The organism is Anaerococcus lactolyticus ATCC 51172 (assembly GCF_000156575.1).
GTDB lineage: Bacteria > Bacillota > Clostridia > Tissierellales > Peptoniphilaceae > Anaerococcus > Anaerococcus lactolyticus.
The window spans coordinates 152,918-210,588 of record NZ_GG666045.1 but is presented as its reverse complement, the minus strand read 5'-3'; the positions used below and the strand labels follow the sequence as shown (position 1 = coordinate 210,588).

Genomic DNA, 57,671 nt, shown 5'->3' with positions numbered 1-57,671 from the left:
CATCTTGGATACAATTGAGTGTGGACTTGCTGTACAAGATCTACAATATCAATTTTATCTTTATTATATTTAAAAGTACTTGAAGATAGTCTAGAGAAGTCTAATAAATCTTCAACCATCATAGACAACCTATCGCCTTCAGATTCAATAATTTTAAGACCTTGGCTTACCATTTCTGGATCTTTTTGTATAGTGTCAGATTGGAGAGTTATTGCCCATCCTTTTATAGATGTAAGTGGTGTTCTTAGTTCATGGGAAACAGAAGATATAAATTCGTTTTTCATATCTTCTCTTTTAACAATATTTTCACTTAAGAGATTTATAGTTGAAGCAAGCTCAGAAATTTCGTCTCCTCTTGAATCATCTGCCTTAATCGAATAATCACCTTGGGCTAATACTTCTGATACACCTATTAGCTTCTTAATTGGTTTGATAAAACTCTTTGCAGCAACAAATGACACCAATAAAGCTAGCAGGCTAATAATAATTCCAAATAAGATATATATAAAAGCATCCTTATTTATTTGTTTATTGACCCTATCCAAAGAACTTGTTAGCCTTAAAATTCCTACTTGTTGATCAGAAGATTTTAAGGGGTAGGAGATAGATAAAATTTGTTCCTTAGAGTCTGAATTAGTGTCCTTACTAATACCTGTTGCCCCTTCTTTTGCGTCAAGAACATCTTTACTATCAATGTTTGAACCTATCTGAGATGATGCTATTGAGTCAAATAATACAACTCCCGAGTTATCAAGAATTTGGACCTGACTATCATTCTGCCTATAAAATAAGTTTTTATCGCCAATTATTACTTCCTGAAGGTCGTACCTGGACATATAGGAAGAATACTGTAGTTGACTTATCCTAGCTTGGTTTTTCATTGATGAAATGAGTGAAGATTCATAGTAATTTTTAATTGAATTATAAGCAAAAATTTCAAAACCAATTACAGTAGTGAGTACAAAAAGCATTATTATTTTTACAACCGTATATTTAATGCTTTTTGACTCAATTAAATTTTTAGTCTTTTCAGTAGTTTTTCTTAAACTTTTACCTATTTCCATCTATATCCAGTTCCCCAAACAGTTTCAATAAATTCTGGTTTTGCAGGATTCTCCTCAATTTTAGCTCTAATTCTTCTAATATTCACATCAACAATTTTTGTATCGTTACTATAATTATCGCCCCAGGTTTCTTTCATAATTTCATCCCTAGTCATGGCTTTGCCTTTATTTTTAATGAAATATTCAAGAATTGTAAATTCTGTTGGTGTCACATCAATTTCTTTATCACCTTTAAAGAAAGTCTTTGAATATATATCAAGAGTAAATGGGCCATCTTTAAGGCTTTTAACATCATCATTACTAGAACCTGTTGGATTTAAGTTTACTCTCCTCATAAGGGATTTAACTCTTAATATTAGCTCTTGAGGATTGAAAGGTTTTATTATATAATCATCTGCACCTTTCTCAAGGCCCAAAATTTTATCTATATCTTGACTTTTTGCAGACACCATTATTATTCCTGTCATTGGTGACTTAGTTCTTATTTTTTCGCAAACTTCGAAACCACTTATACCAGGAAGCATAATGTCTAGTATAGCCACAGCAGGTTGCTCTTCGTCAAAAATTCTTAATGCTTCTTCACCGCTTGCAGCTTCAACTGTTTGATAACCTTGATAATCAAGGTTAATTTTCATAAATTGTCTTATTGGATCTTCATCATCTAAGATCAAGATTTTATTATTCATTATCCATCCTCTCAAAGGCAATCTTTGCAGCGCCAATTACGCCCGCGTCATTTAAAAATTCAGCTGGTCTGATATCAATGTTATATGGTTTATTACAATAATTCTTAAATTTTTCAATTGTTCCATCCCACCATATATCCTTAGAATTTATGATTCCTCCACCGATTACAATTGCTTCTGGATCGAAAATGTTTCTAAGAGATGTTAAGAAGTAAGCAAGATTTGATTGATAATTTTCAAGCACTTCTTTGGCTTTATCATCTTCATCGACTAATGAAAAAATTTCTTTACCAGTAAGTCTCTTGCCAGTAAGTCTGAAGTAATCTTCACTAATAGCAGGACCTGCGCAGTAAGCTTCTGCACATCCATATTGGCCACAAGTACAATAATTTCCACCTGGATGAAGCATCATATGACCTAACTCAGCGCCTTGGAAATGCGCTCCTGACAATAAACCACCATCCTTAGTAATTATGGCTCCACCTAGACCTGTGCCCAAGGTTATCATAACAACATTATCACAATCCTTGCAGGCACCAATCCACTTTTCTGCAACAAGAGCTATATTAGCATCATTTTCAACAAATACAGGAATATCCAAATATTCTCCAATAGCTTCTTTTAGGTTTAGACCTGTCCAACCATTAATATTTCCAGCAAAGGTAACTATGCCGTTTTTTGAATCTATAAAACCTGGTGTACCAATACCAATAGCACTTGCTTCTTTATATGAAAGAGTATATATTGATTTTTTGATATTTTCTAAAACAACATCTCTTCCCTTGCTTGCTTCAGTATCCATCATATGTCTTTCAAGAATGTTTCCTTTTTCATCTACTAGGCAGGCATTGATTTTTGTCCCACCTATATCAATTCCTATTACTTTTGCCATAATTTACCTCAGCTTTCCATATTTTTTCTTTTAATTTTATGATATCGTCGTATTTTTTTGATAGAAATTCCTTACCACTTAAGTATTCTAAGCCTGGAAGATTAGGAAAAACTAATTTATAAGATAAAAGCACCTGATTATTAATACCAAACTTATTTCTTATTTCTTCATTTATTGATTTAATCCCGTATTTCCTATCACCTATTATAGGAGTTCCATTTTCTTTCAAAGAATACCTAATTTGATGGGTTCTACCTGTAATCAATTTACATTCTAATAAAGAAAATTTTCCATTTGTTTCTAAAGGTTTAAAATATGTAAGAATATTCTTCCCTTCTTCACATTTTTTTACCTTATTTTTATTTTCATTTTTAGAAATATAAGTATCAATTTTAAAATTATTTTTAACCTTACCGACTACAATAGTCAAGTAATACTTGTCAATACTATTTTCCCTAATTGCGTCGTTCAAAATTCTAAGAGTTTCACTATTCTTAGCACCGATTATTAAGCCTGCTGTATTACGATCAAGCCTATTAACAACTGCAGGTTTGAAGGTCCTATCAGACATATCAAATGAACCTGTCTTATACAAATAAGAATTCATTTTATCTACAAGGTTATTTCCGTAATCTTTATTGCTAGCTGCATGGGTTAACTCACCGCATTTCTTATCCATGATTAAAATATTATCATCTTCGTAAATGATATCTAAGTCGAAATCAACAGGTTTAAAATCAGTTTTAGTGAGCCATTTTTTATAATTTTCATCGGTAATATACATCTTAATAATATCACCTTCATTAACAAAATCATTATTTTTGGCTCTTTTATCATTGATTTTAAAATTCTTTTTCCTTATATTTTTTGAAATAACAGATAAGGGTGCATTTTCAAAATATTTTCTTAAAAACCTATCAAATCTTTGATTGGCCTGATTTTTACTAATTACAATTTCAATCATATTAATAACTTCTATTTACATAAGAATCTATGAGAGATTCACGCACTTGTTCACAAAAAGCATTACCATCTCGTAACATACTTAATAATTTCTTATTTTTAGAATGGAGTATAAGTCGATCGCAGGATTTAACAGATATTTCAAAAATTTGACCAGTAAGTCTTTTTGAATTTAAATTTATAAAATATGACTCTATATTATCAAACCCAACTAGATTTATTATAAATTCAGTAGCTATATCTTTTAAGTAATAAAAATTTTCTCTATCGTTAATTAATTTTGAGTAAAGTTTTTTCTTTTTGGGAAAATTTTGATATTTAAAAGCCTTTGAATTTGCAAATTTAGCCATTATATTATAGTATTGATAGTTATAAATACCTTCCTCAAGTTGTCTAATATTTGAAAAAGGCTTAAGACCTAATTCTACTAGAAACTTATAATTCCTATCTAAAAACTCATCCTTGTTTATTTTTCCACTAGATAATAAGTCAATAGACTCCAATCTCCAATTTTCAAATAAATCTAATTTTTTCTTTTCAATAATCATAATAAAAAACCGTCTCAAAGAGACGGTTTAAATTAATCCTCTAATTTAAGTTCAATTATTTCTGCATGGCCTATTTGAGGAACGTCTTCTTTTCTCCAATCTAATCCTAGGTAAATATCTGATTTAGAATATTCTGATAAACTATCTAATCTTTCAATTAGATCTTTGATATTTTCCTCATTTATATTTACTTCATCATAGATACCATCAATATAAATCTTTCCTATATCATAATCACGAGCAAGAATGCCAGATACAAATCCGATTAATGCCTCTATATTAGAAATCTTATAAGATTTGGCATTAATTAACCTAATCTTGTGATCTAGAATCCTAACTTGACTGTCATCAGTATCTACAAATACAATATTTGAATTGCCAAGCTCTTTTTCATGATTAGCTTCTTCCACAAGATATTTTGTTTTTCCTGTTCCTTGTTCACCAACTACTAAATAAATCATAATTTATCCCCCTTTATTTTTTCGTAAATTATTTGTTTGTTTTTGTCGCCTTGCTTTATTGAGTTTTCTTCCATAAAAGAAACAATCTCATCTCTAATAAGCCACCAAGACCTATCCCAATTACAGAATATCGTATCTTCTTCTGGAGCTCTACCTACTAGTCTAGCTATAGCACAGCGAGAATCAATATGTCTTAAAAATTCAACAACATTTTTCTGATATTCTTCCTTAGTTTTCAATACAATTTGCCCTGTATTATACATTTGAGCAAGTTTAGTATTTTTCGCTATAAATAGTGAATGAATCTTTACTTCTTTTACATTCAAGGCATTTAATATTCTTGCTGTCTCTATTGTATCATTAATATCATCCCAAGGTAAAGCTAAAATTACATGGGTTGAAATTCTAAAGTCATACTTATTAATAAGATTGCAAGCTAAAATGAAATCTGCTAGGCTTTCGCCCCTATTTAATATTTTAAGAGTTTTATAATTCGCAGTTTGTAGCCCTAGCTCTATCGTAATATCGATACCAGTTATATTTTTCCAATCATATAAAAACTTAAGCTTATCTTCAGTTATACAATCACTTCTAGTAGCGATAGAAACTCCAACGATATAGTCTTTATCGCAGGCTTTAATATATGACTTGAAATCATTTAAAGACATATACGTGTTTGAAAAGTTTTGAAAATAAGCAATAAACTTTTTAGCCTTATACCTATTTGTGATATAGTCTCTATTTTTGCTTAGTTGTTCCTCAACAGAAAGACTCGAATCAAGGTTTTCATAAGAGCCCCCAGTTTCTGAACAGTATATGCAACCACCAAAACCACAAGCCCCATCTCTATTAGGACATGTTAGAGGCAATTTAATTGGTAATTTATATACTTTTTCCTTATAAGTATCCTTATAATAGTCGCTGACCTTATAATAAACTCCGGTCATTTTTTATTTCTCTGAGTTAACCTCTTCTTCATACTCACATATTAAGTCATCTATCATATCATCAGTCCAATAATGGCTAAATATATGGAAAACTTCATCAACTTCATCTTCATCATCAATCATTGTTAAATCAATATTATCTTCACCATAGATATCAGTATATCTAAATAAGTAAATCTCAGATGATTCACCAGATAGTAAAGCAATATATTCTTTGTCATCAACACTAAAAATATCTATTAAGATACATTCTTCTTCTGTTTCGCCTAATTGAATTTCTATTACTGCCTTGCCTTGATTTTTATTAAATACTACCTCATGACCATGAATATTAAATGTTTCTGTCATTGTTTCTCCTTGTTTTCTTTAAGTATTTCTAAAACATGTTCAATTAGATTTATCACTCTTGAAATTTCATCTATCTGAGTATAAAAATATTGATCATCTTGCTTATATTTTACCCCTAATGATACTATCTTCACATTTAAATTTTTGAAAACCAGACTAGAATCAAGTGAATACTGTGTTCTTATAATCTCCAAATCATTATCGTTAAGGTCTTTATAAGCCTTGCTAAAAACATTTGTCAAAGATTTATCTTGATTCTTCCAACTAGGAATGAAAAATTTCTTTTCAAGCTTAGAATTAGCAATATCTGCAGCTATAGAACTTTTTTCTAACATTTGCCTCATGCCCTCTTCAGTTAGTGACCTAAAGACTAAAATCATATTAATAGTTCTCTTTAAGCTTCTGCTAGTAGCCAAATTTGAAGATGAAATAACCTGATCATCAATGCTGCTAACCGTAAATGGTCCAGATGGACATAATTCAACAAATGATGCAAGTTGATTAAATGATTCACCAGTAATTGGTGCTAACTCTTTATTTTCAACTTCTTCACATGTGAATATCATATCAGGCTCATAACGGAGATTTTTCTCTATAGCATCATTTTTTAATATCTCAAAAGCATTTAGCAAGTCGCTTTCATAGTCTGGATTAATTATAAATTCCAGCTCTGCAGACGAAGGCACATTATCGTATCTATCCCCTCCACAAAAAGATAACATCTCTATGTCAACTTTTGATTTGAGTTTTCTAAAAAATCCTATAATCATTTTAATAGAATTTTTCCTAACCTTGTTAATATTATCTCCAGCATGGCCACCCATTAAATTATTTAGTGAAAGTCTATAAGTCTTATAAGGATATTCTGGCTTAAATCTACTCACAGGGACTGTTATTAATGATAATAATAGGCTAGAAAATTCATCAGCGATTACATCTGCTTGTCTTAAGTTTAAGTTAATTATATTATTTGTTCTTAAGACAGCGCTTACTTCGCTATAGTCTTCTATATTTGATTGAATATTGCTATGCGATATTAAGACATCAAAAGATTTATCTGAATTTAACAAGAGATTATTAATCACAATAGCAGATGAAATCAAATTAAAATTAGCTTTACTCGCAATAGAATTTTCATCCTCAAAGTCAGTTATACTAAAAGGCACATCTGATGCATTATCAATATTTAAGTGAAAAAGGGCCAAAGGGTTGTCACCTTTCTTAATATATAAGGTTTGTCCTAATTTAATAATCTTGCATGAAGATTCCTCAGCCGCTTTTATAATTGTGCCTACTATAGTTGGTTTTTTATTAGATGCACTAAGACTCGACTTGATTTGATCTATATAATTTTTCAAATTTGAATTTCCATAATCATGCGCCATATGGCCTACCTAGTAATATTTTTTAACCTCTGCATTTTTTGAGATTTCTTTTAATTTTTCTAAATATTTTTCTTGTCTTTTTACCATTAAATATGTTTGGTAAACTTGTTCTTTTACTTCATCAAAAGCTTTTGGTTCTTCGTTTTGTATATCTTCAAGTTTTATTATATGATATCCAAATTGGGACTTCACAGGTTTTGATATTTCACCAATTTCCAAACTATCAAGTCCATCTTGAAATTCTTTTACCATTACACCCTTAGGAAAGGTTCCAAGGGAACCACCACTAGCGGCAGATGGATCTTTAGAATATTTTTTTGCTGCCTCTTTAAAATCTAATCCTAATTTAATTTCTTCATAAATTTTATTTGCCTTGTCTATATCATCAACTAAGATATGACTTGCTGTATATGTTTTATTAGGACTAATTAATTCCTTATTATCTTCATAATATTTTTTTAAATCATCGTCAGTAGGATTTACAGCTTCAAAAATCTTATGCATTGCATAATTTTTAAGCATATTATCTTTAACAAGTTTAAGTTCATTTTTAAACTCATCTTCATCGTCTAATTTATTTTTATAAGCATCGGCAAGAATTATCTCTTGGTTTACCATCTCATCAGCTAAAACCTTTATACCTTCTTCATTTTGAAACCTTGCTCCACCTTCAATATTGTGCATGAAGGAAATCACATCATTTCTGTAAATTTTCTTGCCGTTTACTTCAGCTAATAGTTTATTGTTATTATCCATATTTACCTTTCATTTAATTCGATTCTATTTTTATAAATTTTTATATCCTTATTCTTATACAAACGACCAATTGCTCTTTTAAAAGCAGACTTACTCATCGCAAAATAAGAAAAAATTTTTTCAGGTGATGAATTATCAGATACATCAGCAAAGCCACCGTTTTGATATAAATAATCAAGTATCTTGTCGCTATCATTATCTATTTCTAGATAAGCTCTTTGCCTTAGAGTAAGTTCGATTTTGCCATCATTTTTTACTTCTTTGACCCTAGCAGTTATCTCTTCACCTTCAATATATACACCCTTAAGTTCTTTAATTCTTATTAATGAATCATATTTATCATCTAAAACTACAAAGGCACCTATAGATTTATTTATAGAATAAATCCTCCCTTTAACCTCATCATTTTCTTTATAATCATGATCATTTGTTAAGAGTTCTCTTATTTTTGTTGTAAGGTAGAGATAACCATCATCTTCTTTGAAAGATAGTGGATAAACCATATCTTTGATAATCTTATAAGTCCTTTCTTCAAAAGGTAAAAAAGCATGTCCTCCTTTTATTTCAAAGTATACACCCTTCTTAGTGATTTCTACTGCTTTTAAAGAATAAACCTTCCCTGGTTTATATGGCAGATCTCTGCTCGCTCTTAGAACTTCATTTAAGTCGCGATATAAGTAGGCTTCGACTTTATCGTCTTGTCTAAGGTCTTTTACTTGCTCCTTATCAATAACAGCATCCCCAAATTTAGTTTTTAAATATGCTTTATTTTTTGTAAATCTCTTTATTGTAAACTCTTTTATAATAATTCTCCTAATTTAATTGATTAAAGGTAAAGCCTTCGCCCAATACTTCAGAAATAGTTGAAGTAAATATAAAGGCCCTATCATCTATTTGTAATATATCATCCTTGATAGCTGGAAATGTTCTGATACTGGTGATTGTCATAATTACTTTTTTGTCCTTATGAGAATAACCACCTTCTGCTTCAAGCAAGGTTACGCCCTTAGCGTGTTTATTAACCAGCATTTCATTAATATCTATGTATTTATCGGATATAACCATAATTGAGATTTTTCTACCAAAGCCTTGCATGAAATAATCAAAACCTATGGATTGTATCATTATTGCGAGGGTAGCGTACATGGCTAATTCTGTACCGAATATAAATGCTGATAGCAATACCACTATAAAATCTGCACAAAACAAACAGACATGTAGGGGCACATTGAAATATTTATTGAAAATTGCTGCAATTAAGTCAGTTCCACCGGAGGATGCTTCATGATTAAAAACTATAGCAAGTCCTAACGAAACAACTATTGATCCGAATATTATGTTTATTATCTTATCATTTCCTAGATTTACGTTAGGAAGCATTTTTTCGAAAACTAGTATATATGCTGATACTGCCATTGAAGATATTAGTGATTTCTTTGCAAATTCAAATCCAATAAAAATCATTCCTGCAATTAGTACAACTACATTAAGTACTAAGTTTACCATACCTAAATTTAATACTGGCAAGGCTTCTGAAACCACCAGAGCAAATCCAGATATTCCACCAGCTGCAATATCATGGCTTAGTAAGAAAAAATATAATCCACCAGCTATAAGCAAGGATCCAATTAAAATCCATAGGTATTTTTTCATACAACCTCCTTATATTATAATAAAATGTTATCATAAAATAGAGATTTATTCAATAAACTCCAATTAAAAGGTGGCTTATAGAAATAAAATCCTTCATTAAGTTAACATTTTATATTTATCTTTGTTAATTCTTTGTGTTAGGAAAAATTTCTAAAGCCACCTTAAATTTAATCAACCCATTTTGGTGTTATTCTATTAAAATTATCATACATTTCTAATAAACCATCCACCTCTTCAGGTGTAAGCGTAGAATCTGATTTATTTCTCAAATTTATTATGCTTTCTAAAATGGTTGTTGCTTGATAAAGACTTAATAATCGATAAAACTTTCTTGCAGGTTTTTCCCCATTATGATAAGCTTTCAAGGCTGCTTTTGCAAATAATGGATAAGTAATAGCTATTCTATTTATCTCAACAAAATCAATTATACCATCCCCGTATTCAAGTTTTTTGATACCTCTTAAGTCTAAGGAATTCTCGTTGTATATCCTAATGTTTTTATCACTAATATTTTTATATAGTAAGTTAATGGCAGTATTTTCGGTAAGATGTTTGTTGGCATTGATATAATCAATCAATATATAGTCATCGTCACCAATCTCATTTAACCCATGCATGTAAAAAATTTTATTTGAGACTATCAAAAATTCTTTCTGCCAGTCTACTGGGTCTTGAGCTTTTATACCATGAAGTTTTCTCAAGGCAAGACCAAACTCAGTTCCTACCTTCTCTTGATCTTGGTCACTTGCCTTTTCAAGATAATCTTTTAAAGCTATTTCATTTCTATATTCATAAACCTTATAAGATTTTTCTATATCAGGCATTATGCCTTTTTCATAAATAGTAAGTGGATTTAGTCCTGCATGAGCTAGCACTTCATTAACAAGATCTTCATTTTCAAAGTCATCAAATTGGTTTAAGTCATAGAAGGAGAATACATAATACTTATCATCCTTCTCTACTTTGTATTTACTAGAGCCAATTTTTTCGATACTATTGACTTTATCTTGATTATTAAAAATATTAGTATGACCTAGGATATTTCTAATATCACTAGTCATTTTAAAATCCTTATTTGTTATGTTCTTTTACTAAAGCTTCAACTTCTGAAGCAAGTTCCAAATCAATCGCTTTTTCAGCAAATAATTTCTCTTCTTTTTGACTTGACTTAATTATTGTATCCTTAATCTCAGCAATTTTTGCAGATGAACCTGAAAATTCATCAAGGCCTAAACCAAGAAGAAGTTTTGTAGCTTCTGTATCTGCCGCAAAAGCTCCACACATTCCTGTCCATTTTCCTGCTTCGTGAGATACATCAATAACATGTTTGATAGCTCTAAGAACGGCAGGATTATAGTTTGAATACATATGTGCTATATTTTCATTTCCTCTATCTACTGCCAAGGTGTATTGAGTTAAGTCATTTGTACCTATTGAGAAGAAATCTGCATATTTTATAAACTTATCAGCCATTATTATTGATGCAGAAGTTTCAACCATGATTCCTACATCAAGGTCTTTGTTATAAGCAATTCCTTCCTTATCAAGGTCCTTCTTAATTTCTTCAATTAATTCAATTGACTTTTTAAGCTCGTCTATATTAACTACAAATGGAATCATTATTTTTAGATTGCCAAAGGCAGAAGCCCTTACTAAGGCTCTTAATTGTGTTCTAAATATATCTTCCTTGTCAAGACATAGACGAATTGCCCTGTAGCCTAAGAATGGATTTTCTTCAACAGGGAATTTAAAATAATCTAATCCCTTATCGCCACCAATATCAAGTGTTCTAATAATTAGTGGTTTTTTACCAAGCATTTCAGTTGCTTCTTTATAAACTGCAAATTGGACTTCTTCACTTGGGAATTCGGAACTTTCCATATATAAAAACTCGGTTCTAAATAGACCGACACCGTCACATCCATTTTCTATAGCAAGTTTTAAATCTTCTATATTGCCAATGTTCGCAGAAACTTCTATGTGTTTACCATCTGTTGTGACAGCTTGCAAGTCTTTGATATTTTTAAGTCTTTCCTTCTTTTCTTTTAGTTCTGCGATTAATTTTTCATATTTAGCTACTTCATCGTCACTTGGGTTTATAATTAATATTCCCTCATAACCATCAATAATCGCTTTTTCCCCACCTTTTAGTTTTGTAGATACATCCGCCATACCAACAAGAGCAGGCATATCAAGAGTTTGAGCAATTATAGAAGTATGACTTGTCTTACCACCTAAGTCTGTAGCAAATCCTACTACAGCTTCCTTATCCATATTTGCTGTATCAGAAGGTGTAAGCTCTTTAGATATAATAATGCTTCCTTTTTCTAATTTTGAAAGGTCTTTAGGCTTGATACCCTTCAATTTATACATAACTTGGAAACCAATGTCTTGGTAATCACTTGCACGTTCTTTTAGATATTCATCATCCAACGCGCTCATGATTTCTACCATTTCTCTTATAGTTTCATCAAGTGCAAGTTCACTGTTTTTATTTTCGTTTTTGATTTTACTCTCTATGGTGTCTGAGAAGTATGGATCTTGGAGCAATTCTTTATGGGCATTTGCAATATTTTGTTGGGCTTCAGTAGGGTTGTCGAGGTTGCTTAAATCATCAAAATAAGCATTTATTGCATCTTTCACTTTTTGATATTCACTATCAGCTGAATCTGGACTTATTGATGCTTGATTGACCTCAATTTTTTCCCTAGTAAATAAATAGATCTTGCCAATAGCATATCCAGTACTAGCCTTTATTCCTTCATATCTTTTAGTCATATAACTTATTCTCCTTTGAATTAATAATAATTTTAAAAAAAGGATACTTTAAAAGTATCCTTTATAGACTTGATTTTATTCAGCTAAATTCTCAACAAATTCAACTAATTCATCAGCGAATTTTTCTTCATCATCGCCTTCAACGATTAGTTTAATTTCTGTTCCTTTAGCAATACCAAGGCTCATAACATTGAAGATGCTCTTTGCATTAGCTTCTTTATCTTCTTTAATGATTGTAACTTCACCTGGATAATTCTTTACAAATTGTACTAATGATGCTGCTGGTCTAGCGTGTAAACCTGTTTCGTTTGTAACAACAACTGTTCTTTCTGCCATAAAATTCCTCCTAAATTTTCATTTACGTTTATATTTTACTATATTTTATAAAAATTAACAACAATTACCTAATGACCTTTGTTGATTCTCTTTTACTTATTTGAGCATCAATAATCCAGTCATCTTCTAAAATTTCAGCCTCGTGCTTAATTCTCTTAATCAAGGCTCTTATTGAAATTGCACCGATATCATAATATGGGATAGAAACTGTAGTTAGTTTTGGTCTGTAAATACTTGCAATCTTGTTATCGCCAAAACCCACCACTGATAAATCATCTGGAACTTTGATACCATGGTCTACACAATAATTCATAAATCCTATAGCTATCTCATCATTGACACAGGCAACTGCACTAATGTTTGCTTTCTTAATAAGATCAATTGCTTCAGCAGCATTTGCATATCCTTCATCGCTTGACATGCCATCTATCCTAAGGATATATGACTTATCCTTACCAACTGCATTTTCATAGCCCTTAATCATAGACTCATTAATAACATTTTGATCCTTGCCAGCAATTAATAATATATTTTCATGTCCAGCTTTAGTCAAACTATTTATAAGTTTATATTCTTCAGATTCATAGTCTACCTTAACTGTTTTTATATTTTTATAATTGTGATACTTATCTAGGATTACAAAAGGTATCCTTGTCTCTCTAAGTTTAACCAATATTTCTGTTGAAATATCTTCGGTAATAATAACAAGACCTTCTACCTGTTTAGTTGCAAGAAAATCTATTGAGTTTTCAACTTGTTGGTCTTCACCATAGGAACTTGTAAGTAAGATATCATATTTATAAACCCTACCTATTTCTTCAATTCCTCTTATTAGTTGAGCCATATATTCAATACCAATATCTTTTACTATTACACCAACTAGATTCGATTTTCTCATTACTAGTGATCTTGCAAGTTCATTTGGTTTGAAATCTAGCTTATTAATTGCATCTAAAACTTTTCTTCTAGCTTCTGGACTTACAGGTTTTGAATTATTCATTACCCTTGAAACAGTAGATATAGATACGCCTGCAAGCTTAGCTACGTCTTTGATTGTTGGTTGTCCCATATTTCCTCCATTATATAAAAGACCATCAAGAAGACGGTCTTAAATTAGCCTGCAATTACGTTTTTTACAATGTCTATTACATCCATAATTAATGATGAATAGTCAGTAATTGATGCAACTCCAGCTCCAAAAGTATCTACACTATCAACCGCTGTTATTCCTACATAATTTACTGTATCTTTTATATCATCAGCTATAGAATTAACACTTGTCATAGTATCATTGACTTTTGCTATCGCCATCTTCAAATTTGGATCTGTAACTACGCTGTTTAAGTTAGTTACAAGATCACTTGCCTCATTGGTTAGATGTGGCAGTTTTGTTATAATACTATCTATATTGCTCGAATTTTTGTTAAGCACCTCTTGCAAACAATTTAATAATTTATTAAATTTAACTAGGACTAGCACCAAAAATATCAATGCAAGGATAGCCAAAACGCTAATAATAATATTGCCTAGAAGATTAAAATCTATAGTTATACTCATTTATATCTCCTTGACTAATTATTCTTATGTCTTACTTTTAAATCGTTCTCTTTTACCTTTTCTTTTGTTTCTTTAGCTTCTTCTTTTAAATCTTCAGCATTATCTTTAACTGCTTCTTTAGTTTCTTTAGCTTCTTTAGAAATTTCTTCTTTTTTTTCATCTGCTACTTTTGAAATTTCTCCGGCGCTTTCCTTAACTATTTCTTTAACATCTTTAGCGCCTTCAGCAAGTGATTCTTTCACTTCTCTTGAAGCATCTTTGATTTGTCTTCCTGTATCTTTGGCTACTTCAGCTCCATATTCTAGGCCATCCTTAATTGGTTGAAGATCGGTGTATGCCCTATATTTCAAGTCTTCATAACCGTCTTTTGCCTGATCTATCACATCGTATGTTGTATCTCTGACTGTTTCAACAGTATCATTAAATGCTTCTTTTATGTCTTCTCTTGTTTGCTTACCAGATTTAGGAGCAAATAATATACCTGCTGCAGCACCAACTAAGGCACCAACGAGTAGTCCTTGCCCTCTCATTCTCGAATCATGGTTTTTAGCTTTCCAAATTTCGTACTTAATTTCCCTTTGTTTAGCTTTTGCTTTACTTTCAATATAATCTGCTAGTGACATATATCATTCTCCTTTATTTTTAGTCTTATTAATTATTACCCAAAAATAATATTTTAAAACTTTAAATTTATCCTAAGGGGGTCCTTAACTTAAGACCTTCCCGTATGTGAAGGTGGGCAAGCTGTCTAAAATCTCTGACTTCCACTCATTGGAGGCTTGCCATCAAAGTTAGAACTCCGCAATCCCTTATAAAGTTTGTAGGTTTAAATTGGACCTATACCTTAGGATAATTTAATTATAGTATATTTAAAAATTTTTTGCAAGATAATCTTTTCATAATTTAAGTAAAAAAGGCTTGAATTCAGGCAAATTCTCAAGGATAATACTTTCCTGACCAACAAATTCTTTAAATGATAAATAAAAAGAATGTAGTAAGAAACGATCAAAATTATAAGCTGATCCATAAAGTTTATCACCGATTATAGGATGCCCCATACTCCTAAGACTAGCCCTGATTTGATGAGTCTTTCCAGTTTTTATATCACACTCTATAAGTGAATAGTCATCATCACAAGACAAGGTTTTAAAATATGTTATAGCAAGTCTTCCTTTCTCGCTATTCCTATAAGTCTTACTAATTTCATCGTATTCAAGATTTATTTTAAATAATTCATTTATATTAAGTGCTCCAGCCACATAGGCCAAATATTTTTTATGCGTCTTGTTTTCCTCAATTTGTTTTTGGTAATAAGCTTGAGCATATCTATTTTTAGCAACCATCATTAATCCTGATGTGTTCATATCCAACCTATTTATAAGTCTTATTTTAGATTTAATATCATTTTTCTGAAAATAATAGGCTAGTAAATTAGCAAGACTTAACTGATTTTTTGAATTAACAGTTAGCCCACTAGGTTTATTTACGACTATGATATTTTCATCTTCATATACTATATTTAGTTCTCCCTCAATAGGTGCGTAATCAAGATCTTCGGAGTCAATTTTTATCTTTACGATATCTCCTTTACCCAAGTTAATATTATTATGAACACTACTGTCATTGACCAATATTCCTTCATTCAATAAATCTTGGTATGCTCTAATAGAGATTGATTTTTCTTTCAAAAATTTCTTTAAGGTTATTTTTCTAAAATTTTCAAATTTTATATAATTCATACTAGCTCCTATGATATAATATAATCGAAAGGATATGATATGACAAATATAATTAATATTTTTAAGAACAAATCTAGATATACAAATACTATTTTTCATAAGGTAAAAAACATATTACAAAGCAATGGGTATCAAGTTAGCACCCATTACAACAAAAACGCTTTTTTAAATCTTGTAATTGGTGGAGATGGAACATTTTTAAATGCCGTGCACCTTACTAATTTTTCACCTATTCCTTTTATTGGAATTAATACTGGCCATCTTGGTTTTTACCAGGAAATAGAAGTTGATATGCTTGATGAATTTGTAGCTGCTCTTTCAAAAAAAGAATACTCTATTGAAGAGCTAACAGTGCTTGAATCTAAAATAAATAACAAAAAAATTAATGCTATAAATGAAGTGGTTGTAAAATCAAGTAAAAACCAGATAATTAGGCTAAAAGTTTTTATTGATGGCAACTTCATTGAGTACTACTCAGGTGATGGCCTAATAATCTCTACCCCACATGGATCAACTGCTTATAATCTTTCAGCTAAAGGAGCAATCCTCCACCAGTCCCTCAACGGCTACCAGCTTACACCAGTAGCTCCAGTTTATTCAAACCTTAACAAGGCTTTAAAGTGCCCTGTTGTTCTACCCAATGATGCTAGTGTAGAAATTTCAGTTTCAAAAAGAGATAACTATCACACAGTTTTTATATTTGACGGAAAAGAATTTTTTACCCAAGACTATAAAATTAAGATTGGTGTTTCTCAAAACAAAATAAATAAGCTTATTCTCAATAAAAACCATTACTGGACTAATATTAAAAATAAGCTTATGTAATTAATTAAATGAAATTGTATTAAAAATGTCTCTAACGATTCTTCTTGCTAAAGGCGCAGCTACTTCACCACCTGTGCCTTGACTATCTTCAATAACGATAGCAAAAGCAATTTTGGGGTCATCTGCAGGAGCAAAGCCAACAAACCATGCATCTACTTTACCATCTGCCTTATCAGCAGTACCTGTTTTACCAGCAAGCTTTACCCAATCGATATAAGCCGCACTTCCTGTACCATTTCTTACTACTTCTACCATCAAATCTCTTATAGCATTTGCTGTAGTTTCACTAGTTGCCTTAGATAATATTTCATCTTCCGCTTCAAAGATAACGTCGTTTTCCTTATTGGTAATTTTATCCACAAGTCTTGGCTTCATCATAACTCCATTATTGGCAATAGCTGATGTAACCATAGCCATATGCAAAGGAGTAACCTGAGTTTTTCCATAACCAAAACCTGTCATAGCAAGGTCTGCTTGATTTAAATCCTTAAAAGGTATAACAGACTTATTTTTATCCAAATCAAATTCATAGTCTTTATTGAAAGCAAAATTCTCACTAGTTTTTGCTAATTTATCCCTACCTAATTTTACTGCTTTGTTGGCAAAATATGTGTTAGCAGAATTAATGAAAGCTGTCCTTAAATTCAAGCTACCAAATATTTGGTCTTCAAAGTTTTTTATTTCATAGCCTTGGACAATTTCACTTCCTTTATCATTGTAAGAAGTATTAATGTCATTATCTAAAATCGATGCAGAAGTAATAATTTTAAAAGTGGAACCCGGCCTATATAAACCTAAACAAGCCCTATTAATAAGCCTTCCATCGTCTGTTTGAATTAGATTATTCCAATCATCATCGAGACTATTTGGGTTAAAACTTGGTGTTGATACCATTGCTAAAACCTGTCCAGTTGTCGGATTCATGACTACACATGCCCCCTTGTGAGCACTAAGGTAGTTATAAACAATATTTTGAATATTTTGATCAACACTTAGATGAAGGTTATTTCCTGTATCCTTTTTTACAACCATCTTCCTAAATTGACTGAAGTTTTCTCCGCTAATCGCGAGTAGTTCTTTATTATAGGATTTTTCAATACCAGTTTTACCGTAAGTAGTTGAAGAATAACCTGTAATTGGAGCTGATGCTTCTGGATAATTATAAATTCTTACTTGCTTTCCAGATCCATCCTGTTTGCTAAATGCTAAAACATTTCCATTTTTATCGTATATACTTCCTCTTTTTACTAAATCTTCATTAAGCCAAAGTCTCCTATTATGAGAGTTTTCTGCTAAGGACTTTGCCTTAAATAGTTGAAAATAGACTAAATATAGGGTTAGGAACATAAACAAACAAACAAAAAATATCATAACAAATACCAATCTTTTGTTTAGGGTTGATTTGGATAAGACTTTTAATTGGTTATTTTCCTTATATCTTTGTTTTTCTTCAAGTTCCTTTATTTTGTCAATGAAACTTTTACCAGTAATTCTTTTTTTATTTTCTCTATTATCTGTCACTCTTGCCTCCTTCTTTTATTTCTTCCCCACAATATTGAAGGCATCCTAGAAGGATAAATCCAGATAACATTGATGAGCCTCCTTGACTAATAAATGGTAGGGTTACTCCTGTTAATGGAATAAGCTTAAGGACACCACCAAGAATGATGAAAGTCTGTAAGGCAAATAAAATTCCTATACAAAAGGCTAGTACAGAATAAAATTTATTTTGTTGAGTTAGAGAAATCTTTAAAGCTCTATAGACGAGTATCATAAATAACAATACAACTCCTACACCCATAAAAACTCCCATTTCTTCACAAATAGCTGAGAAAATAAAATCTGATTCTGCTACTGGAATATAGTCAGGCCTACCTAGACCAATACCAGTCCCAAATAAACCACCACTTGCGGTAGCAAATAAGGCTTGGGTAATTTGATAGCCTGTTGCATCTATGTCTGACCATGGGTCAAGCCAAGTTGAAACTCTAATCCTAACGTGTCCAAATAGAAAATAAGCAACGATAGAGCCTATTATCATAAAAAACATATTTATAAAAATAAGTTTCCTGTCTTTTTCATAAACAAATTGACTTAAAATTAAGACTCCAAAAAATATTAACGCAGTTCCCAAATCCTTTTGAAGAAATAAGAATCCTATGAATACATAAATCATAAAATTCATAAAATACCTTCCAAAGGGTTTTAGGCTAATTTGATTAAAATTAGTGTAAAAGCTTGCAATAAAAAAAGCAAGAGGGACCTTTATAAATTCTGAAGGCTGGATACTAAATTTATGTGCAACTATAATCCAGTTTTTTGCTCCATATAAATTGGTACCAAAAATCAATGTAAATATGAACAAAGCAATAGAAATGCCTGCGTAAAATAAAATAAATTTATCCCATTTCTTATAAGATTTTAAAATAAAATAAGTCATAAAAAATAGGATTACACCTACAATATAGATTTGCAATTGTCTTCTGCCAAGTTTTGGGTCAAGTCTATATATAATGGCTACCCCAATTGAAAATAACATATTTACAATCAAAAGCAAGATATTGTCAGACTTGGTAAACCTATCTACCAAAAAAGATGTAAGCAAAGTTACAATAAGTATTGCTAGATAAGTATAAAAATCCATACTAGTTAAATTTTTAATATTAAATATCATAGCTAAAGACAAAGATAAAAACTCAAATAAAAATAAGTTTAAATTTGCTTTTGCTCTTGTAATTATCATAGATTTTTCTAATTTATCAAAAGTTCTATTCATCATGATCACCTTGGATAAATAAGAATTTAAGCGAACCAAGCCTAATGATATCCCCAGATTTAAGTTCAATAGCATCTGTTATTTTTTCATCATTTAAGTAAGTTCCATTTGCTGATTTTAAATCTTCAAGAAAATACATATTTTCATCTTGTAAAATTCTAGCATGAAATTTTGACATGTATTTATCATTTATGCTTATAGTATTTCTTGCATCACGGCCAATTGTATTATCCTCACCTATGAAATAATATTCTTGAACCATAAAACTAAAACCATCATTTATATTTATCAATTTTAAATAAGTATCTGATTCTTGTTCTTTTTTTAAAGTAGTTCTAACATCGTAATATATTATTCTAATTATAGAGTAAATAAAATAGAAAACTACGAAAACAAAAATATACTTTAATATTGTCGATAGTAATTGATATAAAGTTAGGCTTCCAAAAACATTAATTGAAAATATTTTATCAATTACACTAAAAAATTTTTCCATATATCTAATACTCCTTGGCTATATATTATGATATTTTAATCGAAATTCAAGTTTTCAAGAGAAAAATCTCAGGTTTTACCCTGAGATTTTAAATAAACGTATTATTTTATAGAATCGATTAAACTTTCCATATACTTAACGATTGCATTTTTCTTTGCTAAGGCTTTGTCCATAGAATCAGAAATTGCGTTTACATATATTTTTATTTTTGGTTCTGTACCAGATGGTCTTAAAGTTACCCAAGAATCGTCGCTAAAATAGCATTTTAAAACATTGGATTTTGGAAGACCAGTCTCATCATTTTGATAGTCTATGACTTTAGAAACTTCTTCACCATTAATTTCTTTAATAGGGTTTTCTCTAACATCTGTCATTATTCTACCAATTCTTGCTTGGCCATCAGCTCCTTCGAGCACAATTGATACAACTTCATTAGAATAATAACCATGTTCTTTATAAATTTGTTCTATTACATCTAGAAGAGTTTTACCTTGTGATTTATAGTAAGCAGTCATTTCGGTTATCAACATGGCAGCTGTAACAGCATCCTTATCTCTTACGAAATCCTTATAATTGTAACCGATAGATTCTTCAAAACCAAAAACAAACTTACCCGAATTATTTCTTTCAAGTTCATTTGCCTTATCATAAATGTTTTTGAACCCTGTTAAAACATCGTATTTCTTAACACCATATTTTTTGGCAATTGGAGCAATAAGGTCTGTAGTTACTATAGATTTAACAACTGCTGGATTTTTTGGCAATTCACCTTTAGCATCGAGTCCTGATAAGATATATTGAGTTAGGAGTGTTCCAATTAAATTTCCTGTTAAGAATTGATATTCACCATTTCTATCTCTAACTTCCACTGCACACCTATCAGCATCAGGATCTGTCGCAAGAAGTAAGTCAGCACCAACTTTTTTACCAAGTTCTTCTGAATACTTGAAGGCCTTTGGGTCCTCTGGATTTGGATAACCTACTGTAGTAAAATCAGGATCAGGATTTTCCTGTTCCTTTACAACATGGATATTAGTGAAATTTCTTTCTTTAAGAATTCTTCTAACTAGCTTATTACCTGTACCGTTTAGTGGTGAATAAACAACGCAAATATCCTTATCAATACCCTTATCATTGATAGAGCAATCTAATATTAATGACATATATTTTTCTATCACTTCATCTGGAACGTACTCAATTATTCCTTCTTTTAGACCTTCCTCAAAATCTTTTCTAGGTATTTCGAAAAAGTCTGGATGATCACCAATATAAGATAAAATCTTATTAGCTGTTTGGTCCATAATTTGGCTACCTTCTTCATTATAAGCTTTGTAACCATTATATTCTCTAGGATTGTGAGAAGCTGTTACCATTACACCAGCTACGCATCCTAACTCACGAATAGTAAATGAACATACAGGAGTTAGCTCTATATCCTTATGAATATAAACTTTTATGCCATTAGCTGCAAATACTTCTGCTGCAATTTTAGAAAATTCTAGAGACTTATGTCTAACGTCATAAGCTATAGCAACGCCACGTTTTTTAGCCTCTTCTCCACCTTCTGCTATTGCATCTGCAAAACCTTGAGTAGCTTGAGCAACCATGTATTTATTCATTCTGTTTGTACCAGCTCCAAGTTTGCCTCTTAAACCAGCTGTTCCAAATTTTAAAGATTGATAAAACCTATCTTTAATCTCGTCTTCATTATTCTTAATAGCTTCTAATTCTTTTCTGGTTTCCTCATCAAACCTGTCGTCCTTGTACCAAATTTCAAAATTTTTCTTATAATCCATAAGTATCTCCTATTTTATATACATTTACTGACAAAGATTCAAGACTTAAGCCGTCAGTCGCCTCTAAGCTTATTTTATTAATACCCTCTTTATCAAAAACCTTTACAATTTTTTTATCCTTGTTTACCTTAAAATATTCGTCTAATATATTCCAACTTACAAACATATCATGCCCATTAGCATTTATAAGAACAATATACTTATTGTCTAGTATATATCCAATTAAACTATCTTCTAAACCTTCGATAAATTTAAGTCTGTTTTCTATCTCATCCTTACTAGTATATTTAAAGGCCTCAATATTTTTTCTCAATTCAATCAAATCTTTAGTATAATTGAAAATCTCGATGTTATTCTTTTTATGTTCCCATTTTATAGCATTTACTGAAAGTGGTGAATTATATGAGTTCGAGTCATTCTTTTTGCTATGGTTAAATTCATTTCCTTCATATATAAAGGGTTTGCCAAATGAAAGCATGATTATTCCCATAGCGAGTTTTATATATGAATTAATATTTCTAGTATCATCTAATGAAATAGCCAGCTTATCATAAATAATTAAATTATCATGACAATTAAAATAATTGATTGTCTCAGCTGCATCATCTGCAAAGCCATCACCATTTCCATAATCAATTGAACCTCTTATTCCGGTTTCAATAGCATGTTTATTATAGAAAAGACCTTGTATATATCCTTTGCCGTAAGAATTTACATCGCCCTTGATAGCATCCCTAAAATCATCGTTAAATACTCCAAAACCATTTGATTTTTGTTTACCTTTCCAGATTTGCTGGTCATAGCTTAGCGGAGAAGATAAAGCCATCCATGGTTCACCGTAAATAATAATATTAGGGTTTATCTTCCTTAATTCTCTGATTGCAATTCTTATTGTTTCTAGATCAATTAATGCCATAAGGTCGAATCTAAAACCATCTATCTTATACTCTTTAACCCAATGAATTAAGGAATCTATTATTAATTTTCTCACAAAAGGTTTTTCACTTGCAAGTTCATTACCACAACCTGAACCGTTAGAAAAGCTATGGTCTGGATTTGTCCTATGATAATATTGGGGAGCTAAGGTATTTAAGTTTGAATCAACAGTCTTAAAGGTATGGTTATAAACCACATCCATAATTACACCTATTCCCTTATCATGGAAGGCCTTGACCATTTGTTTAGCTTCTCTTATCCTAGATTTAGGATTAGTTGGATCGGTTGAGTATGAACCTTCAGGTGCAAAATATAATTCAGGATCGTAACCCCAATTATAATTATCATCACAGAAAAATTTAGAATTATCCTCATCAACGCTTATAAAATCATACATTGGAAGGATTTGAACGTGTGTAACACCCAGGTCTTTAATATTATCAATTCCCGTTCTTACGCCTTTATATGACGTATTCGTCTCTGCTAAACCTAAGAACTTACCCCTATTAAATACCCCACTTGATTTATCCGATGTATAGTTTTTTACACTCAACTCATAGATAATTGCTTCATTTTCTTTTATTTCTGGGATTTTGCTTTCCCTAAAGCCTTCTGGATCTGTATCCTCAAGGTTTACGATTGCAGAATACATAGAATTTATAGACGCTGAAAATGCGTATGGGTCTGTAACTTCATACTTATCTTCTACAATATAATTATAAAAATAACCATCGTAATCCCCTGCTAGGCTTATTGAAAATATCCCCATATCATCTTTTGACATCGGATATGTTTTTCTTCTGACTTCTTTTATGTTATCAGTTATAACAAGGTCTATCTTATCCCTATCTGGTGCAAAAACTCTAAATGTTGTTAAATCTTTAGAATATATTGCTCCTAACTTAATTTTTTTAAGTTCCTTATAGCTAATGTTTTTCTTTTTAACTAAATTCATCCTATTTACTAATTACTTCATCCAATCTAAAATTATTTGCCCATATTATATTTTCTACTTGCCTTTTAGTCCATTTATCAATATCTAAATATTCATTCTCTATTTTACTTCTAGTATTTACTAGATCTTCAAGATCATAAAAAATCTTAAAAGAGTCGTTATACATCAAAAGCTGGTCATAGATAATTTTGAAATTATAAGGAAAATTATCATAAGATTCATTCAACAAATTATCAATTGTGAATTTAACTATTTCACTATTATAATAAAACTCATTTGCATTGTATGAGTTTTCAATATCTAATTTTTGAATTGTATCAAAATCTGCTCCAAAAGTGTAAAATGAATTACTTACATCAAGATTATCAATTATCCCACCCTTAGTAGATATAATATTTGACATATTAAAGATAGCATTTAGAATATGGAAATTCTGGTTGTCAAGAGTAGGCAAGGTTAAATTTGAGTAAATATCAACTGCAGGCAAGACTCGCTTTATTTTTTCCACATTTAGGTCTTCTACAAAGACAATTTTTATTTTTTCCCTAATAAATTTATCCTTATCTATCATTTTCTTTAGAGCAATGATAAATTTTATAGTCTCCTTCGCCATAAAGTAGCCTTCATTGGCCTTACCTGAAAATATATATGTTGTAGGTGTTAGCTTGAGATTGCTGTTATATTTAAGCATGTAATATTTATATGCAATAGCTAGGCAATTTAAAATCTGTCTTTTACTCTCATGCATAATAGATAATTGAATATCATACATGGAATAAGGATTTATAACATCTCCCAGACTATTTTCCACTATCTTCGCTAACCTGCATTTATTATTGTACTTTACTTTATCTAAATCTTTAAAAAAACTTTCGTTATTTTGTATTTTTTTGATTTTTTCAATTTTTTCATAAGCAAAAGAATTTATGCCATAATCTCTCAAAAGATTTGAAAGACCAACATTTGAAGATGATGAGTATAAAATTCTATCTGTTCCATAATTAAAATATGAATGATTAATGTCATTTTCTCTCGCTTCAGCGATGATTTTAGATAGGTAATTATAATCACCTGAAAGATATTTGTTAATATTTCTAAATGATACTTTACCATTTTTTATAATACTTAGTTCAGGAGAAATAATCTGAAGATTTTTTTGTATCTCAATAATCGCATCCTTAATCTCTGGGTTTATTCTTCGAATCATCTCAATATCATAATCTTCAACGCTATCGTCTGTTATTGAAAAAGCAACATGGTCAAAAACCATTCTTGACATATCAATTGCTTTTGACATCTCATATCCATATTCCCTTGTTAGAATTCGTATAAATTCAATTAGAGCTAGGCTTGGATGTATATCGTGACTGAAAATTTTAATATTATTTTCTATCCCCTTTATATTGCCATGCCTCTTGTTATGCCTCCTAAAGATATCTCTAATAGCTGAAACTGCATAAAAATATTCTTGTTTCAACCTTAGAAATTTACCTTCATATGTTGAATCATCAATATATAAAAATTTATTTATCGAAGAAATATTAATGTAGTTATCATAAGCCTTAAGAAAATCTCCTCTAGTGAAATCTTCGATATTTATAGCATCTACAACTTCAGACTTAAAAAGTCTTAAGGTATTTACGAAATCTGCATTATCACTTAAAATCGGCATATCATATGCTATTGTTTTACTCTTTCTTCCATCTATTTCTAAAAGATAAGAAAAAGATTTTTTATGTTCCCAATTAGATCCTTGTTCTAACCAAAAATCAGAATATTCTACCTGCCTGCCGTCAACAATCTTCTGCTTTAAATTTCCATTTTCATATCTTAAAGCATAAGCGACAGCACGTTTCTTTTGATTTGCTAATTCATTTATCAAGGCAGATGAACCAATACCAATATCACCTACTCCTAAATCAGCTTCTTTTTCGCAAGCAAGAATTTCATCAAAATCAAATCCTAATTCGTCAAGAGCTTCAATTATTTGATCTTTTATTTTAAGTCTATGTATATTCCTATCTATAAACTTTCCAGGCAAGTATTCAAAGGACAAAATATAATAGTCCTTATCATTTTCTAGATCTTTTGACTTGACCCAAGTCTTACCAATAACTTCCATTAAATACCTGCATAAACAGTCATAAACTTCATTTACTCGGGCATTTTTCGTATTTTTCGCATAAAAAGAATACAAAAAACTTTGTATTCTTTTTATGATATATTCTTTATCTTTATTCATATTTTTTACGCCTTAATTTTTTCATAGAGGTCTAAGTATTTTTCTGACGACATTTCCCAGTCATTTTTTTGCTTCATTGCATTCATAACCAAATGCTTATGTGTTTCATTCTTATTCTTATAAACATCTATAGCATTTTTAGTTGTGAATAAAAGCTCATGCGCATTAATATTTGCAAAAGAATAACCAGTACCTTCGCCAGTATATTCATTATAAGGGATGACTGTATCTTTTAGACCTCCTGCTTCCCTTACAATTGGTAGAGATCCATAACGCATAGCAATCAATTGGCTAATTCCACAAGGCTCAGATATAGATGGCATTAGGTAAAAATCAGAACCTGCATATATTTCATGAGATTCTTTTTCATTATAGTAAATTCTTGCTGCAACCTTGTCAGGATACTTCCATTCGAAATATTTAAACATTTCTTCATAAGTGTAATCTCCTGTACCCAAGACAACTAATTGGATATCTTCTTGTAGCAATTCTTCCAATATATACCTTACAAGATCCATACCCTTCATCTCATTTAGCCTTGAAACTATACCAAATACTGGCACATCATCTCTCTGTGGGAGGTTATATAGTTTTTGTAATTCTTTTTTATTTATATACTTATCATTTATAGAATTCAAATCATAATTTTTTGCAAGATTTTTATCTGTAGCAGGATTCCAAACATCGTAATCTATTCCATTAACTATCCCATCTAACTTATAATTATATTCCCTTATAACACCATCAAGGCCCTCGCCGTAGAATGGATATTGGATTTCTCTTGCATAATTTTCAGAAACTGTATTTACATGTGTAGCATGGATAATTCCACCCTTCATGAAATTTATTGCATCATAATATTTTAAGTCATTTTCATTAAAGTATCTACCATCTAAACCTGCAAGAGCCATATAATCAGAATTAAATACCCCTTGGTATTTTAGGTTATGAATGGTAAAAAGAGTTCTTATATCTTCGTAATAAGAATCCCCTGTCCTAAAATCATTTACAAATACATTGACCATGGCTGTATGCCAATCGTTCGAATGGATGATATCAGGTTTGAAATTTATTTCCTTTGGCAAAAGTGTGCAAACCTTTGAGTAGAAAATATATCTTTCCGCATCATCGTCATATCCATAAAGTCCATCTCTATCAAAATATTCAAGATTATCTATGAAATAATAAATAACACCATCCCATTCTAACTGGTATACTCCAGCGTATTGGTGTTTCCAATCAAGGTCAACATAAAATTCAGTAATTTTTTCCATTTTTTCGCGATAAGATGCACCAATACCTTTATGTAAAGGCATAACAACTCTAATATCTACACCTTTTTTCTTTAATTCTTTTGGAAGGGCTCCAGCAACATCTGCAAGCCCCCCTGTTTTTATGAATGGTACTGATTCACTTGTTAGAAAAAGTATATTCATTAATAACTCCTTTGGTCTAGTGATTCATTTTTACTTGTTACATATGGATTCGCCCTATTACCAAACAATCTTACATCATGACCAATTTCTGTCCCCTTATCAGTAATGACAAAGTTAAGTATTGCTCCATCACCAATAACAGAATCTTGGAAAATTATAGAATTTCTGATAATAGCACCCTTACCAATCTTAGCACCTCTAAATATAATAGAATTTTCTACTTCCCCTTCGATGATACCACCATTAGCTATCAAAGAATTTTTCACATTTGCATTCTTAGTATAAGATGTTGATGGTTCATCTTTTGATTTTGTATAAACAAGTCCATCTTCATAAAATAAATTATCAAAGGTTTCCTGATTTAGAAGTCTCATATTTACTTCATAGAAAGAAGTAAAATCTTTTATTATTTCAAATTCCTTATCTTGTCTATAAAAATCAATATTCAAATTACCTGGATAGGCAAAAATTGCAGACAAAAGTGAATTTGAAACATTTTCCTGCATAGCATGTCTTAAAACCTTTAAGAAAGATTCTTTCTTCATAATTAAAGAGCCCAAGAATAGATCAACTGTATCTGTTATACCCATGTTAATTCCTACTCCAGTTGGCTTACCATCATCATCAGAATTGATTATTGATTGGTCTAAGTATTCTCCATCCTTATCTGTAACTTTACTTGAAAGTATTAAACAGTCTATATCCTCATCTTTCATTTTTTCCATTGCATCTCTTATATCTTCCTTTATAATATACATTGGATTTTTGATATAAACATATTCAAACTCATGCTCTTGGAAATAGACAATAGTGTCATAGTAAGTCTCAATCTCACTTTTAGACCCTTTACTAGCAAGACCTACAGGGTTTATCATAAGACCACCATTTCTCCTATTTAATTCCCAACTTTTACCATTACCAATATGGTCAAGAGCAGATCTGAGCTTGCTTCCTGCGTACAATATTACTCTATTGATATCATAATTAGCAAGATTTGATAAGGCAAAATCTATTATCCTATATCTGCCACCAAAAGGCAACATAAAATCCGGTCTAAATTTGCATAAAGGCCCATAATTTGTTTCTTTAAAATTTGGACTATAAACTAAAGCAACAATCCTATCCATCCTATTCCTCCTCTATACCTTCGTTACTAACTAAATAAACTATATCATCATTTTCTTTTCCGATATCTTCTGTCAACACCATATTTTCTGCAACTACTGCATTATAGATTTTAGCTCCAGACTTAACCTTAACTCCATTTAATAAAACAGAATTATATACTTCAGCGCCTTTTTCAATTTCTACTTCAGAGAAAAGAACAGAATGGTTAACCTTTCCATCAATTACACAAGCTTCGTTAACAAGAGTATCAGTTAATATTGCATTTTTACCAAGTCTATGTGGAGGTAAGTTTAAGGACTTGGTATATATTTTCCAATTATCATCATAAATATCTAATTCGTTATCAGGATCAATTAAATCCAAGTTGGCTTGCCAGAAACTTCTAACTGTTCCAACATCCTTCCAGTATCCATCAAACTTATATACATAGAGTGGTGAACCTTGTTGTAACATTTTTGGAATTATATCATGTCCAAAATCATTTGTAGATTCTTTATTTTCGTAATCTTCTATTAATTCCTTCCTCAAAACCTTCCAATTGAATACATAAATACCCATTGAAGCAAGATTTGATTTTGGATTTGCAGGTTTTTCTTCAAATTCTACAATCTTGTCATCGTCATCAGTATTCATAATACCAAAACGGCTTGCTTCTTCCCATTCCACTTGCATTACTGCAATTGTACAATCAGCTCCTTTTTGCTTGTGCACATCAAGAAGCTCCCTATAGTCCATCTTATAAATATGGTCACCTGATAAAATGAGAACGTATTCAGGATTAACTTCGTCTAAATAATTAATATTTTCATAAATAGCTGAAGCTGTACCCTCAAACCATCTACCACCTGATTCAGTATAATAAGGTGTAAGAATTCTTAAACCTCCGAAATTCCTATCATAATCCCAAGCCGCACCAATACCAAGGTGTTCGTTAAGAAGTTGAGGTTTATATTGAGTTAAGACTCCTATATCTTTAATTTCACTATTTGTTGAATTACTAAGGGCAAAATCTATAATGCGGTATTTCCCTCCAAATGGAACTACCGGTTTAGCCATCTCCCTTGTCAATGCTTTAAGTCTAGAACCTTGACCTCCTGCCAAAAGCATTGCTGCAGTATTATTTGCGTTTCTCATAAGCCCTCCTGTTTATATAATAATTGTCTTCATATATATACCCAAATATAGGATTTATATTCTAGAAAACCTTTTCTTATCTTATATTTTATCACGAATTCCATCATTTTGACAAGGCTTTTATAATTAGTATAATTACCCTATATGGGGATGCCATGGTTTCGACGTGATTGAAGAAGCTTAGGCTGCAGGTCGTATATCAAAACGTAAATTGATAATTAAATATAAACGCAAACAATAATAGCGAAGCAAACTTCGCACTAGCTGCCTAGTAATAGGACAAGCAATAAATATTAGGTCCGTCGCAGACTTAATATTTGTTTTATAATCTAGCGACAACTGGTATATCAAAGCTTTGCGATATATCTAGTACTATGAAGCTAGCATAAAAATTTTTTGTAGATTTTTCATTTTTTATGCAAATTTAAAAGATCTAATAAGCTTGTAGATGCCTTCGGTGATGCTTTCACGGACAAGGGTTCGACTCCCTTCATCTCCACCAATTTAAACTAGTAAACCTTTCTGGTTAAACTTAGATGGTTCTATATAGTTCTGTACATTGATTTTACAACATTTATTAGATTTTATTATTTTTCTATATGTTTCTATATAGTTCCATTTAATTCTAAAAATCGTAACATTTTTACGAATTTCGTAACATTTTTTCGTAACACGAATAAATGAAAATAATTATAATACGAGGGGAATATGAAAATAGGACAAGCAATAAAATATCGTAGAGAAGAATTGAATTACTCTTTGGAATACCTCGCTAACAGAATTGGTAAATCAATACCAACTATGTATAGATATGAAAGATCAGAAAATCCAGATGTTTTAAGTTTAGATGTTTTCTTGGAAATATGTGAAATCTTAAAAACAACTCCTGATGAAATTTTAAGTGATGTTGACAACTATATAAGGAGTAACGCCAAAGTTTTCCCTTCAGTAATTAGAGTTCCCCTATTTAGCGATGATTATATTTTAGAAGCACACAATGAAGATGCCGAATTTTATGTTCCCTTTGATAATCCTTCTGAAATACCATATAAAGATATTACTGCATATAAAATAAAAAATACTACTAATTTTCCTAACTGTTTTGATAAAGGTGATATAATTTATATTTGTAAAGTCAAAGAATTTGAAGATAAGAAAAACTATATTTTTCTTAGAGAAGCAGATAATAAAGTTCAATTAATAAAAGCTAGGCTGCTAGATGAAGGGAATTTTTTGTTTATAGATGAGAATAATAAAGTGATCGAGCTTCAACATAATAATCTTAAATTAATAGGAAAATTATTGCAGATTAGCAAATCACTATAAAAATTAAAATAAAATTTTAATTTACTTTACAGTTATTGAGTTTTAAAACTTTCATAGTAGAATGCTATTAACCAGAAAAGATATCAGTTTGTTTCATGCAGACACACAAAAGCCAGGAGTTCCAGCTCCTGGCTTTTAGTTTACCCGACTTATGCTCGTAAAGCCAACATTTTTTGAAATTGTTCCTGGTAAAAAGGATCACCCCCACTTATGTGGGTAAAACTCGACTTTCTTTTTCGAGTCTAATATTGTTTTCGGATCACCCCCACTTATGTGGGTAAAACACTAAACAAAAGTCGATTTTAAGCTAAATGCAATCTTCATATTTTGCGATTTAAGGCATTTTATTTTTTAAAACATATAATTACATTCATTTCTTTTTTTCTATCAAGAAATATGCTTTTGTGGCACTTTGAACCATACCCTTGTCTACCAATCCAGTCCTCTCTCGCCAGCCAGGGTCAAGAGTGAATACATTACCATTACTATCAGCTCCAGCATAAGCTACAAAGTGTCCTGCATTAAAATTAAACCAGCTTCCTATTTTTCTTGGTGGATTTGAGTAATAATCCCTTCCACCGACATTTCCTAGAGCCATTCCACCATTACTCAAATGTCTTCTTGCTTCATTATAATCTAAAGTTCTTCTAACTGTATATCCTTGACTTCCTAGATATGATTCTAGCATTCTTGCAAGTCCGTTACCATCACTTCCATAGCTTGTACCTGTAACACCTAGTCTTACAGCTTCGTCCCAAACTTTTCTTGGATTTACACTCTTGCCAGTTAAGTTTGACAAGAGTATAGCTAATGAAGTTGGTCCACAACCTACTCTTTGTATATTTCCTCCAAAGTCGCCTTGATTCCAATAAGCGTATGTTTTACCATTGAAATTAACATACCCCATTCCACCTGATCCACCAACAATGTTTGCAATATCTTGCATTCCTATTCCAGAAAAATTTGCACCTGGTATGCTAGAGTCAGATTGATTAGGTATAGGCTCTTGATCTTCGACTCCTTCTAAAATAGGATATTGAAATTTCCACTCATTATCAAACATATCTTCTGCATTAGATACTGTATCTCCATTCCAACCTTCAAACGTCCACTGCTCGTCTGCTTTTATTTCTGTAACATTAAAAATACTAGTTATTGCTATGAAACTTGCAATCATAAATATTTTGCTCTTTTTCATCTTTTCTCCTTTTATCATTTTTTGATATTTTGTTGTTTAAATTTATTTATTTTATCATAATATGACAAAGCTCTTGTAAAAAAAATTAATACCAATGGTTTTTGATCCAATAGTTATAAGCTTTTGTTATAGAGCCATACCTATTTATCATATAATCGTGCATCCATAGTAATTGAGTCTTGGGATTTGTTTGCCAATCTTCACCATAACTTTTCATTTTTTCAGGTGGATAAGCTTGACCTAATCCATATGCTCCTGATGACGGATTTCTTGCACTTGGATTCCAGCCTGATTCTTTACTAATAATATACTCCCAATGTTTTTTCTCTACATCACTAACTCTTAATTCTTTTACAACAGAATCAAAATCATTTTTAACACTACCTGATGCTTCAGGATTACTAAGATGATTATGGATGCTGCCATTTGAACTTGAAGATGTACCACTTGATACTGACTCTTTGTCTAGTCTTGTATAAGGATTAGCAACTTTTACGATGTCACTTGGAAGTTCGTCAGTTTTTATATCATAGCATTTAAGAACTACTGTAGTTTCTCCAACCTTATGTGTAATGAAATATACTCGATCTATTTTATGACTTTTTTCGTGATAATTGTCTATTGCTTTATATATCTTATCTTTATTTTTATCAGATAGATCATTGTCATTTTCTACTGAAATTAAAGATAAAATAGCCTTGGCATTATCAGGATTTTGTAAATAGTTTACAATATCAGCTTCACTCCTATACTTCTCATCTAATTCTTTTGTTAATTCTCTAATATAATCAAAATGTTTTTTGATGTCTTCTCCATAATTCTTTTTTGAAAGATCGACACCTTCTCCCTGGTATACATTAGATTCATTTTGAATATCTGTCAATGGCATTGACCTGTTATTACCCAGAACGATAGTAACAGCCATAATTAAACCAATAGTTATCATTGCAAAAAATCCAGCTCCTAGCATCATTGCTAAAATTGCTTTCATAGCTTGCCATATACCTATCATCAGTTTTTTTAGTAGATTAAAAGCTCGTACGATGGTGTTTTTGCTTATGTCCTTTATGACTGCTCCCAAACCATTAGATTTATATAAACGTCTATATCTACCATACGTTTTTGCAAGGCTCTTATATCCTTTAACAGACTTGCTTTTGATTAATTTAAAACTACTTTTAATTTTATCTCTATTTTTAACCCCTTTAATAAGCTGCTTACTTGTTTTTATAGTTATATTTTTTCCTGGTTTATAGATAAGTGCTTTTCCTGCCTTATAGTAGTTTCTATGAATATCAACAGATTCGCCTAAACCACTTAATGCTAGGTTGTTGCTATCTTTTTTTAAGTCCCTTATTATTTTTCTTCCATAATCTTTTATGCCCTGCTTACTTGAATTTTTGATTTTTATTCTTCTGGTCTTGATTTTATTAAACTTTCTAATAGTTTTAGCATAATTTCTCCTTTCAATGTTATTTAAAAGAAATTCTTTGTCAGCATACAACAACTTTGCAAAACTTACGTTATATTTTGTCTTGGATATAAGCTTATATTTTCTAAGATTTGATTTATCAAGTCCTTTTTCTTTCAAGTATTCATTCCATATTTTTTTATTAGTAAACTTTTTTCCAGGAGAATCCGTACTAATAATATTTTTTAAATTTTTATATTTGTTATTTTTAAAAAATTCAATATTAGAATTTTCTAAACCAAAGACTCTGTTAAACCCTTTATTGCTTAAGTCATTAAGTCTTTGATTTATAGACCTGGTATCTATCCTTATATCCCCTTTTAGAAAACCTTTTGGTGTGATCAAGGGAGCAGTCTTTATTTTGTTCACTCCAGCAACTGCTGCTTCAACTCCAATATTTTTTGCTAATCCACCATACATTCTTCCATAGTAGGCGTAATCCTGAACAATTTTTAAACTTTCATCAGATCTTGATTCATTCATCAGTTCTCTATTAACAAACTTAATTGCTCCCTTTGCAGATGCTTTAATCTTCTTGTCGACATACTTTCCAGCGTAATATCCTTTATCAAAATAATTTTTTCTTTCATTGTCATCGACTTTAAAAGCTGTAGCTTCTACATTATTAGTTTCTTTATTTTTTTTATTTTTATTAATATATCTATTTTCTACTTTTTTAAAACTTTTTTCTTCGTTTTTATTTTTAACATCTTCATTAGATATTTTTTCATTTTTTTCAGTAGTTTTAAAATTATTATTATCGTCGATTTCTCTCTCGATCTTAGTTTTTTCTTTATTAACCCTATTCCTATTTACATATCTTTTATTAACTTTTATCATTACCTATCCTCTATTCATTTGTTCTTTATCTAATATTTCTTTTTTAACATTAATTTTAGCAACTTTCTTTTCCTCTCTTTCAATCCAACTCATTTGTGCTGCCTTATGCTCATGTAATGTTCCTTTGCTATCATAGAATTTTTTTGACTTTAATAAATCCTTAGAATACACTTTTAAATTATCAATTTTTTTATTTAAAGTTATGATTTGTTTTTCTAAAAGTTCTTTTTCAGTTTTCAGATCTTCAAAAGTTATATTCGATTTTGACTCAGCATATTTTAATTTCCCTTCTTGTTTTGCAAAATCAAAATATTCTAGATACAGATTATATTCTTCAAGAGTTTTTTTTAATTCATTTCTTTCTTTAAATAATTTTTCAAACAATTCATCTTTTTCCTTTATCTTCTCATTTAATTCATCATAACTTTTTATCTTTAACATAGATACAAAATTCAAAGTATGATATAGGTCTTTAATATAATTGCTGCTCTCAATTTCTTTTTCTTTTAAATAATTTGCTTCTAACTCCAAATCAATTTCTAACTTTGTTTTTTCATTTTTATTTTTATCATATTTTTTTATTTTCCTTAGCTCACCAGCATACATTATCTTATTAAAAATTTTATCATTTAAAGTTCTCATCTTTTCTTCTTCATTTTTAATTTTAGATAGTTCATCTTTTATTTTTTTCTTCTCGTATTCTTTTCTTTCTTCTAAACTTAAAGAAAAGAATTCTTGCAATCCTATTTTAGTAAATTCATAACCTAATGTTTTCCCTCTCACAGCTTTTGCTTCCGTCTGATCCTTTCTTGGACTATATGAAATGGTCTTATATTCTTTTCCAGTATTTGAATTTTTGTATCTGACTTTATATCCAAGCTTCTCTACTTTTTCTATATAATCATAAATGTCTTTTGAATTATTCCTTACATAGTATAAATCTTTTTTTAATTCTTCTTTCCAAGAATCGTTGTTTTTATATTTTTTGTGTTCATACCAGCTCTTATCTTTTTTCATTCTGTTAATCATTTCAGGTTCTGACACTTCTGAATAACCAAAAACATTCGCAAGCTTATTTGTTTTTGATATTAATTTTTCTACATAACCTTCTGGTATATGTAGCTTGTTGCCTTTATATTTTTTTGAATAGGCATTGATTACTATATGAGTATGAAAATAATCGTTGCTCTCATCGCTCGATGGCAAATGAGATGAAAGATATGATTGATATTCTGATCCACAAATTTCCTTTGCGACTTGTTCAGAAAATTTATGAAGCTGCTCCCAACTAAACTTTTCTGTATCATATTTATTAAAAGACACGACAAAGTGATATAAAAATCGTGAATTTTTTTTAGGTTTCGGATCGTGTTTATTTTTTTCCCAAAGTCTGTTCGCTCTTGTCATCATCAATTGTTTTTTTGCAATATTTTTATTTTTAGATAATCCATTTATTGTAGATATAAATTCTTCATTATCAAAATTTTTATTTTTGTTATCAGCATAATCTAAAAGATTTACCACACCAGAAGGTGGTCTTTTTTGAACATCGTAATTATATTCGATTAAATTCGATGTTGCTTTTTCTGCAATTCTTTTAGAGCCATCGTGAACTACGCTTACTAATTTTACTATTGGCAATTAAAATTTTTCCTTTCTTCAAGAATATCTATAACTTTTCCCATTTCCTTATAACAATCTTGAAGTATATTTTTTATTTCTGTATCTCCATCATCAAGATTATCTAGGTGATAAATTATTAGATCTAATTTTTCTACAACTAAACTTTCTTTATCATTTTCAAAGTAGTATTTGATTGCATCGTTAATCAAATCCGATTCAGTATAATTTTTTGTTTTCTTTGTTACATTTCTAATTTTATTAGACAGGTTTTGATCTAACATAAATGTTTTTCTCTTATACATATCTATTCCTTCTTCCAACACAAATCATTTTATAATTAGATATGATATGTGTTTTTAATTTTTAAACTTTTACAACTATAAGACTAATCATAAATGATCAGACTTATATATTTTTATTTTTAAATTTTCTGTTTTCTGAATTTTCTTCTCTAAAAATATAAATCGTTTTGCAAAATAGCTACGAATAATATTTTTTAACTTTCTAACTTTTTAAATACAAGACTAATCATAAATGATCAGACTTGTTAATTCTTTTTTATAAATTTTCTATTTTTTTGAAACAAGGACATCTTGTTAATCTGTCCTTGACAAGATACGCAAACTGGGGACAAAAAAGCAACTTTTTTGTATTTTTGAATGTTTGCACTTGCAGCATAAATGCTGATTAATCAGGAGAAAATCTCCCGAACCCACTATTTTTTCTATCATAAAATTCCCTTTCTTCGCTAATTATTAGAAGTCTGGTTGCAATCTTATTTAAAAATTTTTTCTAAAAAAGATTTTGACAACTTATAATTATTTTCTTTTCGTAACTCATCTTCTGTAATATCTACCTGAATAATATTTTTGATTTTTGGATTTTGCTTTAAGGCTTCTAACAAAAATCGTCTATCTGATCTTAAGTCTTCCCTTACATTTAAGATTAATTCAGGATAAGATTTTAATGCAGCTAAAATATACCTTTCGTCATTTCTTAATGACTCTGGTAAATATTTTATTATCTCACCATGGTCTATAAGAACTTTTTCTGTTAAAGAATATTTTTCTGCCACCCTATCGCCTAAGCACAGTATGAGATACGGAAAAATCTTTAAGTTTATTTTTCTCTCGTATGATATTTTTTTAGTTTCATCTTCATCGTTATAAACAAACTTTTCAGGATTATTTTTTATTTCCTCGTTAAGATAAATCAAAATTTTAGGATTCTTTTCAAACTCATTAAAGAAAAGATCGTAATAACTCTCTGTATCTAAGTCGACATACTTAAAATTACTTATATCACTCTCAACAAAACTTTTACATATTTTGAGATTTTGTTTTACAGACTCATCAAAATATTTCAAACCTTGGCTAACTTTTTGTAATGACATTAATTCAGCAAGCTCAACACTTCCTCTTGCTTCTGTATTCATCATTTCTAAAACTGTATCAGCTGCTTCTACTTTCTTCTTAAATATTTTTACTATCTGATCTTCGCTAAAGTTAAAAATATAGTTTTTATATTTTTCCTGTTCTGTTATAAAATGCCTTAAGTCACTTGGTGTTATATTTTCTTTACTTATTAAATTGCTAAATATTTCTTCAAACTTATTATTATCACTTATTTTATTATCAATAATAAAGCTAATTTCTGTTTTGCTTTTTATTTTTTCTAAAAGACTATCTGAATTATTGCTCACAGCTTTATTATTTAATTCTTCAATTTTTTGCTTATATACACTATTTAAGTTTTCCAGGTACTCACATTTATCTTTAGTTTCATCGATAATTTTTTTGAGTTCCTCTATCCTTTTTTTATTTTCATCATCACTTCTTCTAAGTTCAGCATTTTCACGTTTAATGCTGCCTATCATCTTTTCAAATATTTCTTTATCTACACTTGCACTAACTCTAGTCATAGTAACTCCTCAAAAATTAGCTCCCAATAGGGAGCTATCTTTTACCTTTTTCGATTATCTTTACCAATTTCTTTTACGTTGTTTTCTATTTTTTCATCAGAAACTTTTTGAGATGAAATTTCATTTAAACGATCAAGACCTTTATCAAATTCAAATTTTAATTCAGATCCTTTAACTTTTATTACCGATTTATCTTCCCAATTAAGTTTTTTGTTTTCATCTATACCTGGTGCTATTATTTTGTAATCATAATCCTTATCTATATAGATATACGATGTTTGGTTGTCTTTGTTTTTTATAGGCTTGATTTTTGTATCTATTGAAAAATCTTTATATTGACTTTCTTCAGGAAATCTTATCCTGAATTTACTATGTTCTCCCTGATCATAATATAAGTCATTTACTTTATATTCATTTACACTTGTATTTAAAAATTTTATAAATACATCATTCTTTTTAATTTCATCAGAAAGTTTTTCTAGCCTTTCTTTTCCTTTATTAAATTCTCTTTGGAGATCAGAACCCGATATTTTTATTTCTTTTTTATTTTCCCAATCAATAGCTCCGTCTTTAGATAAGCCTGGTGCTATAGCTCTATATTCAAACTCTGGACTAATATACATATATGATGTTAGACCATCATCGTTTACTCTTGGAGCAATTTTTGTATCTAACGAAAAGTTTTTGTAGTCGCTCTCCTCTGGAAATTTTATCCTGAATTTAACAATTTCCTTATTGTTATCAAAAACATCTTTAGTTTTATATTCATGAACATCTTTGTTAGAAAACTTAATAGCTAAATCTTTTACATCTTTTGTCATCTCTACGTCCTCTTTATTCTCAATATATTTTTCGTATATGTTTTGTGGAAGCTTTAATCCACACTTACTAAGCTCTTTATTAAATTCTTGAATTGTCATCTTGTCTATGTCAAAATGTAACTCTAACTCTTCATAGAAATCTTTATATGTTTCATCATTGAAACTTTTACCACCATTTGGCTTTCCGTCAGCTTCTAACATCACCTGATTTTCAAATTCTTCTATTATAGAATTTAATAAAACTTTATTTTCATCGATAAAAGTTAATTCGTTGTAAGAGTCATAGGTTAGTCCAATTTCTTTTAGAGCTTTATCTGAAACGTCTACACGTACTAAATCATCATAGCTAGGTGTATAACTTAAAAAAACATCACCGGCAAATTCTCTTTCTATCTCAACACCATTTATATATTGTATAAGCTCACGTGTATCTAAGGAAAATTTACTTTGAATAGATACACCATTGTCAGACTCGTAATAAGCAACTCCTATTTCTTTAGAATCTAGATAATCGTTTAAAATACTTTTATAACTTTCTTCTCTTGTGTTTCCGTATTCATCTATGAAATAGTCTTCAATGTCTTGAACTGTTAGTTTTTTTACACTAATATTTTCATTGATATCTCTATCTATTTTGCTATATTCTGTGTCTAAATAATCAAAATATTCTTTGCTATCTTTAAATTCTTCCTTGGATTTAAACTCTTTACTCATAACTTTTTTAAGTTCACTCACTAGAAGATTGGCATGAAATTTAATTCTTAATTCGTTGATTTTTGGATCACTGTTTTTATTTTTAAAAACTTTATTAATTTCTTGTTCAAGGCTTTTATCTAAAATACTTTGAATATCAAGAGGTAGAGGTGGTATTTGCTTCCTATAATCTCCAACACTACCTTCTATAAGTGCGTAACCATCACCTAAATCATATACCAGGTATCTTAAATCATTTGCTTTTCCTTCATTCCTAAAAGATGGTTTAAGTTGTCTTAATATATCTACAAGGCTGCCAGGTGTAACCCAGGATAAATGATTATATTTTCCTATCAAGTCACTCTCATTTATTTTTTCTAATTTTAAAGACTCGTTGTAGTCTATCATAATTAAACCTACCTACTCATATCTTTATTTATTTCTAAATCTTCTTTAATTTCTTCAATTTTATCGTTGATTAAGTCCATCATGTTTTGGTTACCATCTAACTCATACACAGTTATTTCTTCTATATATTCTTCTATATCGTCATTTATATCTATGCCTTCCCTTGATAGCTTCTCTTTTGCAATATCCTGGGCTTCATATCCTATTGTATCTTTTAACTCATCAATAATAGGCTCTATGCTATCATGTTTATTACAGTCACTTATATTATTAAGTGCTTCTTCAATGCCCTCAGTTAAAGGTAATTCATAGTCTTCGGCTATACTAATAGCTACACTTTTCACAATATCATCTAAGTTTTCATATAGTTCATCTATATTTCTTAAATATTGAGCTGTCATTATATCCTTATAAAGGTCGCCTGTTAAACCAAATTCTTCAGCTGCTCTTTCATAATATCCACCATTTTCTAAATCAGGGAGCGATTTTAATAAGTCCGAATAGTATATATCGACAGATTGATCAGCAACTTCATTTATAGCATCGGATAAATAAGCCTGATTATCGTACAACAAGTAATCATATAACGTGAAAGATGCATTGTCTAAATCAGGTTTTAAATTTTCATAATCATTTTTATTAAATTTCTCTCTATCAACTTCCCTCTCTTGTTCTTCTTCATAACTTACAGGTTCACCATGAATAACTCTTTCGTCTTCTAGGTCGATGCCAAGTTTTTCGATATAGCCATCGATGTCAGCGTCAAAAATTGATGCAGCATTGTTGTCATTGATAAATTCGTTATAGATTGAATTTAAACAATCTTCATTATTTATATTTTTTTCTATAGATATAAGCGATTTAACATAATCTTCATAGTTTTCACTAATTAATTGGTTTACATTTGCTCTAACTTCATAATAACTCATAGTTTTCTCCTTTTATATTGTGATAATTTTAATTCATTCAATAACCTATTTATCATATTATGATAAATAGGTGGTAAAAAAAATTATCTACTTCTTTCTTTATCGACTTCTAACTCTAATTCTTTACATAGGTCTGAAATTACATCATCGATTTCTTGATGTAACTCTTTGATAGTGAGGTTGTTATCAATATCTTTTATTCTTTCATCGACACCTTCTGTAATTGGGGCATATTCTATCATTTCGTTTACATTTATTCCCAAATCATAAAGTTTATCATATACTATGTTTTTAACAACTGTATCGAGATTGTTATATAAACAATAGCTATAGGCATCGCCTTGGCACATTTGAATATCATTTATTAAATCCCCTTGCGAGCCAACTTGCGACATTGTTTCTTCATAAAATCCGTCCCAATAAAGATCACCGATGCTATCAATAAGATCTTCATTCATTATATCTACATAACCTGTAGACAAATCCGATATAACATCGCAAATGTTGTAATCTTCTTCATCTCTATTTTCAAGCTCATATTTTAATTCATCGCATATTTCTTCACCACGTTCCTCTAGGAAATCTGACCTATATTTGGTCATTCCTCTAATTTCATATTCTTCCTGATATTTTTCAAATTTTCTTTCTTCCATTTAATTTTCCTTTCTTTTTATATTTTAATAAATTTGAAATATTTCAGCTTATATCTACTCTAATTATATCATAAAATGATAATACGAGCAATATCAAGTGTGCATATTATCATATTATGATATTATAAGCAATCAAAAACTCCAGGATAAAACCTGGAGTCTTTATATTAGTGATTTGATTTTTTTATGTTGCAGTCGCCACATAGCATTTGGCAATTCTCAGCTATAGTCTTGCCGCCTTTGCTCCATGGGACTATGTGATCGCCTTGTAATTCGTCAAAATCGAACTCTTTGCCACAACCAGCACACTTATGACCTTGTCTTTCATAAGCTGCAAGTTTATCACGTCTATCAAAACTCCTGATGTTTAGGAGTTTTTCTTTTCCTGTTAGAAGATATTCATAGATACCTGATTTCTTACTAACATCTTCATCACCCATCAATCTTTGAATTTCTTTTTCAAGCTTACCAGGATCTAGGTCTTGCCTATCCTTATGTTCATTGTAATATAAACCCCAAGGAAGTCCTTTCATTTCCTTCCTGTATTTAGGGAAAATCGCCTTTACCCACTCGATTACTTATGTGGGTAAAACACTAAACAAAAGTCGATTTTAAGCTAAATGCAATCTTCATTTTTGCGATTTAAGGCATTTTATTTTTCTCGTAAGGTATTTATACCTCTGTTTTATCGGATTTTTCCTATATTTTTTACTTTAACGATTTCTGACTTTAAGTCTTCCAGGATAATTTTTTCTTTATCCAGGATAAACTCGTAAAAGTTCTCCAGGTTGTTTTTGCAAACAATGAAACCAAAAAACCCACTAACTGAAATTAGATTTTTTGTTGTTTCCTATAGATTTTTTGTTGTTTCATCACCTTGTAGACTTCTAATTTCAAGTCTTCCAGGATAATTTTTTCTTTATCCAGGACAAGATTATAAAAGTTCTCCAGGCTTCCTGTGACAGCATAGTCGTTTAGGCTTTCATAATAAATTGGTCGATCTTTAGCTTCTATGATCACAGGCTGATAGCCTGCTTTCATGAGCATAAAGTTTAGTAGAAGCCTTGCAGTTCGCCCATTTCCGTCTTGAAAAGGGTGGATTCTGACAAACTCGGCATGAACGTATGAAGCAAGCTCGATTGGATTTAGATCAGATTTTTTAGTTTCAAAATCTGACATAAACCACTTCATAGCAGTCCTTACTTCCGTCCAGTCGGGTGGTGAAAAGTCAGCTCCTGTGATCCTCACATTGTAGCTCCTATATAAGCCACCCTCGATTATATTTTCCATGACTACCTGGTGTACGTCTTTTATCAGCTCCTCATCGAGTGCTGCACCTTGCTCTAATCGACCTTTTATAAGCCTATAAGCCTTTTGATTGTTTGTAACCTCGTATAGCTCCCTAAGATCTTTGCCCCCTATCGATACCTTATCGACAAGCAAAGTTTTAACCTCGGCTATACTTAAGGTGTTGCCCTCGATCTTGGTTGACTCATGGGTAAATCTTAGGTCAAAGTCATCGACTATGCTTTGATAAGTTTCTTTAGGCAGAATTTTTATATTTTCGGCAACATACTGATTTAATTCTTTTATTGAGTTATAATCTTTTTTCATCTACTTCTACCTTTATTTTTTTGCTGGAGAACTTCTAGCTCTTGAATTTTTTCTAATTTTTTTACCCTATTTGATATTGTATGAGCTAATATATTAGCTCTTTTTGTGCTTATTTCTTCCATATGAGCATTTAAAGAGTATAAGTCATAAGCATAGTCGCCTATATCGTTTAAAGAGCTTAAATCGTAATTTTTGAGGTTAACAAGCTTTATTTGATTTTCATGCTTATCCCTAAAAGGCTTAGATTTATCAACCTTGCCTATCATATTATCTCCTTGTTGGCAATACATAGAATAGCCTGTATCAAATATAGGAGCTGGTTTAATAAACTTCAAATCATTAATGTTTCTGATTAATCCAAAATTTCTGAAATGTCTATCTTCATTTGCGACAATATAATCAAGAACAATCATATCATCTATTGATTTTTTCACATCTATGCCAAGATCTTTACAAAGGCTTATATACCATTGATATTTATTAATATGATTAGGTTTTTGTGAGTCTTTGTATATATCCCAGGCACTAACTAATTCTGTATTCTTATCTATAAAATTTTCTGATCCACAATAGATTTTGTTATTTAATTTGTAAGCTTTATATTCTACATAATCAAACTTTAATCTTTTACATATTTCACTTGCCAATATTTCATTAAAAGGTTCTTGATTATAAGGGGGTCTTCCTGCTTTAATCAAGAACCTTTTGCCATCTATTATTTTCCAGGACTTTTTTAAATCACCATCAGAAGTATTATCAGGTGTTTTCAAACTACTGATTTCATTAGCATTTCCAAATATGAATTTTCCTAAATCATCAGAAAAATCATTATCAAAAAAGTTTATATCTTCCCATTTAATATTTTGGTTTTCAGGTTTTAGCCAATATTGATCTGATAAGCTCAATGCAAAAGCTTTAAAAATTAATAAATTAGTTGTAGCAATATCGATGCTGTCTAGCAGCTCTTCAATATTGTCCCTACTAGCTGGTATTTTTCTGTTGCTCAACCATGAGTATATTTCATTTTTATTAATTTCTTTAATTCCAAAAGGTTTGTATTCTTGATTATAAATTTCTCCTATATTTTTTACATACAAAGAGTGTTCATCGATATCTAGATCCACCACAGGAATATTTTTATTGTATAGAGTGTATTTCATAATTTCCTCAGTAATTTATTAATCTATGGATTCTTATTTTGCGTTTTAAGGCATTTTATTTTTTTTAGAAGGTATTTATACCTTTAAAATGGCATAGAATCATTTACAGAGTCATTATAAACGACTCCAAACTCCTCTGGATTTACTTCTTGAAAATCATCTTCAAAAAATTCTTCTTTTCTTTCTAATAGATCTGTTTGATCATTAGCCTTATCTAAGAATGTAATTCTTTTACCTACTATACTTGTATTATAGTAGATTTTGCCATTTTTTTCTACTTTGTTTTTTGACAACCTGCCCTCTACAAGTATATTTGATCCTTTCTTTAAGGCATCTTTTAGAACTTGCCCATATTTATTAAATACCAATATAGTATATATGTCATAAATGTATTCTCCATTTTCTATTTTTTCTTGTATTTTTTCTTTGCTTAAATCCTTCATTACTCCAATCTTTAATACACATAATTCGCAATTACTAAGTTCGTGCATTTCTGGATCTTGTATTAATCTTCCTTTTAAAATTACTAAATTCATATTATCCCCTTTTATATAATTGGTTTTTCAAAATTTATTGGTAATGTTTCTATTTCCCAATTAATATCCTTATTTCCTATATATCCGATTTCTACGTTTGAATCCTCAAAAAGCAGCTGAATGGTATCTAAATCATTCAAGTTAAAGCTCGATACTGACATCATTATAGGGTCGTTAGCTATCATCATAACCTCTCCCTCCATGCTTTTAGGTATTATTCTAACCTCTAAAGATCTATTTGTATTTGCATTTGGCGAAAAATATTCACTTAAAAATTCATGTAAAATATTTAATTGAAATTCACCTTTATCAAAGACAAGTTCCACCTGGATAAATCCACTAATATTGTTTATTTTTAACATTGCTTCCGTAACTTCAAGCTCCTTGTAGTTAGATTTAATGCCTTGCTCATCTAGATCCCAATATAGTTCAACAGTTGATTTTAATTCACCACTATCAGTCAGTCCTGAAGCTGCTATTATTACATCTTTTTTTGTAATTTCACTTTGGTTTTTGTATATGTTAGAGTTTATATCATTATCTATTTCTACTTCTTTATTAATGTAATCAGGCTTGTTTGACATTATTCTTTTTACTCCTTATTATTTGCAAATTATATTGATTATTTAGTAAAATCGCTTTTACTTTTTCGTCCGAATAAGAATTTAGTTTATTAGATAGATCCTTCATACTATCAATATCTTTTATACTTGCTATATACTTATTTTTATCCCCTAAATTCCAATGTTTATATGATTGTAATATATTTATCTCATCAATACTATTTAATAGTAGATTCATTTTATAATCCTGAATTTCACTAAAAACTTCTATAATATCCTTATCTGAAAATATAATACTATTAATATTTTCTCGTTGATCGACTACAGAATTTTCATCAGGATCTCCACTTTCTATATATCCTGGGTCAGCAAGCAGTGTGTTTATAAACTCTAGAATTATTCTGCTATATTCATATATATTTTGTAATTGATTAATCGATATATCAGAATATTCATTATCAATAATGCTTAAAACGACTTTCCTATTTAAAACCTCATAAAACACCAAATTAATTAATATCTTATTATCTGTCATAAAAACACTTTTTAATAAGACTTCAAGTAGAACATATATTTTTTCCACTAGACCTTTATAATCATAAAATATTAACTCCCTTTCTTCCAGGTTATAATACTTATAGGAATCTTTATATATCTCATCAGTATCAAATTTTACTACTATCATGTGCCTATTATAAAATTCAACTAAAGAGTTAAATATTATTTTTATTTCTTCTCTCACTTGGCTCGGATTGTTAGGCTTATAAGCATCAAAGTTTTTATCGGTATATAAATTAAACCAAACAGTTTGATCGCTGCTTATGTCGTAAATAGGAGTTAGATAAGGCTTTTCATTGCTTGGTTTTCGATTTTTTGTTGTTATATAATTTTTAAATTCTTTTTCAGTAAATATGTATAGAGGACTTGTTTTGTGTCCTCTATCATATTTATATTCATGATAAATTGAATTGATAACAGCAAATGAATAATCCGAATTACAAGCTAAAAAAGGAATTAAAGCTCTTAGATCATCACCGTTTATTGTAGTTTTGTCATTCTTTGTCATTTCTATTTTGTTTCCTTATTTCTTTCCACTTATCAGATTCTTTTATTATTTCTTTTCTTAGCATTTCATTTGCTTGCTTCTTTGACTTTATTAGCTCTATCAATTTCATTTTGCTTTCTCCTTTGGATTTCAGCTTTTTCGGCTGGGTTAGTTGTCATTACCTCATACATATGCGTATTTTTAGGAAATTTATTTTCAAATGGTATAGTTCCAAACTCTGTATGAATTAATCCATGTCCTGGTTCAGAGTCGGTAATATAAGTTTGCAAAGTTTCACCTAGGTTGTATAAGTTTGCTAATCCTAACTTATCTATAGAAGATTGTGTTAGCATCATAACAAAATCAGCATTTGATAACATAGTCCTGGCATCATGAATAGCCAACAAGTCATCTACATTTTGAGTAATTCCTGTTGGAAAACCATTATATTTTCTAGCTCTTTTCCATAAATTCCTTAAGAAATTCATTGAGTTTGCATTATCGAATAATAGGTATATTTCATCGATGTATATCCAGGTAGGTCTACCATTTTTACCATTTCTGAGAAGTCTTTGCCAAAGCTGATCCATAATAATGTTCATCGCAAGCTTTTTAAGCACTCCTTCATTGTTTAGTCCTCTTATTGAAAATACAGCTAGCCTATTTTTAGGGTTTATATTTGATAGTTGGTCAAACATATTTAAAGAACCAGTTGTGTACATTCTAAGAGCAGTTATTAAAGAGTATGCTTCATTCTTTTCTCTACCTTGAAGTGATGCCAGCTTTTCCCTTAAGGTTGTTAATGTCGGAAAATACTTATAATTGACTTCTTGTTGATTTTGCTTTTGTTCACTCACATATTTAAACCACGATTTATATATTTGAGTAATACAATCGTCTAGTATAGCATTTTCTTCAATAGTTAATGCTCTTTCCATCATCAGACCAATGCAGCCTGTTATAAAGCCAACTTTTTCTTTAATAGACCCTTCAAGACCACCATCTTCCTTGTCGTTTTCTTCTATATCAAAAAGATTCATATGGTATGGTGATGATTGCTCGATAGGGATATATTCTCCATTGAGTGATAAACACAAGTCTTTATACTCATTTTCTGGGTCGACAATTATAACATCATCATCTGTTGTTAAAATAGTATTTAAAATTTCATTTTTAGCAGCAAAAGATTTACCACCACCTGGTTTTCCTAAAATGAAACCATTGCCATTTTTAAACTTCTTCCTATTTACAAGTATTAAATCCTTATTTGCAGGATTTACACCATAATACATTCCTGATGGATCTAGTATATTTTGAGTTTTAAATGGCATATATACAGCTCCAGCTTCACTTGTAAGCGATCTTTTCATAGGCAGCATATCTTGTCCTATAGGCAAGCATGAATTTAAAGCATATTCTTGCATATTCTTTGCTATTGTTAGGTTTACCATTTTTCTATCACAATAATCTTTTAGAAGACTTGCGTTTTTATCCATTTCCACCTTAGTTTTTCCATATACACCTACTACAACGTTTGTTTTGAAAAGTTTCTGATCCCTGACAGTAACGTCATCTAATAGAGCTTTGGTTTCTTCTATCGCAACTTCAAGCTTTGGTGGAATTATAAAAAGTGAGTTATTTAATTTAGATCTTTTATTTAATGATTCTAGTTCTGCATTGTAATTAAGATATTGTGATGATATTAGCTTAACAGCTTCTTTTTGTTCGTAAGGATTGTATATTACTGTCGTTAGTATCTGCTCATTAAATTCTTCATTAATACCAGCAAAAAAGCTCGGATTTAACAAGTTAGGCAGCTCTGATATAAAGTAAAACGATACATAATAATCATTAATTTTTATATAGTTAGGCGTTATATCCACAAAATCAGGAGATATAATATCAGCTACTGTAAGTCCTTCTTTTCTCATTTTTTCAATATTATAATATTTTAGATATTTGCCTTTTTCAGGATTTAACAAATTAAATAAAATTTCTATCCTATCTTCCTCGGTCAACACTTCTAGGTCAGAATTGTTTTTATCTCCTGATCCTATAGTTTTAATCGATCTTTTCATCAGGTCAGTATAGATGTTGAATTTTTCAATAGCTTCCTTATATGAGTCGGCTTCTAGACTTAGAGTCACATATCTTTCTCTTTGTATTGAGTTGATGCCTTTACTGATTTTATCTAAAAGCATATCATTATATTCTTTTCTTAGATAATCCTTATTATCATTTTTATCTTTTAATAAAATCTCCTTTGTAAATTCATCGATATATATTTTTTTATTATTTATTGTTACATATACTTCTACTTCTTTGGTGAATGAATTTAAAAACTCCTGGTATCTTAAAATGATTTTTTCTTGTTCTTCCTCATCTAAAGTTTCAAAGTTTATAGATTTTATTTTAAAAGATTTTGAGTATTTACCATTTCCTAAATGTAAGATTCCGTCTTTAATAAAATCATCTAAGAATATGGTATCTTGTGTACTAAGTCTACTTTTTGTTTTATAAAAGTTCTTTTTAAACTCATTCATTGACAAATATTTTCTCAAATTTAAGTCAATTTCATTATCAAAAGAAAAGACTGACTTGTTGTTTATATAGCTTACTCCTAGAGCTTGAGAGTTTAGTGCTAATAAATTGTTAGTATAAAGGGGTCTTATAATAGACCCCTCGTTTAGCAAATATTTTCTAATCATATCTTCGTCTTTTTCAAGACTTGTAATACTATCAGATTTTATGGTTAATATAGCACTTTTTGTATATATAACTCCTTTGTTTTCATCAAGCTCTTTGAGAAATTTATCACGCTTATTTTCAATTTGTTCTATCTGATTTAAAATCTCACTTCTAGCACCGTATTTTTCTAGCTTATTAATTTCCATGCTATAATACTTTTCAAGATTAGCTTTTAAATCATCAACTTTTAGTTTTTCAAAAAATACCGTATATATTTTTTCGATATTAGAGTCCATAAATTGCTTAATTTCATCTATATCGATAATTGGATTGATAATTGTATATGCTCTTATATATTGATTGTCAATTTCAATATATGAATCATTTTCAATCAATCTATCAGGAGCAATTACATCGATCTCATCATATACATTTGTTATCTTGTTGTTATATACTTCATTTAACCTGTCATCATTGTTGTAAATGCTTGATATAAATTCCATTATATCAGCATCTTCATATGATAATAAGTCCAGGTCAGTGTCGCCTTCAGTTCTTAATATGTTCTTATTAAAGTATTTTCCATCTTTTTTGTTGGTAGAAACTGTAATACTAACTTTTTCAGAACTCTTAATTAATTCTATTAATTTATCGTTCTTTATTTCATTTATATCGAAAAACTTAATCACTTTTTTATCTACTGATATTCCCTTATCGAGTAGGGTGAAAGGCTTAAGTTTTCTTCTACTTGACTTAGAAGTCAAAAATATACTTTTCTTGCTCATTTAACCTACTTTCTTACACCTTTATATTCTTTGCTAAATTGTTTTTCTTGTTTTTTCTTCAATTTATTTAAGTTGTTTTCAACCTTTTTAGATAAAATATTCGCTTCATTTTCGTCATATCTATCTTTTTTTGTCTTTTTTGATTTTTGCTTTTTAGAATTTGTTATGAATATGCTTTTTATTGTTCTAAGTGTAGAGTTGCTTATTTTATATCCTCTTTTGCTTGATCTAAGCCTAGATGTAACAATCAATTTTGCAATTTTTTCAATTTTTACACCATATGGTTTTAACCAGGCAAAACCTATAAAGGGAATTAATATTATGCTGCATACTATTATTATTATTGGAGCGTAAAAATAGTCCCTTAAAAAGATATAAGCTAAAAACATAGTGACAGTACCAACAGATAATGAAGCAGCTTGTCTGGCTGTAAGTGAGCCTATTAACTTAGCTTCATATTCACTTACTTCTTTAGGTATTTTAATATCTTTCATCTAAACACCTACCACTTCTCTAGCGTATTGTTGGGATTTTATTAACATACCTGTAAAAGCTGCTGTTACTGCTAATGTTAGAACTATGAATATCATTCCACCATAAACACCTCTTGTTGATTCCCCTATGATTTTTATAAGAATTAATGACATTCTTGCTTTTAACCATAGGATCAATACAATAAAAACACCTTGTATTGACACTGCTATTAAAGATTTTAAATATCTCATAGAAGATGAATTATAGCCGTTTAATGCAAACTCTAAAGCAGCTATAGGTATTCCTAATACCTTCAATATTAGTTCTAACATTCTTGTTATTAAAACTGATCCCATTACTCCAATACAGACAAAGTTGCCAAGTACAAAAAATAGTATTAACAACCCAGCAAACATACTTGGAACTAATTTGTAAGCCATCGAAAACAAGTAGCCACCAAATCCGCCGCCATTAGATTTATATTTATATCCCTCACCATCTTTTGCAATTTCAAGTTCAGGATCTATAGTCTTTAGAAAGTTATTCAAGTTATTAAGACTTTGATCACCTTCCGTTCCAGTTGCTTCATCTGTCTTGTCAGAGTTTACTGCTTCACCTGTTAAAATTGAAGAACTATCGTATATTTTAAGTGCTGCTGCATTTCCTAATTTTATAGCATTTCTACCTATTTTTAATCCATTGGTAATCACCATAAGGCTTATTAAAAAACCTATCATTACCTTTATGCCAGCTTCTTTTGTTATTCCCTCAAATGCAATCTTTTGCAGCAAAATTATAACCACTACAGTTATGAGGAAAGATAAAGCCATAGGTACAAAGTAATTGTTATAAAGACTTGCTATATCAGTTCCTACAACCTCACCATTCGATCCAGCTCCATATCTAAGTTCAAATCCCCCTTCTAGAGGGTTTATCCCTAGAAGGGTTCTAGCAATGTCTGTAACGTCTAAAAAACAAAGTCGCCAAAGTTTATATAAAAAACTTGCTGTCATTTTTTAGCCTTTCTTAATGAACCAATCCTGTAGCTTTTAGAAGATATTCTATTCCTACTAAACATACACCTGTAACAAATAATTTAATAGATGTAGTTTTTCTTTCAGGATTTTCACTGTGTTGTGCTTCTAGGAAAGTTATTATACCGACAATTACTAGTGAAATACCTACATACTTAGCTATCTTTATAACAACGTTGATCATGCCAGCAAAGGCTGTATTTTCATCAACGTCCATATTTACACCCGATATATCAGCATACGCAATATAAGGGGATAAGATAACAAGCATAGGGCTTAGAAAAGCCACAATTTTTCTTTTTATTTTTAGTGATATTTTATTATTTTCTATTTTATCTTGTAATTGTATTAATTTATTTTTCATTTTTACTCCTTTAAATTTATGAAAATAGTATATAATCAACAATATTGATATCTTCATTTGACCAATCTTTAATTGTTTTATAGTCAGACAATTGCTCGTCTATTTTCTTTATTTCTTCATCATTGTTAGATGGCAATTCTTTATTAATTTCATAGGCTTTAGCCATTTCTTTTATAACTTCAGGATTTAAGAAAAGCTCCTGTCCACCACCGTCACCACAATACTTATACATCGGGTGCTTTTCGTATGGGAACTTCTCATCTTTAAATGGTCGTTCACCTCTTATGGTGATAATCGACAATTCATTATCCATGACTCCTATTTCATCAGGGGTCATCAATTCTCTTTTTATAACGTCTTCATTTCTTGAATATGATTTATTTCTACCTAACGATTCTCCAGTAGATTTCTTGTATATTGTTGTCGAGCCTAGAATCTTTGAAAAATATTCCATTGTATCTTTTTCTCCAGATCCCAGAAAAACTGTTGTATCACAGTTACCTACTAGGGACTTGTGGTCTTTTTCGTACATTTTTTCAAGCTGATTCAGGTTTTGTAAAATCACAGAACACGATATATCGTATTTTCTCATAGTTGCCAATTTATTGGTAAAATCAGGAATTTTACCTATATTTGCAAACTCATCTAGTATAAACCTAACTGGTATAGCTAAAGACTTGCTCGCTCTATGCTCTGCTTTATAATATAAGGTTTCAAAAAGTTGAGAGTACATAAGCGATACAATCCAGTTAAATGTTGTATCAGCTGATGGTAAAATTGCGAACAAGGCTGTTTTTCTTTCTCCTATTGTTTCTAAATTAATGTCATTTGATGATGTTAGATTTTTAATCTTAGGTAGTGAAAAAGGGAAAAGTCTTGCTTGTGCTGATATTACGATAGATTTTGCTGTATCTCCAGCAGCCTGTTTAAAGTTTCTATAGTTAAAAAGTGCAATAGATTCAGGATTAGCCTTTTCTACTTCTTTGAATATTAAATCTAGCTTTGTTTCTTTCCCTTCTTTTTCAGGTATTGCATATCCAATAAGCCTGGTCACTTCTGCAAAAGTACCATCTATTTTATTGCCATCATCGTCTACGTATGATTCATATAGCAAAAAGCATATTGCAGTTAGTAGCATTTTTTCAGCATTTTCCCAAAATGGATCTGATGATGATTGACCACTTGGGGTTGTATTTAATATAAAGGTGCTTATCATCTGATAAACTCCATTCTCATCACGAATGTATGAAAATGGGTTATATGTGTGCGATAAGTCCATATCTACAAGGTTAAAAACCTTTATATCATATCCCATACTCTGTAGATACTTGCCATGTGATTGTAGCAGCTCTCCTGATGGATCGGTAACGATGTAGCTGGCATTAGCATTTAATAAGTTAGGTTTAGCAAAATATCTAGATTTTCCAGTACCTGAACCACCGATAACAATAATGTTATTGTTTCTGAATGTTTCTTTCCCTCTCATTGATAGATTAACATTTTTTGACAAAATCATGTTTGGACTTATAACATAGCCTTCTTGTTGTAGATTTTTATTTTTGCTATCCTCATATTTTTTCTCGATTGGTTTAATTTTCCAATCCTTAGCAAGTTCTTCTTTGTCGTCTATTTTATATGTTATTTCTGAATAAGTTTCACCTTTAGGAAAAGAATAATGCTTATTGTATTTTTTGATATTGTCATTCCACTTAGCTGACCCTTGTTCATCTCCTACCTTTGCCCTATATTTATATGGTTTTGATAAAAAATACATAGTTGAAAAGGCAAAAACTAGGATATACACTATTAATCCTTTAAATACAATCCCAGGATCAAAGTAAATATTAAATGGTGAATTAGTTATATTTTCAAATGCTTCATTAATAGCGTTTAATCCTTTAGATGTATTAATATAATTTACAACATAAGACAAGTGTAGTAGAAAGAAAAGATAAATGACAAATGTAGGTATGAAAAAGTATTTAATTATCCTCTTTCTATCACCAGGTGTTTCCCTATATACGGGTACTCCATCATAATCTTTTCTTTTGGTCATCTACTTCTATCCTTACTTATTTCGGTACTTATATCCTTACTATCATCTTTTGAGTTTAAGATAATATCAAAGTCTTTTGCTGAAAATGTTTTTGAATTGCTAAGTTGTTCTTCTTTTATATTGATGTTAATATCAATTTCTGATATTTGTTCAGGGTTAAGTTCATCTCGTATTTCTTCTATGAAGATATATTTTGCCTTAGTGTTTAGCAGTTCAATCTGTTCACCTGGATTCATTCTTAACAAGTTAGTATATTCTATATCAGTCATGATTACAGGTGTGGTCATATACCAGCTTTGCTTTAGTATTTTGTTTATCTCGTCTTCTGTAAGATTATCTTTATTGGTTAAATATTTTTGTTTTTCTTTGTATAAGTCAATTGTTTTATTAGGATTTGCAGCATCTACAATTATGTAGTTCCTGTTTTGCTCGATGTCTTTTTTATCCTTATATTTAATCACTTCATTTAACATTTTTTTGTTATTAAGTGATTCTATAAGGTCTTTCCCATCTTTGCCTTTCAATATTGCCTTTACTTCCCTGTACTCATCTAAAAACTTCTTATAGTCATCTTTTGAAATTACCAATCTATTGTCAACTTTAGCATATTTTAGATTATTGCTTTCTTTCAAAAGGTTGATTATCTTCATTTCATCTTCAGTGATGTTGTTTATTACAAGTATTTCTTTAGATTTTCCCATTTTTGCATGGTTGATTATATCGTCTTTGTTTAATTCATTTTTATTTAAAACAAATTTTGGGAAATACGCCATTTCCTTTTTATTTTTATTTGAAAAGTAGACGTTATAATTACCTTTTTCATCTTCTGTTTTAGCAAAAGGCATCTTGTTTTTTATAGCAAATTCTTCAAACACTCCATAATATGACTTATCAAGGTTTATATTACCTAATCCATATGATCCTGATAATCTATTTAGTTTTTCCAAATCGTACTCACCAAACTTTTTCAGTTTTGATTCTTTTATTAAATCAGCTGTTTTTTGCTTTGACGCTCTAATCATTTTCAAGCTTTCATCTTGAAATGTTCTAAATAGAACCTCTGCTAATTTTTGAGTCATAGCACTTGTTTGACTTGCAACTCTATCAGTCATCTAATCACCCCTTAAGATTTTTTGTCTGGAAATTCAAGGGTTGTTGGATATGCTCCATTACTTGCAAGAATTACATAGGCAGAAAATTTATTTCCTTTCTTAGATTTGAAGTCTGTTATTAATGGTGTTTTTCCATTTTCTATGAGCGACTTCGCTTCATCTTCATCAAGCTTATGACCTGATATAATCCTAAGTGTGCTTAGCCTGCAATTCCCTTTATTTTTTCCATGCTTAGAGTTTTCACAATTTATGGATCTATCATTAATGTAAACATTACCCTGACAGTAAGGGCAAGTTCCAATGATAGTTTCTTCTACCTTCATACTCTCATCGCCTTCATACGATTTAACAATTTCCTTTAAATAGTTTTCTATTTTTAGTATAAAACTATTTTTATCTTTTTCGCCTTCGGAAATTTTTGCCAATTCATTTTCCCAATTAACAGTTAGCTCTACTTCTTTAAGTTTTTCAGGTGCTACACTCAATAATTGTTTGCCTAGCTCTGTGATTACAATATCTTTTTTAGACCTTTCGATATAACCATTTTTAATTAGTCCTTCGATTATATCAGCTCTAGTCGCTGTCGTCCCTAGACCTGTTCTTTCAATCTCTAAACCTTTTTCGTATAATCCAGAACCTGCTGTTTTCATAGCTTTTAGTAGACTATCATCATTATAGTAGGCTGGTGGTTTTGTGGTTTTATCCATTAGCCTGGTGTCTGTTATTGGATATGACATACCTTCTTCTAATCCACTTAAGTCTTTTTCTGATTTTGCAGCATTGTCTTTGCTTTCTAGCTTTTTAAATCCTTGATCTATGTCTACTTTTCCAACAGTGTATAGGTCTATATCGCCACTAATAGCTTTTATTTTCGTTTGCATATACCTATAGTTTTTGGAAACTGCTTTTAAAAGCTGCATATAAATAAGCGTATATATGTTTATATGATTCTTGTCGAGATTGTTGATCTCGTCTTTTTTATCGATTGAATATATTGTCGGCAATAGTGCTGTATGGTCGCTAACTTTCTTGTTATTAGCGATTTTTTCTACATTGTCAAACATATCGCTATCAACGTGACTGCCTATAAGCTGCCTTACTGATTCAACCATATCAGATGTTATATACTCACTATCTGTTCTTGGGTAGGATATATATTTAGCTTCATAAAGGCTTTGTGCTATATCTAGTGTCTGCTTAGCACTTAAACCAAATTTCTTATTAGCAGCTCTTTGTAAATTAGTTAAATCATACAATTTAGGAGCTTTAGTGGTTTTTTCTTCACTAATAACTTCTTCAATTTCAAGTTCACTTGACATCGAGGACATTTTACAATTCGATTCTTGTGTTTCTATTCTTTCAGTTTCAAATGTTATAACCTTGCCATCAAGGCTTATATCTGCTTGAATTGTGTTATATTTTTGAGGTTTAAAGTTTTCTTTTTCTTCACATCTTGCATTTATTAAGTTTAGTGTAGGAGTCTGTACCCTTCCTATCGTAAATTTTTTGTTATTTTCAATAGACACTAGCCTAGTAAGATTTATCCCTACCAACCAATCAGCTTCTTGCCTTGCTTTGGCACTTTCACTTAAATTGTCATAGGCGTGTCCATCTTTTGCTTTATTAAACTCATCTAGGAGTGCTGGATCTTCCATTGATTGAATCCACATTCTTGTAAATGTCTTTTTAGTTCCTATTTTGTCATACACTAGCCTGAATATAAGTTCTCCTTCTCTACCTGCATCTGTAGCACAGACAACACTCTCTATCCTCTTATCGTTTATTAAATTCTTAACCACCTTGTATTGGTGGGATTTTGATGATATTAACTTTGTTTTAAAAGGTCTTGGTAAGATTGGTAGGTCAGCCTTATTCCAATGGTTGCATGACGGATTATATGATTCAGGGTCATCTAGAGTTACTAGATGACCCCCTGTCCATGTCACTATGCAAGATCGACCTTCTATATATCCGTCTTGTTGTTGGTTGCAACCTAACACATTAGCTATAGATTTTGCGACTGAAGGTTTTTCTGCGATAATTAATTTCATTTTATTACTCATTGAGTTTTATTTACTTGCTTAGTCCAATATATTCGTACCAATAACCATCTTTAACTCCACTTTTTGGATAAGCGAACTCGTTGGTTGATTCAACAGAAGAGTTGTACTTACCCTTACTTTGGGAAGAGCTAACTATTTGAGATTCTCCTACTCCAGTACATTTCATGCCACCATCGCTTTGTTTGACATATCTATAAATTGTATCACTATATTCATTTATAACACTCTTTTCGTATCCAACTTCTCCGACTTCCATAAAGGTAGTATCAAATCTGTCTGAAAGATCTATTCTATTCCACCAGGTTTTGTTAATGGAATATGATTTATAAAGGTATTCTGGTCCTGCACTAATACCATTATAAGGTCCGAATACAACGCCATATTTATAATCGGTCTTTATATCATATCTAGCCCATTTATGGACTGCTTGTTTTTTAGCATCTAGTAGTTCATTTTT

General features: G+C 30.3%; 53 protein-coding genes and 1 other RNA gene (1 of these 54 cut by a window edge). 3 read left to right on the top strand and 51 right to left on the bottom strand.

Annotated features, from left to right (window positions below):
* The 19 genes from HMPREF0072_RS03560 to HMPREF0072_RS03470 all read right to left on the bottom strand — a co-directional run.
* A protein-coding gene (locus HMPREF0072_RS03560; RefSeq protein ID WP_004827445.1) for a HAMP domain-containing sensor histidine kinase crosses the window boundary here: on the bottom strand, window positions 1-1,064 show its 5' portion. Its footprint begins 403 nt before the window's first position; the window shows 1,064 of its 1,467 coding nt (coding positions 1-1,064); the start codon lies at window positions 1,062-1,064; its stop codon lies beyond the left edge, outside the window.
* Window positions 1,055-1,750 (bottom strand): response regulator transcription factor, encoded by a 696-nt coding sequence (locus HMPREF0072_RS03555; RefSeq protein WP_004827444.1) that lies wholly within the window; start codon window positions 1,748-1,750, stop codon window positions 1,055-1,057. Before HMPREF0072_RS03555 ends, HMPREF0072_RS03560 begins: the two co-directional genes overlap by 10 nt.
* Window positions 1,743-2,642 carry an ROK family protein gene (locus HMPREF0072_RS03550; protein WP_004827443.1) on the bottom strand — a complete coding sequence of 300 codons (900 nt, stop codon included), beginning with the start codon at window positions 2,640-2,642 and terminating at the stop codon, window positions 1,743-1,745. Before HMPREF0072_RS03550 ends, HMPREF0072_RS03555 begins: the two co-directional genes overlap by 8 nt.
* On the bottom strand, window positions 2,620-3,606 hold the full coding sequence (locus HMPREF0072_RS03545) for an RluA family pseudouridine synthase (protein ID WP_004827442.1): 987 nt from the start codon (window positions 3,604-3,606) through the stop codon (window positions 2,620-2,622). Before HMPREF0072_RS03545 ends, HMPREF0072_RS03550 begins: the two co-directional genes overlap by 23 nt.
* Before the next feature lies 1 nt (window position 3,607).
* Window positions 3,608-4,153, bottom strand: coding sequence for a DUF6648 family protein (locus HMPREF0072_RS03540; RefSeq protein ID WP_004827441.1), 546 nt, complete (start codon window positions 4,151-4,153; stop codon window positions 3,608-3,610).
* Window positions 4,154-4,185: 32 nt separating this feature from the next.
* The gene (locus HMPREF0072_RS03535; RefSeq protein ID WP_004827440.1) at window positions 4,186-4,614 is read right to left on the bottom strand and encodes a hypothetical protein; all 429 of its coding nucleotides are present in this window, start codon (window positions 4,612-4,614) and stop codon (window positions 4,186-4,188) included.
* The gene (mnmL, locus tag HMPREF0072_RS03530) at window positions 4,611-5,561 is read right to left on the bottom strand and encodes a tRNA modification radical SAM protein MnmL/YtqA (RefSeq protein WP_004827439.1); all 951 of its coding nucleotides are present in this window, start codon (window positions 5,559-5,561) and stop codon (window positions 4,611-4,613) included. Before mnmL ends, HMPREF0072_RS03535 begins: the two co-directional genes overlap by 4 nt.
* Before the next feature lie 3 nt (window positions 5,562-5,564).
* A complete protein-coding gene (locus HMPREF0072_RS03525) occupies window positions 5,565-5,909 on the bottom strand; it encodes a DUF1292 domain-containing protein (protein WP_004827438.1) in 345 nt (114 codons plus the stop codon).
* Complete coding sequence (locus tag HMPREF0072_RS03520; RefSeq protein WP_004827437.1) at window positions 5,906-7,294, bottom strand: zinc-binding metallopeptidase family protein; 1,389 nt, start codon at window positions 7,292-7,294, stop codon at window positions 5,906-5,908. Before HMPREF0072_RS03520 ends, HMPREF0072_RS03525 begins: the two co-directional genes overlap by 4 nt.
* Window positions 7,295-7,303: 9 nt before the next feature.
* The gene (locus tag HMPREF0072_RS03515; RefSeq protein WP_004827436.1) at window positions 7,304-8,050 is read right to left on the bottom strand and encodes a peptidylprolyl isomerase; all 747 of its coding nucleotides are present in this window, start codon (window positions 8,048-8,050) and stop codon (window positions 7,304-7,306) included.
* A gap of 2 nt (window positions 8,051-8,052) precedes the next feature.
* A complete protein-coding gene (locus tag HMPREF0072_RS12430) occupies window positions 8,053-8,553 on the bottom strand; it encodes a S1 RNA-binding domain-containing protein (RefSeq protein WP_004827435.1) in 501 nt (166 codons plus the stop codon).
* Between the two features lie 310 nt (window positions 8,554-8,863).
* A complete protein-coding gene (locus tag HMPREF0072_RS03505) occupies window positions 8,864-9,703 on the bottom strand; it encodes a YitT family protein (RefSeq protein WP_004827434.1) in 840 nt (279 codons plus the stop codon).
* Between the two features lie 167 nt (window positions 9,704-9,870).
* Complete coding sequence (locus tag HMPREF0072_RS03500) at window positions 9,871-10,764, bottom strand: hypothetical protein (protein WP_004827433.1); 894 nt, start codon at window positions 10,762-10,764, stop codon at window positions 9,871-9,873.
* 10 nt (window positions 10,765-10,774) lie between these two features.
* Window positions 10,775-12,481: a phosphoenolpyruvate--protein phosphotransferase gene (gene ptsP, locus HMPREF0072_RS03495; protein WP_004827432.1), complete on the bottom strand. Its 1,707-nt coding sequence runs from the start codon at window positions 12,479-12,481 to the stop codon at window positions 10,775-10,777.
* 75 nt (window positions 12,482-12,556) lie between these two features.
* Window positions 12,557-12,817: an HPr family phosphocarrier protein gene (locus HMPREF0072_RS03490; RefSeq protein WP_004827431.1), complete on the bottom strand. Its 261-nt coding sequence runs from the start codon at window positions 12,815-12,817 to the stop codon at window positions 12,557-12,559.
* A gap of 64 nt (window positions 12,818-12,881) precedes the next feature.
* Window positions 12,882-13,886, bottom strand: a complete 1,005-nt coding sequence (locus HMPREF0072_RS03485; RefSeq protein WP_004827430.1) for a LacI family DNA-binding transcriptional regulator — start codon at window positions 13,884-13,886, stop codon at window positions 12,882-12,884.
* Window positions 13,887-13,930: 44 nt separating this feature from the next.
* Entirely contained in the window at window positions 13,931-14,374 is a 444-nt protein-coding gene (locus HMPREF0072_RS03480; RefSeq protein ID WP_004827429.1) for a hypothetical protein, read from the bottom strand.
* Window positions 14,375-14,388: 14 nt separating this feature from the next.
* A complete protein-coding gene (locus tag HMPREF0072_RS03475) occupies window positions 14,389-14,997 on the bottom strand; it encodes a YtxH domain-containing protein (RefSeq protein ID WP_004827428.1) in 609 nt (202 codons plus the stop codon).
* A gap of 273 nt (window positions 14,998-15,270) precedes the next feature.
* A complete protein-coding gene (locus HMPREF0072_RS03470) occupies window positions 15,271-16,113 on the bottom strand; it encodes an RluA family pseudouridine synthase (protein ID WP_039931073.1) in 843 nt (280 codons plus the stop codon).
* A gap of 39 nt (window positions 16,114-16,152) precedes the next feature.
* On the opposite strand from HMPREF0072_RS03470, the gene HMPREF0072_RS03465 reads away from it, so the two are divergent.
* Window positions 16,153-16,938, top strand: a complete 786-nt coding sequence (locus HMPREF0072_RS03465; protein WP_004827426.1) for an NAD(+)/NADH kinase — start codon at window positions 16,153-16,155, stop codon at window positions 16,936-16,938.
* Here HMPREF0072_RS03465 and HMPREF0072_RS03460 read toward each other — a convergent pair whose 3' ends face one another.
* From HMPREF0072_RS03460 to HMPREF0072_RS03420, 9 genes are all read right to left on the bottom strand, one after another.
* A complete protein-coding gene (locus HMPREF0072_RS03460; protein WP_004827425.1) occupies window positions 16,939-18,459 on the bottom strand; it encodes a peptidoglycan D,D-transpeptidase FtsI family protein in 1,521 nt (506 codons plus the stop codon).
* Complete coding sequence (locus tag HMPREF0072_RS03455; RefSeq protein WP_004827424.1) at window positions 18,449-19,717, bottom strand: FtsW/RodA/SpoVE family cell cycle protein; 1,269 nt, start codon at window positions 19,715-19,717, stop codon at window positions 18,449-18,451. The genes HMPREF0072_RS03460 and HMPREF0072_RS03455 overlap by 11 nt, the downstream gene beginning before the upstream one ends.
* Complete coding sequence (locus HMPREF0072_RS03450; protein ID WP_004827423.1) at window positions 19,707-20,210, bottom strand: FHA domain-containing protein; 504 nt, start codon at window positions 20,208-20,210, stop codon at window positions 19,707-19,709. Before HMPREF0072_RS03450 ends, HMPREF0072_RS03455 begins: the two co-directional genes overlap by 11 nt.
* Window positions 20,211-20,311: 101 nt before the next feature.
* Complete coding sequence (locus HMPREF0072_RS03445; protein ID WP_004827422.1) at window positions 20,312-22,006, bottom strand: phospho-sugar mutase; 1,695 nt, start codon at window positions 22,004-22,006, stop codon at window positions 20,312-20,314.
* Entirely contained in the window at window positions 21,996-23,897 is a 1,902-nt protein-coding gene (gene pulA / locus HMPREF0072_RS03440) for a type I pullulanase (RefSeq protein WP_004827421.1), read from the bottom strand. The genes HMPREF0072_RS03445 and pulA overlap by 11 nt, the downstream gene beginning before the upstream one ends.
* Before the next feature lies 1 nt (window position 23,898).
* Complete coding sequence (locus tag HMPREF0072_RS03435; protein ID WP_004827420.1) at window positions 23,899-26,139, bottom strand: glycogen/starch/alpha-glucan phosphorylase; 2,241 nt, start codon at window positions 26,137-26,139, stop codon at window positions 23,899-23,901.
* A gap of 5 nt (window positions 26,140-26,144) precedes the next feature.
* Window positions 26,145-27,575 (bottom strand): glycogen synthase GlgA, encoded by a 1,431-nt coding sequence (glgA, locus tag HMPREF0072_RS03430; protein WP_004827419.1) that lies wholly within the window; start codon window positions 27,573-27,575, stop codon window positions 26,145-26,147.
* The gene (gene glgD / locus HMPREF0072_RS03425; RefSeq protein WP_004827418.1) at window positions 27,575-28,702 is read right to left on the bottom strand and encodes a glucose-1-phosphate adenylyltransferase subunit GlgD; all 1,128 of its coding nucleotides are present in this window, start codon (window positions 28,700-28,702) and stop codon (window positions 27,575-27,577) included. Before glgD ends, glgA begins: the two co-directional genes overlap by 1 nt.
* Before the next feature lies 1 nt (window position 28,703).
* Window positions 28,704-29,837, bottom strand: coding sequence for a glucose-1-phosphate adenylyltransferase (locus tag HMPREF0072_RS03420; protein WP_004827417.1), 1,134 nt, complete (start codon window positions 29,835-29,837; stop codon window positions 28,704-28,706).
* A 146-nt stretch (window positions 29,838-29,983) separates the two neighbouring features.
* Here HMPREF0072_RS03420 and ssrA point away from each other — a divergent pair.
* Together ssrA and HMPREF0072_RS03415 are read left to right on the top strand one after the other, a co-directional pair.
* Window positions 29,984-30,339, top strand: a transfer-messenger RNA (tmRNA) gene (gene ssrA, locus HMPREF0072_RS11290).
* 206 nt (window positions 30,340-30,545) lie between these two features.
* Window positions 30,546-31,163 carry a helix-turn-helix domain-containing protein gene (locus HMPREF0072_RS03415; protein WP_004827416.1) on the top strand — a complete coding sequence of 206 codons (618 nt, stop codon included), beginning with the start codon at window positions 30,546-30,548 and terminating at the stop codon, window positions 31,161-31,163.
* A gap of 370 nt (window positions 31,164-31,533) precedes the next feature.
* Here HMPREF0072_RS03415 and HMPREF0072_RS03410 read toward each other — a convergent pair whose 3' ends face one another.
* The 23 genes from HMPREF0072_RS03410 to HMPREF0072_RS12145 all read right to left on the bottom strand — a co-directional run.
* Window positions 31,534-32,361, bottom strand: a complete 828-nt coding sequence (locus HMPREF0072_RS03410; RefSeq protein WP_039931069.1) for a C39 family peptidase — start codon at window positions 32,359-32,361, stop codon at window positions 31,534-31,536.
* An 85-nt stretch (window positions 32,362-32,446) separates the two neighbouring features.
* Window positions 32,447-34,672 carry an aggregation-promoting factor C-terminal-like domain-containing protein gene (locus tag HMPREF0072_RS11065; RefSeq protein WP_004827414.1) on the bottom strand — a complete coding sequence of 742 codons (2,226 nt, stop codon included), beginning with the start codon at window positions 34,670-34,672 and terminating at the stop codon, window positions 32,447-32,449.
* Between the two features lie 3 nt (window positions 34,673-34,675).
* Window positions 34,676-36,313, bottom strand: a complete 1,638-nt coding sequence (locus tag HMPREF0072_RS03400; RefSeq protein WP_004827413.1) for a relaxase family protein — start codon at window positions 36,311-36,313, stop codon at window positions 34,676-34,678.
* Window positions 36,304-36,597: a hypothetical protein gene (locus tag HMPREF0072_RS03395; RefSeq protein WP_039931068.1), complete on the bottom strand. Its 294-nt coding sequence runs from the start codon at window positions 36,595-36,597 to the stop codon at window positions 36,304-36,306. Before HMPREF0072_RS03395 ends, HMPREF0072_RS03400 begins: the two co-directional genes overlap by 10 nt.
* Before the next feature lie 473 nt (window positions 36,598-37,070).
* Window positions 37,071-38,216, bottom strand: a complete 1,146-nt coding sequence (locus HMPREF0072_RS03390; RefSeq protein WP_004827411.1) for a DUF4116 domain-containing protein — start codon at window positions 38,214-38,216, stop codon at window positions 37,071-37,073.
* A 41-nt stretch (window positions 38,217-38,257) separates the two neighbouring features.
* A complete protein-coding gene (locus HMPREF0072_RS03385) occupies window positions 38,258-40,138 on the bottom strand; it encodes a hypothetical protein (RefSeq protein WP_004827410.1) in 1,881 nt (626 codons plus the stop codon).
* An 8-nt stretch (window positions 40,139-40,146) separates the two neighbouring features.
* The gene (locus HMPREF0072_RS03380; protein ID WP_004827409.1) at window positions 40,147-41,067 is read right to left on the bottom strand and encodes a hypothetical protein; all 921 of its coding nucleotides are present in this window, start codon (window positions 41,065-41,067) and stop codon (window positions 40,147-40,149) included.
* Window positions 41,068-41,150: 83 nt separating this feature from the next.
* Entirely contained in the window at window positions 41,151-41,720 is a 570-nt protein-coding gene (locus tag HMPREF0072_RS03375) for a hypothetical protein (protein WP_004827408.1), read from the bottom strand.
* Between the two features lie 167 nt (window positions 41,721-41,887).
* Window positions 41,888-42,253 carry an HNH endonuclease gene (locus HMPREF0072_RS03370; RefSeq protein ID WP_004827407.1) on the bottom strand — a complete coding sequence of 122 codons (366 nt, stop codon included), beginning with the start codon at window positions 42,251-42,253 and terminating at the stop codon, window positions 41,888-41,890.
* 298 nt (window positions 42,254-42,551) lie between these two features.
* Window positions 42,552-43,334, bottom strand: coding sequence for a Fic family protein (locus HMPREF0072_RS03365; protein ID WP_004827406.1), 783 nt, complete (start codon window positions 43,332-43,334; stop codon window positions 42,552-42,554).
* Window positions 43,331-44,494 carry a HipA domain-containing protein gene (locus HMPREF0072_RS03360; RefSeq protein WP_004827405.1) on the bottom strand — a complete coding sequence of 388 codons (1,164 nt, stop codon included), beginning with the start codon at window positions 44,492-44,494 and terminating at the stop codon, window positions 43,331-43,333. The genes HMPREF0072_RS03365 and HMPREF0072_RS03360 overlap by 4 nt, the downstream gene beginning before the upstream one ends.
* An 83-nt stretch (window positions 44,495-44,577) precedes the next feature.
* Entirely contained in the window at window positions 44,578-45,030 is a 453-nt protein-coding gene (locus HMPREF0072_RS03355; RefSeq protein ID WP_004827404.1) for a single-stranded DNA-binding protein, read from the bottom strand.
* Between the two features lie 11 nt (window positions 45,031-45,041).
* Complete coding sequence (locus tag HMPREF0072_RS03350; protein ID WP_004827403.1) at window positions 45,042-45,614, bottom strand: hypothetical protein; 573 nt, start codon at window positions 45,612-45,614, stop codon at window positions 45,042-45,044.
* Window positions 45,598-46,659 carry a hypothetical protein gene (locus tag HMPREF0072_RS03345; RefSeq protein WP_004827402.1) on the bottom strand — a complete coding sequence of 354 codons (1,062 nt, stop codon included), beginning with the start codon at window positions 46,657-46,659 and terminating at the stop codon, window positions 45,598-45,600. Before HMPREF0072_RS03345 ends, HMPREF0072_RS03350 begins: the two co-directional genes overlap by 17 nt.
* Window positions 46,646-46,768, bottom strand: a complete 123-nt coding sequence (locus HMPREF0072_RS12585; RefSeq protein WP_282633075.1) for a hypothetical protein — start codon at window positions 46,766-46,768, stop codon at window positions 46,646-46,648. The genes HMPREF0072_RS03345 and HMPREF0072_RS12585 overlap by 14 nt, the downstream gene beginning before the upstream one ends.
* Window positions 46,725-50,111: a VirB4-like conjugal transfer ATPase, CD1110 family gene (locus tag HMPREF0072_RS03340; RefSeq protein ID WP_004827401.1), complete on the bottom strand. Its 3,387-nt coding sequence runs from the start codon at window positions 50,109-50,111 to the stop codon at window positions 46,725-46,727. Before HMPREF0072_RS03340 ends, HMPREF0072_RS12585 begins: the two co-directional genes overlap by 44 nt.
* 5 nt (window positions 50,112-50,116) lie before the next feature.
* Window positions 50,117-50,605, bottom strand: coding sequence for a PrgI family protein (locus HMPREF0072_RS03335; RefSeq protein WP_004827400.1), 489 nt, complete (start codon window positions 50,603-50,605; stop codon window positions 50,117-50,119).
* A complete protein-coding gene (locus tag HMPREF0072_RS03330) occupies window positions 50,606-51,598 on the bottom strand; it encodes a hypothetical protein (RefSeq protein ID WP_004827399.1) in 993 nt (330 codons plus the stop codon). It lies immediately after the preceding gene.
* Window positions 51,599-51,611: 13 nt separating this feature from the next.
* Complete coding sequence (locus tag HMPREF0072_RS03325; protein ID WP_039931067.1) at window positions 51,612-51,983, bottom strand: DUF6750 family protein; 372 nt, start codon at window positions 51,981-51,983, stop codon at window positions 51,612-51,614.
* 16 nt (window positions 51,984-51,999) lie between these two features.
* Window positions 52,000-54,039, bottom strand: a complete 2,040-nt coding sequence (locus tag HMPREF0072_RS11060) for a VirD4-like conjugal transfer protein, CD1115 family (protein WP_004827397.1) — start codon at window positions 54,037-54,039, stop codon at window positions 52,000-52,002.
* Window positions 54,036-55,151, bottom strand: coding sequence for a hypothetical protein (locus HMPREF0072_RS03315; RefSeq protein ID WP_004827396.1), 1,116 nt, complete (start codon window positions 55,149-55,151; stop codon window positions 54,036-54,038). Before HMPREF0072_RS03315 ends, HMPREF0072_RS11060 begins: the two co-directional genes overlap by 4 nt.
* Before the next feature lie 11 nt (window positions 55,152-55,162).
* Window positions 55,163-57,202 (bottom strand): type IA DNA topoisomerase, encoded by a 2,040-nt coding sequence (locus tag HMPREF0072_RS03310; RefSeq protein ID WP_050755262.1) that lies wholly within the window; start codon window positions 57,200-57,202, stop codon window positions 55,163-55,165.
* A gap of 22 nt (window positions 57,203-57,224) precedes the next feature.
* The coding region (locus HMPREF0072_RS12145; protein WP_004827394.1) for a hypothetical protein at window positions 57,225-57,671 on the bottom strand (447 nt) is incomplete at its 5' end.

Coding starts and splice junctions, on each gene's coding strand:
- HMPREF0072_RS03555 (WP_004827444.1), bottom strand. CDS start 1,750: ATGAATAATAAAATCTTGATCTTAGATGATGAAGATCCAATAAGACAA.
- HMPREF0072_RS03550 (WP_004827443.1), bottom strand. CDS start 2,642: ATGGCAAAAGTAATAGGAATTGATATAGGTGGGACAAAAATCAATGCC.
- HMPREF0072_RS03545 (WP_004827442.1), bottom strand. CDS start 3,606: ATGATTGAAATTGTAATTAGTAAAAATCAGGCCAATCAAAGATTTGAT.
- HMPREF0072_RS03540 (WP_004827441.1), bottom strand. CDS start 4,153: ATGATTATTGAAAAGAAAAAATTAGATTTATTTGAAAATTGGAGATTG.
- HMPREF0072_RS03535 (WP_004827440.1), bottom strand. CDS start 4,614: ATGATTTATTTAGTAGTTGGTGAACAAGGAACAGGAAAAACAAAATAT.
- mnmL (WP_004827439.1), bottom strand. CDS start 5,561: ATGACCGGAGTTTATTATAAGGTCAGCGACTATTATAAGGATACTTAT.
- HMPREF0072_RS03525 (WP_004827438.1), bottom strand. CDS start 5,909: ATGACAGAAACATTTAATATTCATGGTCATGAGGTAGTATTTAATAAA.
- HMPREF0072_RS03520 (WP_004827437.1), bottom strand. CDS start 7,294: ATGGCGCATGATTATGGAAATTCAAATTTGAAAAATTATATAGATCAA.
- HMPREF0072_RS03515 (WP_004827436.1), bottom strand. CDS start 8,050: ATGGATAATAACAATAAACTATTAGCTGAAGTAAACGGCAAGAAAATT.
- HMPREF0072_RS12430 (WP_004827435.1), bottom strand. CDS start 8,553: ATGGTTTATCCACTATCTTTCAAAGAAGATGATGGTTATCTCTACCTT.
- HMPREF0072_RS03505 (WP_004827434.1), bottom strand. CDS start 9,703: ATGAAAAAATACCTATGGATTTTAATTGGATCCTTGCTTATAGCTGGT.
- HMPREF0072_RS03500 (WP_004827433.1), bottom strand. CDS start 10,764: ATGACTAGTGATATTAGAAATATCCTAGGTCATACTAATATTTTTAAT.
- ptsP (WP_004827432.1), bottom strand. CDS start 12,481: ATGACTAAAAGATATGAAGGAATAAAGGCTAGTACTGGATATGCTATT.
- HMPREF0072_RS03490 (WP_004827431.1), bottom strand. CDS start 12,817: ATGGCAGAAAGAACAGTTGTTGTTACAAACGAAACAGGTTTACACGCT.
- HMPREF0072_RS03485 (WP_004827430.1), bottom strand. CDS start 13,886: ATGGGACAACCAACAATCAAAGACGTAGCTAAGCTTGCAGGCGTATCT.
- HMPREF0072_RS03480 (WP_004827429.1), bottom strand. CDS start 14,374: ATGAGTATAACTATAGATTTTAATCTTCTAGGCAATATTATTATTAGC.
- HMPREF0072_RS03475 (WP_004827428.1), bottom strand. CDS start 14,997: ATGTCACTAGCAGATTATATTGAAAGTAAAGCAAAAGCTAAACAAAGG.
- HMPREF0072_RS03470 (WP_039931073.1), bottom strand. CDS start 16,113: ATGAATTATATAAAATTTGAAAATTTTAGAAAAATAACCTTAAAGAAA.
- HMPREF0072_RS03465 (WP_004827426.1), top strand. CDS start 16,153: ATGACAAATATAATTAATATTTTTAAGAACAAATCTAGATATACAAAT.
- HMPREF0072_RS03455 (WP_004827424.1), bottom strand. CDS start 19,717: ATGATGAATAGAACTTTTGATAAATTAGAAAAATCTATGATAATTACA.
- HMPREF0072_RS03450 (WP_004827423.1), bottom strand. CDS start 20,210: ATGGAAAAATTTTTTAGTGTAATTGATAAAATATTTTCAATTAATGTT.
- HMPREF0072_RS03445 (WP_004827422.1), bottom strand. CDS start 22,006: ATGGATTATAAGAAAAATTTTGAAATTTGGTACAAGGACGACAGGTTT.
- pulA (WP_004827421.1), bottom strand. CDS start 23,897: ATGAATTTAGTTAAAAAGAAAAACATTAGCTATAAGGAACTTAAAAAA.
- HMPREF0072_RS03435 (WP_004827420.1), bottom strand. CDS start 26,139: ATGAATAAAGATAAAGAATATATCATAAAAAGAATACAAAGTTTTTTG.
- glgA (WP_004827419.1), bottom strand. CDS start 27,575: ATGAATATACTTTTTCTAACAAGTGAATCAGTACCATTCATAAAAACA.
- glgD (WP_004827418.1), bottom strand. CDS start 28,702: ATGGATAGGATTGTTGCTTTAGTTTATAGTCCAAATTTTAAAGAAACA.
- HMPREF0072_RS03420 (WP_004827417.1), bottom strand. CDS start 29,837: ATGAGAAACGCAAATAATACTGCAGCAATGCTTTTGGCAGGAGGTCAA.
- HMPREF0072_RS03415 (WP_004827416.1), top strand. CDS start 30,546: ATGAAAATAGGACAAGCAATAAAATATCGTAGAGAAGAATTGAATTAC.
- HMPREF0072_RS03410 (WP_039931069.1), bottom strand. CDS start 32,361: ATGAAAAAGAGCAAAATATTTATGATTGCAAGTTTCATAGCAATAACT.
- HMPREF0072_RS11065 (WP_004827414.1), bottom strand. CDS start 34,672: ATGATAAAAGTTAATAAAAGATATGTAAATAGGAATAGGGTTAATAAA.
- HMPREF0072_RS03395 (WP_039931068.1), bottom strand. CDS start 36,597: ATGTATAAGAGAAAAACATTTATGTTAGATCAAAACCTGTCTAATAAA.
- HMPREF0072_RS03390 (WP_004827411.1), bottom strand. CDS start 38,216: ATGACTAGAGTTAGTGCAAGTGTAGATAAAGAAATATTTGAAAAGATG.
- HMPREF0072_RS03385 (WP_004827410.1), bottom strand. CDS start 40,138: ATGATAGACTACAACGAGTCTTTAAAATTAGAAAAAATAAATGAGAGT.
- HMPREF0072_RS03380 (WP_004827409.1), bottom strand. CDS start 41,067: ATGAGTTATTATGAAGTTAGAGCAAATGTAAACCAATTAATTAGTGAA.
- HMPREF0072_RS03375 (WP_004827408.1), bottom strand. CDS start 41,720: ATGGAAGAAAGAAAATTTGAAAAATATCAGGAAGAATATGAAATTAGA.
- HMPREF0072_RS03370 (WP_004827407.1), bottom strand. CDS start 42,253: ATGAAAGGACTTCCTTGGGGTTTATATTACAATGAACATAAGGATAGG.
- HMPREF0072_RS03365 (WP_004827406.1), bottom strand. CDS start 43,334: ATGAAAAAAGATTATAACTCAATAAAAGAATTAAATCAGTATGTTGCC.
- HMPREF0072_RS03360 (WP_004827405.1), bottom strand. CDS start 44,494: ATGAAATACACTCTATACAATAAAAATATTCCTGTGGTGGATCTAGAT.
- HMPREF0072_RS03355 (WP_004827404.1), bottom strand. CDS start 45,030: ATGAATTTAGTAATTTTAAAAGGAAGATTAATACAAGATCCAGAAATG.
- HMPREF0072_RS03350 (WP_004827403.1), bottom strand. CDS start 45,614: ATGTCAAACAAGCCTGATTACATTAATAAAGAAGTAGAAATAGATAAT.
- HMPREF0072_RS03345 (WP_004827402.1), bottom strand. CDS start 46,659: ATGACAAAGAATGACAAAACTACAATAAACGGTGATGATCTAAGAGCT.
- HMPREF0072_RS12585 (WP_282633075.1), bottom strand. CDS start 46,768: ATGAAATTGATAGAGCTAATAAAGTCAAAGAAGCAAGCAAATGAAATG.
- HMPREF0072_RS03340 (WP_004827401.1), bottom strand. CDS start 50,111: ATGAGCAAGAAAAGTATATTTTTGACTTCTAAGTCAAGTAGAAGAAAA.
- HMPREF0072_RS03335 (WP_004827400.1), bottom strand. CDS start 50,605: ATGAAAGATATTAAAATACCTAAAGAAGTAAGTGAATATGAAGCTAAG.
- HMPREF0072_RS03330 (WP_004827399.1), bottom strand. CDS start 51,598: ATGACAGCAAGTTTTTTATATAAACTTTGGCGACTTTGTTTTTTAGAC.
- HMPREF0072_RS03325 (WP_039931067.1), bottom strand. CDS start 51,983: ATGAAAAATAAATTAATACAATTACAAGATAAAATAGAAAATAATAAA.
- HMPREF0072_RS11060 (WP_004827397.1), bottom strand. CDS start 54,039: ATGACCAAAAGAAAAGATTATGATGGAGTACCCGTATATAGGGAAACA.
- HMPREF0072_RS03315 (WP_004827396.1), bottom strand. CDS start 55,151: ATGACTGATAGAGTTGCAAGTCAAACAAGTGCTATGACTCAAAAATTA.
- HMPREF0072_RS03310 (WP_050755262.1), bottom strand. CDS start 57,202: ATGAAATTAATTATCGCAGAAAAACCTTCAGTCGCAAAATCTATAGCT.